Origin of the sequence: Bizionia myxarmorum (genome assembly GCF_008086205.1) — a bacterium.
Taxonomy (GTDB): domain Bacteria; phylum Bacteroidota; class Bacteroidia; order Flavobacteriales; family Flavobacteriaceae; genus Algorimicrobium; species Algorimicrobium myxarmorum.
In genome coordinates this window covers 807,400-865,070 of the sequence record NZ_VSKK01000001.1, presented here as the reverse complement: position 1 = coordinate 865,070, position 57,671 = coordinate 807,400, and the positions used below count along the sequence as shown (strand labels likewise).

Here is a 57,671-nt window from a genome sequence, read left to right as displayed (position 1 = left end):
TGGTTCATTAGCAACCACCCGAAAAATGTGTGACACAGAAGCTAATACTTTAGAACAAAATGTTTTAAAAGCATTGCAGAACACGAAAAGCTATTCCATTAGCACTAATGAAATTTCGTTTTATGATGAGGCGCACTTTACTATTTTAAAATTAGAAAATTCAGATACCATGAGCGCTAAAATCACTACAAGTCAAAGCGATTATCAAGTAGAATATTCAGCAGTTTCTCGTGGTACGTTTTTGATGATTACCTATGAAAACGGAAGTATATTATTTCAAAAAGATAGAGATTCTAAAAAGCAAACAAAAACATTATTAAAAGACGAGGTCGTTTCAATAGAGAAAAAAATAGCGGCTATAAATATCGCATCTCTTGACACTTTAGAGCCGCCATCCAAAGCACATCAATATGATGGTGCCGCTGGTGCAACACTAAAAGTAACTGAAAACGAGACTAGTTATCAAACTGCGACTTTTGACCATGGAAATCCACCAAAAGCTTTAGAAGCCTTGGTTTCTGAATTAATTTCGCTGACTGAAAAACTTTAAAAAATTGAATAGGTACTTTACTTATTGTATTTTTGTGTAAAATTAGAATCATGCAAATTGAAGACATACAAAACGATATTATAGACGAATTTTCCATGTTTGACGACTGGGAAGAACGCTATCAATATATGATTGATTTAGGCAAAACATTACCTCTAATTGATGCGCAATATAAAACAGATGACAACCTCATCAAAGGCTGCCAAAGTAAAGTTTGGGTTCATGCTGATTTAGTGGATAAGCATATTGTTTTTACCGCAGATAGTGATGCCATTATTACCAAAGGAATTATTGCCATTCTTATTCGCGCGTTTTCAAATCAGAAACCGCAAGCAATTCTTGATGCCAACACCGATTTCATTGATGAAATTGGCTTAAAAGATCATTTATCGCCAACACGTGCTAACGGTTTAGTTAGCATGATTAAGCAATTAAAAATGTACGCTATTGCGTACCAAACCCAACTTAATTAGTTTAGTTGATTTGCGGTTATTTGTCCATGTGACGAACGACCAAACAACTTTACAAAACACCACAAATAAAATGAGTGAAACAATAGATACTACAGCTTTAGGTGAACAAATTGTTCGTGTAATTAAAACTATCTATGATCCAGAAATTCCAGTAGATATTTACGAATTAGGATTAATTTACGACGTTTTCGTTAATGAAGATCACGATGTAAAAATACTAATGACATTAACTACTCCAAACTGTCCAGTAGCCGAAACGCTGCCTTTGGAAGTTGAAGAAAAAGTAAAATCAATAGACCAAGTTAAATCGGCTATTGTTGAAATTACTTTTGATCCGCCTTGGAGTCAAGATTTAATGAGCGAGGAAGCCAAGTTAGAATTAGGAATGCTTTAATTCTATTGGCATTTTATAATCTTCACAAGAAGAATTTTATATTTACAAGGCATTCTAAAGTTTGTACTTGAAGTTAAAACATGGCAAAATCCAGACTTAAATCCCTAAAAGACACCGAGAAAACAAGTTTCAGAAAGTCATTTAGTGCTTTAATTTATATTCCACGGTTCTTTAAAGAAATTTGGAAAACGAATAAGAAGCGCTTTATTTTATCAGCTTTTTGTAGGCTTGTAGGCGCTATTTTACCTGTAGCCATTCTTTGGGTTGGTAAGATAATTATTGATGAAATTATACTTCAAGCTAACGCAGATATAACGGATTTCAATAGACTTTGGACTTATGTTGCTATAGAGTTCGGTTTGGTGGTTTTATCAGATTTGGTGAGTCGTGCCATATCCTTAACGGATAGTTTGCTAGGTGACGCCTACTCTATTGATTCATCTGTGGGCATTATAAAAAAGACCAATCAAATAGACATCAGTTTATTAGAAGATTCTGAATTTTATGATAAGTTGGAACGTGCCAGAACGCAAACCGCGGGTCGCGTTGGTTTAATTTCCAACGCCTTGGGCGAAGTTCAAAGTTTAATTTCCATTGCAACGCTTGTAGCCGGATTAATTTATTTTGAGCCTTATTTAATTATACTTTTGGTGCTCAGCATCATTCCCTCTTTTATAAATGAAATTTGGTTTAGCCAACAACAATATTCTTTAGCTAGAGGTTGGACAGCTGAAAGACGCGAACTCGATTACCTGCGTTTTATTGGCGCCAACAACCAAACCGCCAAAGAAATCAAACTTTTTGGACTGACGGATTTTATTGTAGATCGGTTTAAAAACCTGTCTGATGAATATTATCAACTCAATAAAAAGCTAGCTGTAAAACGTTCTGCATTGGGCTTTTTGTTCAATGTTTTGGGTACTTTAAGTTATTATGGCGCTTATATTTTTATTATTTATCGGGTTGTTTCTGGCGTTATTACATTAGGTGAATTAACATTTCTATCTGGATCCTTCAACCGATTAACACGAAACCTACAGGACTTCTTTTCCAAGTTTACTAGAATTACAGAAAGCTCCCTTTATCTAAAAGATTACTTTGAGTTTCTTGATATTTCTATAGAACCAAAACATAATGAAGACCAACCTTTACCTGAAAAAATAATAACTGGTTTCGAATTTAGAGACGTGCATTTTTCCTATCCCGATTCTGATAAAGAGATATTAAAGGGTGTTAGTTTTAAAATTTCGGCAGGAGAAAAAATGGCTTTTGTGGGTCAAAATGGCGCTGGAAAAACCACCTTAACCAAACTATTATTGCGCTTTTACGAACCTACTTCAGGCGAAATTTTATTAGATGGTATTAATATTAATCGCTTTAAAAGAGACGACTATCAAGAATTCTTTGGTGTGATTTTTCAAGATTTTTTCCGCTATGAATTTACAGTCCGTGAAAATATTGCTATTGGCGATATTGACGAATTATATAATCAAGAAAAAATTGAGAATGCTGCCGAATTAAGCTTGGCAAAAGATGTTATTTCAGAATTAAAAAAAGGTTATGATCAGCAACTTGGCAAGCGGTTTTCCAAAGGACAAGAACTTTCAGGCGGCCAATGGCAAAAAGTAGCTTTGGCTAGAGCGTATATGAAAGATGCCGAAGTCATGATTTTAGATGAACCCACTTCGGCTTTAGATGCCCGAGCAGAAAGTGATGTTTTTAAGCGATTCATTGGTTTAACAAAAGGAAAAACAAGTATTATCATTTCACACAGATTTAGCACGGTTAGGCAGGCAGATCGGATTTTAGTTTTAGAAGACGGGAAAGTGTTAGAAATTGGAACCCATGAAATTTTAATGAGTAACCAAGCTTTATACGCCCAACTCTTTCAATTGCAAGCAGAAGGCTATCAATAAATATCGTAATTTTGTACTATGGAAAATGAAATAATCAATCGCGTTGCTAATAGTAAATTGGCAGTTTTAGATTTGGAAGATTACTATCCAAAAGGACCGCGCATGCTTTTAGATATCAAAGATTGGCTGATGGAAGGCATCGTGTTGCGTGAAAAAGATTTTAGAGAATATGTTAAGAATCACGATTGGCAACAATATCAAGATGCTTATGTGACGATTCACTGTTCTACCGACGCTATTGTACCAGCTTGGGCTTATATGCTCATTACTATTTCATTAGAATCTATTGCCAAAAAAAGTATTTTGGGCGATTTAGATATGCTTGAAACCGCTTTATATCAGGACATAATATCTAATCTAGATATTTCAGAATATCAAGATAAACCTGTTATTGTAAAAGGTTGTGCAAAAAAACCAGTTCCAGTCAATGCCTATCTAATGATTACAGAAAAATTAAAACCAATAGCTAAATCAATAATGTTTGGTGAAGCTTGCTCAAGTGTTCCTTTATTTAAGAGAAAATAGTATTTTTGTATATTAATTAATCCAAAATAGATATGAAAAAAATCTTAATCATGAGTCTGATGTTGGTTGCAACAGCTTCATTTTCTCAAACAAAAGAAGAGCTCAAAGAACAAAAAGCTAAAAAACAAGCAGCTGCTGATGTATTGCAAAAAGAAGCGGATGCATTACAAAAACAAATCGACAATTTTCCAGGTTGGAAATTTGGTGCATTTGGTACAATAGGTGCCAGTTTTTCCCAATTTGATAATTGGTACGGACAAGGAACGCCTAACAATGCCTCGGGAAATATCAATATTACGGTTAATCCTTATGCGAAATTGGATACTGAAAAATACTTCTGGTACAACACTGGAAATATTAATTTAAGTTGGGTAAAATTTGACGATAAAGACGATTCCACTGACGACGATAGTTTTAGAGAAGCCAATGATGTTTTTAACGTAACATCTCTTTTTGGTTATAAAATAGCTAAAAATTTAGCTGCTTCTACCCTTGCAGAATATCGTACTACTTTAATCAATAACTTTAACGATCCTGGATATTTAGATGTTGGTGTTGGGGTTACTTGGACGCCAATTCCTGATTTAGTAGTGGTGGTTCATCCGTTAAACTACAACTTTGTATTTGCAGAAAATGATGCTATTTTCCAGTCGTCTTTAGGTGCTAAAGTTGTAGCTAATTACAGTCGTTCTTTTGGCAAATTGGGTTTAAACTCTAATTTATCTGCTTTTATGAGTTATGAAGATTCTAATTTATCAAACTGGACTTGGATCAATGCCGTTAGCTATAAACTATGGAAAGGTATTGGTTTAGGCTTTGAGTTAGGTTTAAGAGATAATAAACAAGAAGCGGTTAATTACGCATTCAAGCAATGGGAAAAAGTTGTTCCAAGCGTAGATGCACAACCAGACTTCAATACTGTAGATAATAAAATTCAAGTTTATACCACTTTTGGTTTAAGCTATGCGTTCTAAATAGGTATTTACTAATAAATAAAAAAAGCACCGCATTTGGTTTATTCCAAAAGCGGTGCTTTTTTATTGGGTAAATTTGAAATTAATTACCCTTAAATTTTTTCTTCTTTTTCTTACTGGTGAATATCTTTTTAAAGAACCCATCTTCCTTTTGAAGCTTGCAGTCCATATCACTTAATACATCTGCGCTTGGCGATTCAAATTGACTTTTGGTAATATCATTAAATTTTTCATCTTTATTTAAACGCTGATAAAATTCAGCAAACATGGGTAAAGCCGAATTAGCACCTTGACCTAAAGCTGTTGTTTTAAATCCAATACTATAATTATCATTTCCTACCCAAGTAACGGTAACTAAATTGGGCGTAATAGCCACAAACCAACCGTCTTTATTATCTTGCGTAGTTCCTGTTTTTCCAGCAATGGCGTTATTCAAATTATAAGTACTGCGTAAACGAGAAGCCGTTCCATTATCCACTGTAGCTTTCATCATTTGCATTAAAACTTGTCTGGTATAATCGCTATAAGCTGGTTTTTCCATCACTTCCGGTTCAAAAGAAACAATTAATTTCCCGTTTCTATCTTCAACTCGCGTAATCATATAGGGTTTTACAGCATAGCTGTTGTTCACAAAACTAGCATAAGCGCCTATTAATTCTTTCAAACTTATTTCTGCAACACCTAAAGCTAAAGATGGTTGAGCTGGTAATTTTTTAGAAATACCCATTTTCTGTGCTTGTTTCAGAACATTAGGAATTCCAACATCATTTAAAACCTTCACTGCAATGGTATTTACCGAATTGCTTAAAGCCATTTCTAGATTATAATTAATATCGGTTTTAGCATTCGGATTTTGACCAGCATTAGTTGGTGTCCAGTTTTTATAGTTCGTATAGGTAACCGCATCTATAGAATAATATGAACAAGGTTTCATGCCATTTTCAATAGCAGCGGTGTAAACAAAAGGTTTAAATGTGGAACCCACTTGGCGTTCACTTTGCGACACATGATCATATTTAAAATAGCGGAAATCAATACCGCCTACATAGGTTTGAATGGCTCCCGTTTTAGGATTTATGGACAACATACCCGTATTTAAAAGCTTTAGGTAATGTTGAAGACTATCTTTTACCGAAAGCATTTGAGTGGTATCACCTTTCCAAGTAAAAACTTCCATTTCACGTTTTACGGAAAGTGAATCCTCTATAGCTTCTTCCGAAACACCTGCTTTTTTCAAACGTTGATATTCTGGCAAAGCCATCATGGCTTTTTTAATTAGGTTTTTATTAGCAATCCATGGCGCATTATTTCCATGAGAAACTTCATAAGCCGCTTGCAATTTCATGAGGTGCACGCGCATCGCTTCTTCCGCCATACTTTGCATAGTAGCATCCAAGGTTGTGTGAACTATTAAACCATCTTTATACAAATCATAAGCATCGCCATTAGGCTTTTTATGATCTTTTAAAATGTCTTTTAATTGCTCTTTTACCTGCGCTCTGAAATAAGGCGCTAAACCGACATCATGGTTAAAGGAGTAATATTTTAAGACTAATGAATCTGCTTTTAATCTTTCTGAACGTGCTTCATCCAAATACTCATATTTCACCATTTGGTTTAAAACAACATTGCGTCGTTTTTTACTGTTTTCAGAAAATATCCGTGGATTATAATAAGTATTCGCTTTTAAAGTTCCCACTAAAGTAGCAGCTTCAGCCACTGTTAATTTACTAGCCGTTTTATTGAAAAATTTTTGGGATGCACTTTCAATGCCATAGGTATTATCAGGAAATGGAACGGTATTAAAATATAGGGTTAAAATTTCTTGTTTTGAGTACACGTCTTCAATACGTTGCGCAACAATAGATTCTTTAAATTTATTGATAAGCATGCTAAAAAGCGCATAGTTTTTTCGGCCATATAAGTTTTTAGCCAATTGTAAGGTAATGGTGCTTCCACCTCCAGCAGATTTATCACGCAATAAGATGTTCTTAAAAAACACCCGCATTAAACTCACGTTATCAATACCATCGTGTTCATAAAACCTAGCATCTTCCGTTGCTACCAAAGCATCTATAAGATATTTCGGTAAATCTTCATATTCCAAAGGTTGTCTATCATAGATATAATATTTACCTATTAATTTTTCATTTTTATCTAAAACCTGTGTTGCTTCTGCCTGTTTTAAAGAACCTATTTCATCATGAGTTGGTAACTTACCAAACATGCCGAAATAGATACATGCATAGAGAATTATGAAGAATAAAATGATGGCGGCTATTCCCACAAGAGACCATTTTACCCATGTTTTTTTTAAAAATACGCGTACTTTTTCCATTGATATTTTAAAACGTTAGAACTCGTTTTTTTTATGAAGTTAGGTTAATTTGAGACTTAATTTTATTCCTCCTCGTCGAAATCTGGGTATAAAAAGTTATTATAAGGGAAACGTTTTACATGAATTTCGCGTACTTCATCATACACCCGTTTTTTAAACTCGTTCATGTTTTGCTTGTTTAAAGCTGAAATAAATAAGGCGTTATCACCTACCCTATTCATCCATGTTTTTTTCCATTCTTGCAAACTGTAATGGGCTTCGGTGCGTTCTACTTCTAAATCCGTTTCGTCATAAGGCTCTGGGATATAAGCATCAATTTTATTGAAAACCATAATCGTGTCCTTGCCGGCACTACCAATTTCACCTAATGTTTTATTTACGGCATTAATGTGATCTTCAAAATTTGGGTGTGAAATATCTACCACATGAAGTAGCAAATCGGCTTCACGAACCTCATCCAAAGTACTTTTAAAACTATCTACCAACTGCGTTGGCAGTTTTCTAATAAAGCCTACAGTGTCTGTTAATAAGAAGGGTAAATTTTGAATCACCACTTTTCGAACCGTTGTATCTAATGTGGCAAATAATTTATTTTCGGCAAACACGTCGCTTTTACTAATGGTATTCATGAGGGTGGATTTCCCCACGTTTGTATATCCAACCAAAGCCACACGAACCATTTGTCCGCGGTTACCACGTTGCACAGACATTTGCTTGTCAATAATTTTAATCTTGTCTTTTAGTAAAGCAATTTTATCACGAACAATACGTCTATCGGTTTCTATTTCCGTTTCACCAGGTCCACGCATTCCAATACCACCCTTTTGGCGTTCCAAGTGTGTCCACATTCCTTTTAATCGTGGTAATAGATATTCGCATTGCGCTAATTCCACTTGTGTTCTAGCATAACTAGTTTGTGCACGTTGGGCAAAAATGTCTAGGATTAAATTGGTTCTATCTAGAACTTTACACTGTAATATTTTACTAATATTTCGTTCTTGAGCAGACGATAATTCATCATCAAAAATGGCGGTTCCTATATCATTATCTTCAATAAACTGCCGAACTTCTTCCATTTTCCCTTTTCCAATAAAGGTTTTAGGGTTTGGCATATCCATTTTCTGCGTGAAACGTTTTAGAACTTCACCGCCGGCGGTATATGTTAAAAATTCGAGTTCATCTAAATATTCTTTAGACTTAACTTCATCCTGACTTTTAGTAATAACACCAATTAAAACGGCACGTTCGTGCGAAATATCTACTTTTTCTATCATAAGCTTTAAAAGTACAAAGTTACACAATTGAAAGCAGTTTAATTTTTATAATTTTAATGCGATTGCTGAAATTTTGTGCGGAATGCAAAAATGACTTGACAATCATTGGTTACTTTATAAATGAAATTTTATGGATATAAAAAACAGCAAAAAAGAATAAACCGTTTAGAGTTCATTTTTGATCGCTGTTTTTAATTATATTATCCTAATTATTGCTTAATAACTATTAATTCTGTTGGTAATGTAAAATTGTAATTATATGCTGGTTCTCCATCAAATCTTCCAGGAATTTCTTTTGGATTTTCTATTTTCACATTTAATTGATTTAGGTTTCCGGATAGAAACTCGAACGTTGCATAACAATACCCTTTATTAAGTATTATGTCATTAAAAATAAATATTAATTTGCCATCTTCTACACAACTTGTATACATTGGGTTTTCACTTGGGTTCTCGTTAACTGGACTAATAATTGAATTAACAATAAATGAATTTCCCGAGTCAGTAGAATAGCTGTAGTTACCAATCATATAGTCTTCGAATATTTTGTATTCAGGAAAATATTTTTGAGTTACTTTGGTTAATTCGAAGACCACTATTTGGTTCCCATTTTCCCATTTCCAAGTACCAATATAGTCATTAAAAGTTCCGTTTAGATCAGAGAAATACGTATAGTTAGGCACATCTTCTTCCGTCAAACCACTACAAATATTTTCTATTACACTAGGAATAGGTGCTGGGTTTTGACTATAAATGTTGATTCCTAATAGTAAAGTTAAGGTTATAAGTATAGTTTTCATAGTTTGAAGATGTAGACTTGGGTTTCAGTATAAGATAGCAGTAATTATTGAAATTAAGTAAACCTCTCCAAATACGGAGAGGTTTTGTGGGTTTTCGCATTTGATATGATAGTTGCTATTGTTTAACTAATACATAATAACCGTCAGGAATATCTAATTTTACCGTATTATCGCCCATTATGGTATAATCATAGATACAAGCTTCTAATTTTTCGGTGCCATTATCATTTACATAGCGAAGTATAACGCGACCTTCGGCAAATTCATTTGCTGGGTTATTAATAAGTAGTTCAATTTTTATTTCTGAAATAGCACTATTATCTGTACAAAAGTTAGGTAATTTATGCATAAAAACACCACCACTAATAGCGTGTTCATAGCCAGTAATAAATGCATTTTCAATATCTAAGAGCGTATTTATTTTTTCCACGCCATTTTCTATATATTGATACTCACCGACTAATAAGTCTTCAAAGTCAGATGAACTAGATATTTGATAATACTCTTCTTTTTTTAATATCAAAGTAAGCTCAGTTGTTCCATTTTGATAAATCCAAGTCCCTTCAAATTTTCCAAATTCATTATTAACATCTTTTAGATAATAATTTTGGTTGTTTTTCATTGCGTCTCCGCTACCAATAGGAACTATAATGGTTTGGCCTTTGGAAGAGATGGTTATAAAAATAAATACTATTACTATATATATTGGTGTTTTCATGGTTTTTAGATGTTGACTTGGGCTTCAGGGTAAGATAACCGTAATTTTTGAAAATAAAAAAACCTCTCAAGATTTTGAAATGCTTTAGAGCTATTTATTGTTTTATCATCACATAAGTACCATAAGGTATTCTTGTTTCTGTTGTTGCACCAGAAGGAAATCTAGAGTAGCCCAAACCTAAAACCATTTCTATATCATTTATTGTTGGATCTGTAATGTTAGGTAAGGTTCTCAAAACAATTTCATAACTTAAATACGTTCTTTCTGGATCTTCTAATCGTAAACGTACACGTCTTTCACCAACTACGCAATCTTCACAGTTTGGTAGAAATTGATAAGGTATAATTCTATTTCCAAAAATTTGATGTTCATCTTTACTTAAAGAGGTATTACTTATTTCAGGTAGGGTGTTTATCAACTCATTGCCGTTATTATCAATGTACTGGAACTCACCATAAAGATAATCCGTAAAATAAGATATTCCTGATACCCGAGTCAATTCTGACATTTGCATTTTATTTAAAACTATTTTAAATATTTCATTGCCATTTGTATATCGCCATGTTCCAATAAATCTATTAAAATCATTATCAACATCTTTATAATAAGCATTTTCTAAGCGAGGCACAAGATTTCCTTCGTAAAGTGATACAACAGGAGTTTGTGCTTTGCATTCAATTAATACACTAAAAAATGATAGTATTGCTATATAAATGGGTGTTTTCATAGTTTTTAATTACAGTTAGGAGGTGTACTGACGCCAATTTTGGTAATAAATAATATTAAATATAACCGATTTAAAATTCTGAAGCTTTGACAAATTACTTTTTGTAAAAGATACTTCTTTAAAAAAAGAACTCATCCAAGCTTTTTGGTAAATTTTGTGCCATATATCGGAATTCCAAACACTAATGCCGTTTTCCCTTAAAATGCTCCAGGTTCAATACTTTTAGTTTTTTACAGTCAATAAGAGTTGAAATAAAACTTGTATTACAATTCCCATTTGATACTTTTATCACAAATACTCAAATGTATGAACAACATGCCAAATTCGCAGCCTTCAAATAACACCTACACCATAGCTTTTTATAACACCGAAAACTTATTTGATATTTATAACGACCGAGAAAAACACGATCGAGATTATTTACCAAACTCCACCAGAAAGTGGACCAAAAAACGCTATCAAAATAAAATACAGAAATTAGGAGTCGCTATTTCTAAAATAGGTAAAAGTGAAACCCATAAAGCACCTAGCTTAATTGGTTTAGCCGAGGTAGAAAACGGCAAAGTGCTCCGTGATTTGCTAAACTCCTCTAGTTTAAAGGACATTCCTTATGATTTTGTACATTTTAACTCCAAGGATGAACGCGGGATGGATGTAGCTTTACTATATAATAAAGCAGATTTTACCGTAACACATTCCGAAATTTTTTCATTGATATTTGATAGACCCGAAGGTGGCGATGATTTTACGCGAGATGTTCTTTTAGTTACAGGAATGCTTAGAGGTGAAACTATTTCCATACTTGTAAACCATTGGGCTTCCCGACGTGAAGGCACACAGCTTTCAGAGGCTAAAAGACTGCAAACTTCCGAGAAGTTAAGCTCTATTATACAAAACTTAAAACAAGCTCAGCCAGGGGCTAAAATTATCGTAATGGGCGATTTTAACGACGACCCCAATTGCAAAAGTATCACACAACTTACTGAAAGTAATGAGCTATTCAACCCTATGAATACCCTGCGTTCATTTAACCGTGGTAGTTTAGTACACCATTTAAAATGGCATTTATTTGATCAGATTATGGTAAGTACTAATTTCTTTAAGCCAGATGCTGACCATTTAGAATTTGATGAGGCGAATATTTTTGATGCAGATTTTTTAAAAGAATATAAAGGAAAATATAAAGGCACGCCATTTAGAACCTATGCTGGCGAGAAACACAAAGGCGGTTACAGTGATCATTTTCCCGTTTATATAACCTTGAAGAAGTAATATAATAAATTTACACCGCTTGCCAGATTATAGCTGCAAGAATACAACAAACAACAGGAAACAACCAAAGCATAAAAATGGATTGATTTTGCGATTTCTTATTAATCATTTTTGCATGTAGTATTTTACTTTTTCTGCCCGCATATTGTATCCAATTTTTAAAAAATATAAATACCGAAGCCATAATAAATAGTATCCACGCTTTGTCTTGAGACAGCGTATTGACATCCATTTGACTGAAAAATCCTGCAAAAAACATACCCAATAGCAACAAAATTGAACATTGAAAAATAGAAATATAGATGGTGGCAATTTGATTTGCTTTTTTGTTTTTAACGTTTTTATAATGTTTAAACACGTTAAAAAAGAGCGAGTCGAAAATAGACATATTTGACCTTGTTATAAAATTAAAAACCTGCTAATTTATTACAATTAGCAGGTTCTTTTTATAATTATTTTAATACTAAATATTTATAATAATTAGTTTATTGAGCAGCTAATATTTTAACATTACCTAAATCTCTAGTTGAAGATACTGTTGCATTGGCACTATCATAAACAAGCGCAATGAAACCATTACCAGTTGCATCAGAAAGATCAATAAAGCCAGTTTCATCGTATACATTATCGAAAAAACCACCATTAATAGGAAGCCCTTCAATTTGACTTGCGCCTACTTCCGTCCAATTAGCAGTTGAAGGATCAGCTCCTAAAACATAGTCGTTAGAGTAATAAGCTTTTAAAGGCTCTTCGCCTGCATCACTGAAAGCATCAGCGATTTGTAATATCATTTGTTCACCATCTTGGGCGTCAAAATCAAAAACTGGAGAAATTAACCAACTAACCATTACTACGGCGTTAGAACCATCATACCCTGAAGCTCTAACATAAGAAACACCACCAAAAGATGCTGGATACCAAGCTCTTGTTCCAGCTGTATTAATAACCGTCCAGCCATTTAAACCGCCTACAAAATCTTCTTCATAAACGACAGTAAAGTCATTAATATCTAAAAGTGAACATCTAGTACCGTCTAAATTAACATCTTCTAAACCGTTTATAGCTAATACTACTGAAGCGCCATCAAAAGTTTTATTTACTACTGCTTTTAAAGAGCCATTTCCAGTTGGTAATAATTCATTTTTAAAAGAAGCAAACGAGCTTGTTTCTAAATTGATAGTTGTATAACCGAAACCTTCACAAGCTTGAAGTCTTCTTTTGGTATCATAATCTTCCATAGAATCAAAATAACGCTTTCCTAATAAATTATCGGCAAACTCTACATTATTAGCTTGAACATAAATTCCTAAGAGACTAGCGTTAATTTCAGATAAATTTACATTTACAGGAACTATGTCTTCTGTAACTGGAGATCTAAAAACGTGCGTACTTACACGATTTTCGCCCATACTCGTTACTGTTGTTCCAAATTGGTTTGTTTTAGTACCACCACCAATTGCAGTTATACCATTACCAACACGTTCTTCACCAAGAAAAACACCTTTTAAACTTACATATACCTCACGACCAAAGTTAAATTGGTTGTATAAATCTACTTGATTTATAATAACTTTAATAGCTACTGTTGGGTTTGTAGGGCTATCTTGTAAAAAGAATTCTTTAAAGAAGTTTCCTGTTTTATCTGAAGATGATACATAACCTTTGATATAGATGTTTTCATCTGCAACAAAAGGCATAGCATCTGTAGTATTTCCGTCGCCATTAGGATCTGACGTATACATAGCTTTTGCTTCTGCAATAGTAATATAGGTTCCGTTAGCTATTAAGTTATTTAATCTAGCGTTTTCTTCGTCTCCTAAACTTGTAGGAATTGTATAATCGTCATCTTGTACACAAGATACAATAGCTAAACTGGCAACTACTGCTAATATTAGGGTTAAAAATTTATTTGTTTTCATAATTAATACTTTTTATAATTAATTTTTCTTTTTCTTTTTTAGAATCTAAAGTTAACATTTACAAAATAAGTAGCACCACGTCCGTACCAATATTTTGGACCGAACTTGCGTTTAGGGATTTGGTTATCAGCCAATAATGATGCGTAATTAGCGCTTCTTCCTTGTTCAAAACCTCCCGTTTTATATACTTCGTCTAGTAAATTATTTACACTAGCAAATACACCAATATAGTAATCACCAATTTTCCAAGACTTTCCACCTGTTAAGTTAACCGTGAAATAAGCATCAAATTCTTCTTGTTTTAATAAGTCGTTAGCTACGTCTTGATCGTAATTGTTGATTGGTAAACCATCATTAGCCAAGTAAAAGTTTTCAGTTCTTAAAAGTGGACTAACATCTATATAAGTATTAGATAAATAGTTAACCGTTGCACCAAACCACCAGTAGTCTGGATCGCGATATTCGAATCCAAGTGAGTACGCTTGTTGTGGTCCACCTGCAATTTTATAATCCTTTAGGTTGGACTTATACGTTGGCGTTCTATCAAAACTTGTAGACGTTAAATATAAATCTGGGTTATTGTCATAGGTGTATTGGCCTATTCCTGCAACCGCTTTTAATTTAATAGTTGGTGTTACTTGCGCATCAATACCTAATTCAGCACCAATGTGTTTTTTATCTACACCTTGTAAAATTTCTTGAACAAAAGCAGATGTATCATTGAATATGGTTTCTGAATCAAGATCTGCTCCAACGCTTGTTATACCATCGGCATAGTAGAAAGAAATCTCGTTAGCATCTTCAATCTTGGTATAATAACCCGTTAATTTTGCTTTCACTATTGGTGAACGGAAAATATAACTAGCATCAAAAGTTGTAATTGTTTCTTCTGATAAATTATCAACAACCGTATTATTATCTCTAGAGTTAGCGAAAGAGTTTCTAATAGATGGCGCTTTCGTAATATACCCAGCATTAACATCTAATAAATGCTTACCTGTAATTTTATAAGTAAACCCTCCTTTTGCTCCAAGACCTGTGAACTTTAATTCTTCACCTTTACCATAAGATAAATTTCCAGCAAAATTATCATGTTCCCATAAACCGTCACGTTGGTATGATGTGCTTGTTACACTTCCTGAAACGTAAAAATCAATTTTGTTATATTTAAATTGCGCTTGAGCGTATCCTGAAATAACCTCTGCAAAAATATTATAGTTATAACGGAATTTATCCCCTTCACCAACCACACGGTCTGGATTTTGAGCATCATATTGGAAACCGTCAAAAGAATCGACGTTTAAGTAACCTGAACCACCTAATAAATCGATGATATTTCCAAAATTTTCGGATTTCAAATTCTTATAGTTAATGGCAGCGTTAAACATAATATTCTCATTAATTTCCGTGTTGAAAATAGAGTTCACATTTATTTGCGTGTCATCCGTACGATCTTCATATAAAACATAAGCACCTGTATCGCCTACTGATGCGTTGGTAATGTTTGCATCTAGAATACGATCCCAGTTTATTTGACCATCGTTCATGAAATTCTGTTCAGCTACATAGGCACCGGCGTAATCTGGACCATCAGAATCACCTAAAAAATAACTAGGTAAGTTTTGGTAATAAGCAGGACTTGGGTTTGCACCACCGCTATAATCTAAACGGCTATTTCCTACTTTACCAAATTGGTAACCAATGTTGGTATTTAAAGTTGATTTACTTCCAATATCCCAATAATGGTTTAACATTAAAATAGGCTCTTCAATTTCTTTGATACGTGAATTTTTCTTGTCACCATCTAAATAACCCCAATATTCATTATACTTAATATCTTTTAAGTCATAAACCTCTTGTGTATTCGGAGAAGATTTTCCACGACGGTTTGGTGTATACATAGATGTAAAGTTCAAACTGTGGTTCGCGTTAAGTTTCTTTTCAACTGCTATAAAAAAGGAGTTTGCATCATATAAAGTTCCATCTTGGAAACCTTCATTACCCCAACGTCTTCCTACCATAGTAGCTAAAGACCAACCACCATCTAATAAACCAGTTGCATAACTAGCCATTACACGATTGGTATAACTTCTGTTAGAAGTAGAATAGGTAACACGACCACCTTCACGGTATTGTGATGCACGCACATTCATATTAGTAGTTCCTAAAATTCCACCAAAGCCATAAGCTGAAGGCGCTAAACCCGTAGTTAATTCTTGGTTACGAAGCATATCATTTAAGCCTCCCCAATCACTCCATTGTGGTCTACCATCATAAATTTTATTCATTTCAATTCCGTTCATCAAAACCGTACCGTTTTCAGAATCTAAACCTCTAACTCTATAGAAAGAAGAACTAAATTCAAAAGCTGCTGTACGTTGAAAAACATCTTGAGACGATTGTAATAAACCCGAAATATTATCTAATCCACCAGATTCATCATCCAATTCATCATCGGTAAGATTAATGGTGAACAAATCGGCTGCATTGTCTTTTTGTAAAGTCATATCTGCAATATCTACAGTTTGACCTTCATTAATTACGATAGGATATCTTTTAAAGAGGTAATCATCTTTAGATATTCTCAAAATCTGATCTCCTAAAGGTAAGCCTGAAGTAAATTCAAACATTCCATTATCATCAGTTAGTGTTGTAAAATCTGTACCTTCAATAGAAACAGTTACATTGGGAATTGGATCGAAAGAAATGGCTTCAGTTACACTTCCTTTCACCACTGTTTGCTGCGCAAATGCGGTAAGACTCGAAAAAATCCCGAATAGAAAAACAATTAAAATTTTTTTCATACTTGAATTTATAATTAAAAAAATTGATACTTTGCGTTAAATGTTAATTAAATAAGCGTGCAAATTTACATTATTTATAATAAATATCTACTTTTGGCGTAAGATTTGTAACAAGATAACCTAAATATAACATACTACATTAATGAAAAATTTTAAAATTTGGTTTACAGTAGTCCTAGCATGCTTTGCTATGACTGCCAATGCACAGGAAGGTAAGAAATTTAAAATACATACCGTAGCCTTTTATAATCTAGAAAATTTATTTGATACTATCAACGATCCAAACAAAAATGATGAGGCTAGCCCAATCATGGAGATGAGAACCAACGTTGGTGCTATTTACAAAAAGAAAGTACAAAATATGGCTCGCGTACTTGCGGATATTGGTACAGATACAGCTCAAAACTCACCAGTAATTATAGGCGTTTCTGAAGTTGAGAATCGTGATGTTATGCAGGATTTAGTAAATGATCCACAATTAATATCTAAAGATTATGGGATAGTACATTACGAATCGCCAGACCGTCGGGGTATTGATGTGGGTTTATTATACCAAAAACAATATTTTACACCATTACATACTAGTAGTCATGAATTGATAATTTATGATGACAGCTCGCAAAAACGTGTATATACAAGAGATCAACTTTTAGTTTCTGGTAAATTAGAAGGTGAAATGATTCATATTATTGTTAATCATTGGCCTTCTAGAACCGGCGGCGAAGCAAGAAGTAGACCGAAACGTGTTGCAGCTGCCAAGTTGAGTAAGAAATTAATTGATTCTTTACAAACAATTGATCCGTATGCTAAAATTATTTTGATGGGCGATTTAAATGACGATCCTAATAACGCTAGTTTAAAAGAAGTTTTAGAAGCTAAAAAAGATAAAGAAGATGTTCAGTTCAAAGGAATTTATAACCCTATGGAAAGCTTCTTTAAATTAGGATTGGGCTCTAATGCCTACCGTGACAGCTGGAGTTTATTTGATCAGATTTTAGTTACACAACCATTTTTAGAAAAAGATTATTCGTCTTTACGTTTTTATAGAGCGGGTATTTTTAATAAAAACTATTTAGTAAACAAAAAAGGTAAATACAAAGGCTATCCATTACGTAGTTTTGCTGATGGTGGCTTTACAGATGGCTTTAGTGACCACTTCCCAACTTATATATACTTGATTAAGGAAGTAGAATAATACGTCATACAATCGCACAAAAAAGCGCCTTCAATTTATCTTGAAGGCGCTTTTATATTTAAGGATGCTATGGTTTAGTTTGGCCAAGCATTCCATGGAATTCGTGATAAAACGAGAATCAATGCTAGCGTATAAAAAACAGCAATCATTCTTAATTTAGCTTTAGACGTCAACTTCTTTTTATGCTTTGAATACCCAATCGTTATAAGCGCAATAGCTATAATAGTAATTAAAGGGTGTTCAATTAAATACAATCTATCTACGGAGTTTTTCATAATTTCTCCCATTCCTGAAGTGCTGAATAAGCTAAATCTTGGAGAAACAAAATACAGCACCAATCCGATTAGCAATTGAATATGTGCTACGATTAGTGTGAATAATGAAATTCTAAAATCTTTAGCCGAATACTCTTTTCCCGCCATAGCTTTAATAACAGCATTAAGCGTAGCAAGAACCAATATTAAAAGCACTAAATAGGCCCAATAGGAGTGTAAAATCTTTACGGTATTATACATTTTTTTTAAAGTTTAATAGTTAGTTTAACAAATGTAATAAATAAAGCCCATAAAAAAACCGCTTCGTTAAATGAAGCGGTTTTAGAATTATAGACTAATATGAATTATTAGAAGTTATATTTAACAGATGCGTTAAATGTCATACCATTAGTATTGATATAACCAAAGTTATCTGTTTGTTGAATTCTTACTTCATCAAATAAGTTGTAAACGTTTCCAACAAAGGTTAAACGTTGACCACCAAATTCAAAATTATAAGATATACCTAAATCTGTTAAAGAATATGGACGAATAGTACCTACATTTTCTAATTGTACTGAATTTCCATCATTTCGGAACAAACGTTCGTAGTAGTTAATGTTACCATAAACAGTTAAACCACTAATAACACGTGCTCTTGCTCCAAAACCAGCTGTAAATTGCGGTGCGTTAGTAATTTTCACACCGTCTCTGTTAGTTCCTGGAGTTTCAGAAATTAAATCACCTGTACGGTCATTATAAACTGATACATCTGAAGTACCATCATATTCCCAGCTACCACCAGAAATATAACCTGTTAAACTTACAGCATTTGTTACACGGTATTCCATATCTAATTCTACACCTTTATGGATTTGACGAACACCTCTATCAAAAATATTTAACTCAATATCATCAGAATCATCACTAGGAGTACCATTATCATCTCTATCAGTAGCAAGAATCACACGATTATCCCAATCTGTATAGTAGAAGTTAAAATCTGCTCTAAATTTATTTACTTTAAATTTATATCCTAATTCAAAACTTGTAATTTCCTCATTTTCCACTTCCGGGTTTTTGAAAATTTCATTTGAGTTTCTAATATCTTTAAATATATTATCTAAAAATGGTTGTCTAGAATAGTATCCTGCGTTTAAGTAAAGACGACTACTATTAGGATCAATGGCGTAAGAAACACCTCCTTTTAAGTTATAACCCATTTTACTTAATTTTTCAGACTTTCCTAAACCTTCATCTTCAAAACGTCCGTCTCTTTGGTAAGACTGGTTTGAAATGGCTCCTTGAAAAAATGCAGAAAAATTATCATTTGCATATTCAATTTGTCCAAATCCACCTTGATAGTTAATGTTTTCTGAATAATCATAATCAATTCTCTGACCTTCATCAGCAAAATTAAACAATGAAGACCATGGTGTTGCATTGTAAGATTCAGTTACGATACCACCATCATTTCTGTCATTAGCCCAACCAGATAAACCATAAAAATCAGAAATTTGACGGAAGTGATCACCTCTATATAAACGAAGATCAGCACCAATATTGAAACTTAAGTTTTCATTAATTTCATGATTAAAACTTGTAACTAAACCATACCAAGCATGATTATTTACAGATGAACGTTGAACATAACTTGATCTACTTTCACCACTTTCATTACCAATACCATTATTATCAGCTAAAGCTTGTTGCTCTATTGCAAAATAATCAATTTGACCATCTGCATTTCTTATTCTACCACGACCACGATCACCTGTTCCGCCACCGCGTCCCCATGATGCATAAGCAACAGTTGCCAATTCAGATTTTTCAGAAATATTCCAATCCCAGTTTAAATTAAATACTGGTTTATGATAATAATTTGTTCTTTCAGATTTAATACCTTCTGAATATTGACTTCCATTTAAACCTTCAGTATAACCCCAATGTTCATTGAATTTAGGTGTGTTTTCTAAAGTTTCTAAACTTTGAGAAAATCTTTGACCGTGTTGTTGTGGTGCACCTGTTAATAATACATTGAATGTATGATTTTCATTCGGTTTATAACCAGCTGAAAAGAAATAAGTTTGACCTGAACCAAATGTACCTTGAGCCCATTTTCTATGTGCTTGCCAATGATCTAATAACACAGAAAAAGACCAACCTTTTTCGTTTAAACCAGTATCATAAGAAACCGTTGTTTTCATATAACTGTCATTACCACCCATAACACGAGCAAAACCTCCTTTTGTTCTGTCAGTAGATTTCATGATTAAGTTCATAGTACCACCAACAGAAGAAATTGCCAATTTAGATGATCCAAGACCACGTTGTACTTGAACCCCGTTTGCAACATCTGCAATACCAGCCCAGTTTGACCAATATACGCGTCCGTCTTCCATACCATTTACTGGCTGACCGTTTAATAAAACAGCAATGTTTGTTTGATCAAAACCACGTAAAAACATTTGAGAATCACCAAATCCTGTTTGTCCAGAAATGTAAACTGATGGGGTGTTTTTGATAATTTCAGAAACTTCTACGTTACCAACGGCACGTTCTTGAATTTCTGATCTTTTAATTGTAGAAACCGCAATTGGAGTTGCTCTGTCTTCCGCTAAATCAATAACTCCAGATCCAACAATAACAACTTCTTCTAATGTATTGTCGCTAGCTAAAACAATATTACCTAAACTCTTGCTACCTGTAATAGCCATAGTTTTAGTTCCGTAACCTACATAGGATATTACTAATGTAGCATTAGTACTTCCTGTTGTAATGGTAAAATTCCCATCAAAATCTGAAGATACACCATTAGTTGTACCTTTTTCAATGATGTTTGCACCTGGTAGCGGCGCGTTCATTTCGGCATCCATTATAGTACCTGTTACTGTACTTTGAGCCATTGTAATACCAGTAAACAAAAATGCTACTGCTAAAAATAATAATCTTGTAATTTTTTTCATTGTATTAAAAAGATTGGTTTTAAATTTTGCGCAAAATTAATCCTTTAATGCATATTAACATGAAGTTAACGTTAAGATTTTTTGCCTAACCTAAGATATTATAAATTTTAGACTAAATATATAGTAGATAATAAAGCTATTAACAGCGTTTTCAACAATTTAAAATCACTTTTTCAAATAATACTTCAAAATATTAGCAGTAGAAGCATCATGATTGGCAAAAGTGTTATTTTTTATATCGGTTAAAATATTTGTCGCTAGTTGCTTTCCAAGCTCTACACCAAATTGGTCATAACTGAAAATATTCCAAATTATACCTTGAACAAAAATCTTATGTTCATAGAGTGCAATTAATTTTCCAAGACTTTCTGGTGTTAGTTTTTTTATGAAGATGGTATTTGTAGGTTTATTGCCTTCAAATACTTTAAAAGGAACTAAATGTTTAATTTTTTCTGAAGAAATGTTATTAGGTTCAAATTCTGAAATAACGGCAACTTCTGTCTTTCCATTCATTAATGCTTCCGTTTGGGCAATAAAATTAGAAACAAGAATATCCTGATGTTCTTTATTACCATGAAGCGATTCTGCAAATCCAATAAAATCAGCTGGAACCAATTTGGTGCCTTGATGTATTAATTGAAAAAAAGCATGTTGAGCATTGCATCCTGGTTCGCCCCAAACTAATGTTCCAGTTTGGTAGTTTACGGGTTTTCCATTTCTGTCCACCGATTTCCCATTGCTTTCCATAATTCCTTGCTGCAAATAGGTAGTAAACTGATTTAAATATTGCGTATAAGGAATAACAACTTCACTTTCTGTTTCAAAAAAATTATTATACCAAATGCTAATCAGTGCTAAAACAACGGGGATATTTTCCTTTAAAGATGCTGTTTTAAAATGCGTATCCATTTTATAAGCACCAGATAATAATTTATCAAAATTATCATAGCCTATTGACAAACTTATGGACAATCCTACGGCGCTCCATAAGGAAAACCGGCCGCCAACCCAATCCCACATCGGGAAAATATGATCTGGGTGAATGCCAAATTCTTGAACACTCGCAATATTAGTAGAAACGGCAACAAAATGTTTTGCTATTGCAGCTTCTGAAGCTTTCTCTAAAAACCAAGATCTAATGGTATTGGCATTGGTCAAGGTTTCATGAGTAGTAAATGTTTTTGAAACAATGACAAATAAGGTCGTTTCTGGATTCAGTTTTTTAATGACTTCATGAATATGGTCGCCATCTATATTACTTACAAAATGGGTGTTTAAGTGATTTTTATAAAACTGCAAGGCATCTACAACCATAGCCGGACCCAAATCTGAACCCCCAATACCAATATTAACAACATCGGTAAATGCTTTTCCGGTATATCCTTTTAATTCACCCCTAACAATTTCGTTGGTGAAATTTTCAATGGATTTTTTAACCTGATGGATTTCTGGAATAATGTCCACGCCATCAACCACAATCGAAGCTGATTCTGGTGCTCTTAAAGCTGTATGTAAAACAGCACGGCCTTCAGTTTCATTAATAATATCACCTGAAAACTGGCTGGCAATAGCCTCTTTTAATTTCGTTTCTTCGGCTAACTTTAGGAGTAAATCTAATGTTTCTTTAGTAATTCTATTTTTTGAAAAATCTACAAAAAAATCATTCCATTCAATAGAAAAATTATCTGCGCGATCCGCATCAGCAGCAAATAAGTTTTTCATTTCTAGATCTTTGATTGCTAAAAAATGCTCACGAAGTTCTTGCCACGCTTTTGCGGTAGTCGGATTAATTTTTGGTAGTGACATACGTGGTTAATCTAAATGCGTAATCAAATCTTCTGGTGAACTATCTAAAATAGTTGAATTTCTGATCTTAATAGCATCTATTTGCAATTTTAAAGGTTTGATGAAATCCAAATACTTCACTTTTAAGCTATCAGAAATAGGTTCCGATTGCGGTAATTTTTGAAGAAACGGATCCACTTGCTTACCATTTTTCCAAAAACGGTAGCATACATGCGGCCCAGAGGTATTCCCCGTCATACCAACCCATCCAATAATATCACCTTGCTTTACATATTGGCCAGCTTTTACGTTCTGACTTTTCATGTGCAAGTATTGCGTTTCGTAAGCAGAGTTATGCCTTATTTTTACATAATTTCCATTACCACGCGTGTAAGCGGATTTGGTAACAGTTCCGTTGGCTGTTGATCGAATTGGAGTTCCAATAGCGGCTGCAAAATCAGTTCCTTTATGAGGTCTCACTTTATTACCATATAAAGCAATTCGTCTATTTAAGTTGAAACGAGATGAAATACGCTTATATTCAACCGGCGCTTTTAAGAATGCACGACGCAAATTATGTGCTTTCTCATTAAAATAATCGTGGATTCCTTTATCTGAATCTATTTCAAATTCGAAAGCATAAAAAGGTTCACTTTTATGCTCAAAATAAGCCGCTTTAATTTTATCTACCCCAGCGTAAATAGTATCGTCTATATATTTATCGGTATAAATAACTTTGAAATGATCATTAGGTTGAAGTCTGGTAAAATCAATACTCCAAGCATAAATATCAGACATTTTGTAAGCCAAAATAAGACTTACTCCTTGATCTGATAATGTTTGGGAAATATTACTGGTAATAACACCTGTAAATTCCTTTTCTACATATTTGATAGGTTTTCTACTGGTAAATGCGTGAATGGAATCCTTAAAATTAAGAACTACATATTCTTCCCTATTGGGCTGATAAATAAATGAAAGCGCTTGTTGAATAGAATCTTTAGAACATAACACCGTATAAGGTTTCCCTACTTGAAGTTTTCTAATATCAAAATCTTTTCTAGTCTCTTCGGCAATTTGAAAAACTTTAGAATAACCCACGTTATAACGTTCCATAATAAGCCCGAAACTATCACCATTACGTATAGTGTCTCGTTTTACTATGTAATCATTTAAGTTAAAACCAAACTCCTTAAGGTCTTCTGGTGGTATAACAGCCGCAAATTCGTCTTCAAGAATAGGTTCCGGTTTGTCGGTTTTACAACTTACAATAATTAGTAATAATGCAAATAGAATTAAACATTCTCTCCCCATTCGTCTAGTTCTTGTTTGCTCCATAATTCTGGAAAAAATATTCGTCGTTGATATTTTGGATGCATGTATTTTACCCATTCGCTTCCTCCTGTTGCTTCTGTGGTTTTACCATCAATATTTAAATAATGATTGGCGGTATTGTAATGTGCCATAACCCATTTAATATTAACGGTGTAGTCATAATGACGCATGGCATTTACTAAATCTTGATTCGTTCTAACAGCTTCTGGTAGTTCTTTAAACTTGGTCCAGAGATTATTTGTGTTATAGAATTTCGCAAATCTAATAAATTCCTCTTTGTATCTTTCTTCAAAAACTGTTAATAAATAACTTTTTTTGCCTGTTTTGTAGTCCTTTCCTGCAGCTTGCCAATATAAATGCTCAAAAGCATGTTCAAAAGGTGTATCTCTATCAATAGTTGCACGGAAGCGATTGTCTATCAAATTAATTAATTCAGTTGATGAAATTTCAATTTTACGATATTGAGCACTTTGAAAACCACTCGCTGGCGTTAAGGTGTTACGGAATTTATTATACTGTTCCACGTCCATTCCAAGACGCATAATTTCAAAAGAAGAGGTTAGCATATCAAAATAACGGCTAACACGCATTAATTTTGTGGAAAAGAAATCGGCAGTCAGACTTTCGGCAGTTGCCACCTGATCAATTTCCCAAAGTATCATTTTAAACAACAATTCGTTTATTTGATGATACATAATAAACACCATTTCATCTGGTAAAACGGTGCGTTGTGTTTGCAAATCTAAAAGGGCATCCGTTTGGATATAATCCCAGTAATTAATGGGTTTGCTATATAATAAACCTTGTAAGTGAACGTCTAAATCTTGACCAATATTATCAAACTTCTCTTTAAGCTGTTTTGTTATCTCTTCATTCATGCTATTAATTTTGAACTAATATATTAAATGGATGCTTCAAGCCTTTAAAGGCATTCAAATCGGCACGCAATGAACCTACTGCAAGATCCGCTTTGATACGTAAAGGTATTCTATTTTTATCATTTGAAACCCACAAGGTAAGGCTTTCTTCTTCTTTAAACACCCTTCCAGCCATTACATATGGTCTAAATTTTAAGGTATTTACTTTACCAAAACTCGTGGTAATAACTTCAGTACCCAAATAGCGCAACTTAAAGCCATAATTTTCTTCATCAAAAAACATGTTAACCTCTACCTCATCATTAACCTTAAGATTGTCAATATCTAAGTTATTACGCAAATAATAAAAAGTAGATACCATATCTTGAATTTTTGGTTTCGTATCAAAAGAAGTCTTGGTGTTATGCTTCAGGTTATGTACAAGTGCTTTGTTGTTTTTTTGATCGAATTCTATTTCAATATTTTTAGTATGTCCACCTTCATTAATATCACGAATGAATTTATAAGGAATGTTTAATTGTTTATCAAAGTAGCTTTCATAACGATCTTGAACTTTAAAAAACCAACTAACCGCTCCTGTAGTCCACCCTTTGCCAACTACATGATAAACAGGTTTACCTTTATAATTGGATTCGTTTACGGCAAGCGTTGCTTCACCGGCTTTCATCCAACCACTATAACTCATTTCAAAACGAAACCATTCGCCCGTACCATACGCACTTTCAATTTGAGAAAATGATTGGTTCATAGAAACTAATGCAATGATGGCTATTATTATTTTTTTCATAATCTTATTTCTAATTGTAAAATACAACTTAAACGTTATTGTGATTAATAGATTACAATTACTATTCCAAAAATATAAAACAAAAAAACTCTATCGGTGAATAAGATAGAGTTTTTATGCTTTTGTTTATTAAACAGATATTATAATGTTCCTCTTAAAGCCTGCTCACGCTCTATAGATTGAAAAAGTGCTTTAAAGTTTCCAGCTCCAAAACCTTTAGCTCCCATGCGTTGAATGATTTCAAAAAACAAGGTTGGTCTATCTTCTACGGGCTTAGTGAAAATTTGTAATAAATAACCTTCCTCATCCGCATCAATCATGATGCCTAATGATTTTAGTTTTTCAATATCTTCACGTAATTCATGACTGAATTCTTCTAAACGTCCTGGTACTGAAGCGTAATATTCTTCAGGAGGCGTTGATAAAAACTCAACTCCACGAGAGCGTAAATCAGAAACAGTTTTAATAATATCATCTGTTGCTACCGCTATGTGCTGGACGCCAGGACCTTCGTAAAAATCTAAATATTCTTCAATTTGCGATTTCTTTTTACCTTCAGCTGGCTCATTAATTGGGAATTTGATACGGCCATTTCCGTTACTCATTACTTTACTCATTAAAGCCGAATATTCCGTGTGGATTTGCTTATCATCAAAAGATAAGAAGTTAACAAACCCCATTACATCTTCATACCATTTTACCCAAGTATTCATTTCATTCCAACCTACATTACCTACCATATGGTCGATAAATTTTAAACCAGTTGGTTCTGGATTATAGTCTGATTTCCACTCTACAAAACCAGGCATAAATTTACCTTTATAGTTTTTGCGTTCTACAAACATGTGTACCGTTTCACCATAGGTGTAAATTCCAGCACGAACTACTTCACCATGCTCATCTTTTTCTACAGTTGGTTCCATATAAGATTTGGCTCCACGTTTAGTCGTTTCCTCATACGCGCTTCTAGCATCTTCTACCCATAAAGCAACCACTTTTACACCATCACCATGTTTTACAATATGATCGTTGATTGGCGATTTACTATTTAAAGGTGTTGTTAAAACTAAACGAATTTTATCCTGTTTTAAAACATAGCTTACTTGGTCCCTAGAACCTGTTTCTAGTCCACGGTAGGCATAAGATTGAAATCCAAATGCTGTTTTATAAAAATGCGCGGCTTGTTTGGCATTCCCTACGTAAAACTCCACGTAATCGGTACCTAAAAGTGGCAAGAAGTCTTGAGCGCCTTCAAATATTTTTTCTAATCCGTATTCTACTGATTTAATCTCTTTTTTACTCATAATAAATTTAATTGTTGATTCATTGCGTTGTTAATTTGATAACGAACGTATATTATTTTTTTTTAGCCCTGACTGAAGCAGCATCCTTTTTCGAGGTACGAGAAAAAGAAATAGCAAAAAGCAGGATTAGCTTCTAATAATTAGTGTTCCAACCAGGATTTATAATAATCCTCATCGGCAATTTTCATGGCTTCTTCAGTTATTTGCAACGGCTTAAAAGTATCTACCATGACGGCTAATTCTTCCGTTTTTGTTTTTCCGATACTACGCTCGGCTGCTCCTGGGTGCGGACCGTGTGGAATACCAGCTGGATGCAAGGAAATATGACCTTGTTCTATATCATTTCGACTCATAAAATCGCCATCTACATAATACAGAACCTCATCACTGTCTATATTACTATGGTTGTAAGGCGCCGGAATAGAATCTGGGTGATAATCATAAAGTCGTGGCACAAAGCTACAAACCACAAATGCTGCGGTTTCAAAAGTTTGATGCACTGGTGGCGGTTGATGAATTCGGCCGGTTATAGGTTCAAAATCGTGAATTGAAAAAGCGTATGGATAATTATATCCGTCGTAACCCACTACATCAAAAGGATGTGAAGCGTAAACCATTTCGAAAATATCATCTTGCTTTTTAACTTTTACTAAAAAGTCCCCATTTTCATTATGGGTTTCTAATTCTTGTGGTTGTCTAATATCACGTTCGCAAAAGGGTGAATGTTCTAACAATTGTCCGAAATAGTTTCTATAACGTTTTGGTGTGTATATGGGATGTTTAGATTCTACAATAAAGAGTCGGTTATCTTCCGTATCGAAATCCATTTTATAAATAATGCCTCGAGGTACAACCAGATAATCACCATACTTAAAATCGAGATTACCCAACATAGTCCGCAATTTCCCGGTTCCTTTATGAATAAAGATTAACTCGTCTGAATCAGAATTTTTATAGAAATAATCACGTGTGGATTCTTTTGGAGCGGCTAGAATAATACGACAATCACTATTTATTAAAACTGTTTTCCGACTGTCTAAATAATCATTTTCTGGTTTTACTTGAAAACCTCTAAACCGATAGGATTGGATACTGTTTTCTTTAGCCACTTTAGGCGCCACATTATATTGCCTTCTAATTTCTTTTACTTGCGTTGGACGTTGCTCGTGGTAGGAGTTTGTGGACATACCATCAAAACCGACGGTTCCAAAAAGTTGTTCAGAGTATAAGCTACCATCTGATTTTCTAAACTGTGTGTGACGTTTGGGCGGAATTTTTCCTAATTTATGATAAAATGGCATATTTGTATTTTTTTAAATTGGGCGCTATAGCTAAGCGGAATTGTAAAACAATTGCTTAAGCAACACCATATTATAAACTACATAAAGGTACTAAATTAAATGTGATTTCACCGATAAACCTCGGATTTGAGCATATCACTAAAGGGCATATTACTCTGGATTTCTTTTGATAAGAAATTGAAGATGGGCTAATAAATTTTTCCAAAAATGTGTCATAGCTCCACAAATATCGAAAAAAAATATGACTTTAGTACTGAAATTTTGAAGCGGTTTAAAACCAGAATCCTAAATTAAAAAACCAGATGCTTTTTTTAACCTCGGGTGACCAAGTGTATTTAGCCTCAATAGGTCCAATAAATGTTTCTATAGAATAACCTAGCGCATAACCCGTATAATCCGGTGAGGTAAACCATTCGCCAGAATCGAAAATATCATCATCTACATTGGCTAAATTGGCAGAGGCAACAATATGATGCTTTTTAAAAATTTCATAATCTGCAGTTATCATTCCTTTTACAAAGCTATTTCCTCGAATTGATAAATAGTCATATCCATAAAAGGATGTGAAATTATTAATTAAATTATTACCATAACCACCAAGCACAAAATCCAAATACGGTGATGAATCTTCCCCTATTTTAAAACCACCTTGTGTTGTAATATTTGCTGAAAACTTACCAAAACTCTTGGTGTAACCCATAGTGGCTTTTCCGATGGAAAATTCCGAAAAATTATTATTATAATTAGATGAGTATAAATACAAGTGAAAATCGCCATTAAAGTAAAAACCTTCATTAGGGAAATATTTATTGTCGTAAGTATCTAACTTCAGCCTTCCGTAAACGCTTAAATAGTCGCTATTATCAAAAGTTGTTTCTTTAGTGTTGGCATTGGTTAAAATAGTTTCAGAAGTCACTTTAAAACGTTTATGTTCTGCACCCAGAGTTAGGGCATAATCATTTCCTAATAAGGTTTGGGCGTAAAGCTGGTTTGTAAAGTCTGATACTTCCACATCCAGTTTATTCACGTTCAAATTCATAGAACTTTCGTCCGATAATAAAGCAGCTGCCGGTACATTTTTTTTAAATTGATTGTAGCGCGAGGTAAGACCGACACTCCAATAAAATCCTTTATCAATATAATAGTCAAAATTGTAGCGAATATTATCCCCTAAAACAAAGTCTAAAGATCCCACATCATCATTAAAAAGCAAGCGTTTACGCGTTAAATTTAACAAAACGCCGGTTTTATATAAATCGTCATAATGCAAGCCTACTTTAAAAAAGGTTCGGGTTGGGGTTTCTAAAACCTTAACATCCAAGTCATATTCACGTTCATTTTTGGTAGGACGTAATTGATAAACTACCGAGTTAAAGTTGTTGGTTGCCGCTAAATTATTAACGCCTTCAACAAATGTGGTGTAATCAATATTTTCTTCTGGTTTTAATTTTAATTTACCAAGAACGTAAGAGCGGGTATATTTTTCATTCCCTGAAATATTAATATTATTAATTCGAATGGTATCAATGGATTTAATAGACTCAAGCGGTTTAGGTTTCTTTATTTGTTGATCTACTATTTTTTGTAATTGGTCTGTTTCCTTATTAGCCGCTAAAATCCCATTTTCAATAATTTTTTTCCCATCGCTGAAAGACACCACCGTATAATCTGTAATATCGGGTTTGATATAAATGTCTGTTTTTTCAGCCTTCTGTTTCATATCGTTAATAGTCCGATAATTATTAATTTGAAGAATAATAGCTGTCGCTGAACGCAGCTCATCCCGGCTAGCTAATCCATCCTGAACATCCACACCTATAATAATATCCATGCCTTTGGCCTTAAGCTCATCAATAGGATAATTATTAACAACGCCTCCATCAATTAAAATTTGATTGTCTATAATTACGGGTTGAAATAATGAAGGAAATGCACCACTTGCCACAACCGATTGCGCTAAGCTACCCTTGTCTAAAACCACAGCTTTGCCTGTTTCTACATTGGTAGCAATACAGAAAAATGGAATGGGTAATTTACTAAAATCTTCCACATCACTTACGTGAAGCGTGAGTTTAGATAGGAGACTCAACGTATTTTGACCTCTAGACAAAGCCGAAGGTAATTTCAGTTTAAATTTATCAAATGGCAAAGTTATGGCATAGCGTTCGGCATTATCGCGCTCGTAAAATGTTTTGGCTGCCCGCGGTAAATTATCGCTTATAATTTTATCAAAATCCACACCTCTAAAAATAGTGTCAATTTGATTTCCAGAGTAGCCGGCCGCGTATAGTGATCCAACTATGGCGCCCATACTAGTTCCAGCAATATAATCTATGCGTATGCCCAAACTATCTATAACTTTTAAAACGCCAATATGAGCCAAACCTTTAGCACCACCGCCGCTTAAAACAAGACCAACTTTAACATCCTCTTTGGAATTCTGAACTTGAGAAAAACCAGATATGAAGACAAAAAAACAAAAGATTACTATTAGGTACTTCATATTTTATGATAATAATTATATACTTTACGCGCTCTTGAAACCCCTACAACTTCTTCCAATTCTTTTTTTGTTGCTTCTGAAACGCGCTTAACAGATTTAAAATGTTTTAATAGTTCAACAATAGTTTTTTCACCTATGCCTGGAATGGTTTCCAATTCCGTATTCAACGCTGTTTTACTACGTTTGTTGCGGTGATGCTCAATGCCAAAACGGTGTGCTTCATTTCGCAATTGCTGAATAACTTTTAACGTTTCACTCTTTTTATCTAAATATAAGGGAATTGGATCATCCGGATAGAATAATTCTTCTAAACGTTTCGCAATTCCTATAATAGCAATTTTTCCTCGTAAATTTAAAGCGTCTAAACTTTTGAGTGCGGATGACAATTGTCCCTTGCCGCCATCAATGATTATAAGTTGCGGTAAAGATTGTTCTTCATCTACTAAACGCTTATAGCGTCTATAAACAACTTCTTCCATGGAAGCAAAATCATCTGGACCTTCTACGGTCTTAATATTAAAATGTCTATAATCTTTTTTACTGGGTTTTCCATCTTTAAACACTACACATGCCGCTACAGGGTGCGTTCCTTGAATATTAGAGTTATCAAAACATTCTATATGGCGTGGTTCGTCTTTTAAGCGTAAATCTGTTTTCATTTGCGCCATAATCCGATTAACATGTCGGTCTGGGTCCGTTATTTTAGCTTGCTTAAAGCGTTCCATGCGGTAATATTTCGCATTGCGCAAAGATAGATCTAATATATGCTTTTTATCGCCGAGTTTGGGGATTGTTATTAATAAATCTTCACCTAAATCCACATGAAATGGCGCATAAATTTCTTTGGAATTGGAATGAAAACGTTGACGAATTTCGGTAATAGCCAACTCCAACAATTCCTTGTCAGGCTCATCCAATTTTTTCTTAATTTCCAAAGTATGTGAACGGATTATGGAACCATAAGAAATTTGTAAGAAATTAATATAACCATATTCCTCATCACTCATTATAGAAAACACATCTACATTGCTAATCTTGGGATTTATAATGGTGGATTTGGATTGATAATTCTCCAAAACGCCAATTTTTTCTTTGATTTTTTGAGCCTGTTCAAACTGCATATCTTCTGCTAGTTCTTTCATCTGACTCTTAAATTGAATTAAAGAGCTTTTGAAATTTCCCTTTAGAATTTCCTTTATAGCCACAATTTTTTCCAGATAGGCCGCTTCAGTTTCCAATCCTTCACATGGACCTTGGCAATTTCCTAAATGATATTCTAAACAGACTTTATATTTGCCTGCGCTAATTTTCTCCGGTGATAAATCGAAATTACAAGTTCGTAATGGAAATAAACCTCGAATTAAATCCAGCAAAGTCCAAACTGTTTTCATGCTGGTATAAGGACCAAAATATTCAGAACCATCCTTTATAACGCGTCTTGTAGTAAAAACACGTGGGAATCTTTCGTTTTTAATGCAAATCCAAGGATAGGTTTTATCATCCTTTAACAACACATTATAACGCGGTCTGTATTTTTTAATTAAGTTATTCTCTAATAATAAAGCATCCGTTTCCGTATTTACAACAATGTGTTTTATACTGGCAATTTTTTTTACTAATACCCGCGTTTTACCGCTATCATGGGTTTTCGTAAAATAGGAACTGACGCGTTTTTTTAAATTTTTTGCTTTACCTACATATAAAATCTTACCTTCGCTATCATAATATTGATAAACACCAGGCTCATTTGGTAAGGTTTTTAATTGTATTTCTAAAGCAGTTTTAGGCATATCTTCAAAGGTACCTATTTCTATATTTTTTAAGATACATTCCCTAAATAAAAAGCTGTTAATTTTTATACTTAAATTGTATTAAAAAAAACTACCTTTTCATTACATTGCGTCTCTTTTTTAAAATGTAAATCATGATAAAACAACTTATAGGAAGGGTTGATAAAATAGATTTCCCTAAACTCAATTTATTTGAAATTGACGCTAAAATAGACAGTGGCGCGTACACATCGTCTATTCATTGCTCTAAAATTGTGGAAGAAAACAATACCTTGCGCTGTAAATTTTATAGCAAAGGCCATCCCAATTTTAATGGAAAAGAGGTGATTTTTACGGAATATACGCGAACAAACGTTAAAAGTAGTAACGGTAGTAAAGAAAATAGATTCAAAATAAAATCCGAAGTTATATTCTTTGGTAAAACATATAAGATTAACCTAACTTTAAGCACGCGAGATGATATGCGATTTCCCGTTTTAATTGGCAGACAATTTTTAGCGAAAAAATTTCTAGTTGATGTGGACTTGCAAAATCTATCATTTAATAAAAAATAAAACATGAACATAGTTATCCTATCTAGGAACCCTCATTTATATTCAACTAAACGTTTGGTTGAAGAAGCTAAAGAACGCGGTCATAGCGTTGAAGTTATTGATCCGTTAAAATGCGACATCATTATAGAAAAAGAAAAACCCACCATTTATTATAGAGATCGCTATCTGGATTATGTAGATGCCATTATACCAAGAATTGGTGCGTCTATTACCTTTTACGGTTGTGCGGTTGTAAGACAATTTGAAATGATGGGTGCATTTTCCATCGTTTCTTCGGGTTCTATTTTACGCTCTCGCGACAAACTTAAAAGTCTTCAACTTTTAAGTAAAGCTGGAGTTGGAATGCCTAAAACCGTTTTCACCAACTATTCTCGGGACGCTAAAGAAGTGCTTGCTCACGTAGGTGGTGCTCCAGTAATTATTAAATTATTGGAAGGAACTCAAGGTTTAGGTGTGGTTTTAGCAGAAACTAAAAATGCAGCCGAATCTGTTTTAGAAGCCTTTAATGGTTTGGAAGCTCGAGTTATTGTTCAAGAGTTTATTAGCGAAGCAAAAGGTGCGGATTTACGCGCTTTGGTTGTGGATGGCCAAGTAGTTGGCGCTATGAAACGTCAGGGTAAAGAAGGCGAATTCCGTTCTAATTTACATCGTGGCGGCTCTGCGGATATTATTAAATTAAGTGATGATGAAATTCGCTTGGCTATGGAATCTGCTCGTGCTTTAAAATTACCAGTTTGTGGTGTGGATATGTTACAATCTTCTCGAGGTCCTTTACTATTGGAAGTGAATTCAACGCCAGGATTAGAAGGTATTGAAGGTGCCACTGGAAAAAATATTGCGAAATCTATTATTTCGTTTATTGAGCGAAACAAGAAATAAATATGTCGCAAAAAATCATCACTATTTTAGGACAAACTATTGAGCCCGGCAAAAGTTACGAGGTAGATTTTGATGTAGCTAAATTACACACAGCCTCGTCTATAAATGTTCCTATTATTATTGAACGCTCTAAAAAACCAGGACCTACGGTTCTGTTTACAGCGGGAATTCATGGTGATGAAGTTAACGGCGTTGAAATTGTGCGACAACTTATTGCAAAAGGTATCAACAAACCCAAATGCGGAACGACCATTTGTATTCCTGTTATTAATATTTTCGGTTTTATAAATTTAAGTCGGGAATTTCCTGACGGGCGCGATCTAAATCGAGTTTTTCCAGGTTTAAAAAACGGATCTTTAGCCAGTCGTGTTGCCTATAAATTGGTGAATGATGTAATGAAGGAAGCGGACTATGTGCTAGATTTTCACACCGGTGGTGCTGGACGTTTTAATGCGCCACAAGTTCGCATCGCCCAAGGCAGTACCAGACTTAACGAATTAGCCAGAATATTTGGCGCTCCTTTTGTTTTATACTCTAAAAATTTAAAGAAATCATTTAGAATTACAGCCTATAAAGCGGGTATTACCATGTTGTTATTTGAGGGTGGAAAATCCCATCATATTGATGTGAACATTACTAATACCGGTGTAAATGGCGCCAAACGTGTTATGCATAGTTTGGGTATGTTAGGTTCCAAATTTAAGGTGAGTAAACCTAAAAAAGAATCCGTATTTATTACAGCTAGTAAATGGCAACGCGCTAACTTCTCTGGTATGTTTAAGGCTTCCGTAGAAGTTGGTACCAAAGTTAAAAAAGATGATATTCTTGGTAATATTACAGATCCTTATGGCAAGTTTAACCACTTTGTTCGTGCCACTAGTACAGGTTATATTATTAATGCGAATGAATCTCCAATTGTATATCAAGGTGATGCTTTATTCCATATAACATCTCGCGTAAAACCACATTCGTAATTATCTCTTTTTGCTATGAAGAAACAGGAATTACGAAAAATCTACAAGCAAAAACGCCAGACGCTTTCAGAAGACATAATAGACGATTTAAGTCTACAAATTGCCAATACTCTTTTAGATTTACCGATTTGGGACTTTTCATACTACCATATATTTCTCTCGATAACCGAGCATAAAGAAATTAATACAGATTATATTTTAAGTATTCTATCCGGAAAGGATAAACACATTATTGTTTCAAAAAGTGATTTTGAAACCCGAAATATGATCCATTTTTTATTAACCGATGCAACTGTTATTAAGAAAAACACATACAACATTCCAGAACCGGTTGATGGGATTCCAATAGATAATAGCTTAATAGAAGTGGTGTTTATTCCGCTTTTAGCTTTTGACGAAAAAGGACATCGCGTTGGCTATGGCAAAGGCTTTTATGATACTTTTTTAAGTAAATGTAAACCCGAAACTATTAAAATAGGACTTTCCTTTTTTGAGGCTGAAAAAGAAATAAAAGATATTTTTGAAAATGATGTTGCTTTAGATTATTGCGTGACGCCTAATAAAATCTACGCATTTTGATTAATTATCTGCGAAGGCTTTTTTATTAAAAAAAATCAATAAACCGAATCCAATACTAATTGCCATATCAGCAATATTAAAAACAGGTTCAAAAAAAGTAAAATAGGTACCACCATAAAACGGCAACCAATTTGGCAAGTAGCCTTTCCATAACGGAAAATAGAGCATGTCTACCACTTTTCCATGTAAAAAACCATCATATCCACCCGCAGCTGGCATAAAACTCGCTACTTGACCATAACTATCATCAAATAAAACGCCGTAAAATACAGAGTCAATAATATTTCCTAAAGCACCAGCAAATATAAGTGCTACAGCCCAAATTAGTATTTGCGAATTTTGCTTTTTGGTAGCATCATACAACCAATATCCAATTCCAAAAATAGCAAAAATTCTAAAAAGGGTTAAGGCTATTTTCGCCGTTCTATCCGAAATAAAGCTAACAAAATCGCTGATTTTGGTTCCCCAAGCCATACCATCGTTTTCAATAAAATAAATTTTAAACCAACTAAAAACAGTAACATCATCACCTAAAACAAAGTGGGTTTTTATGTAAATTTTACTTACCTGATCTATCAGTAAAATGAAAATTATAAAAAGAATGGATTTTTTTAAAGTCATAAGATTTTCTACAAAAGCAAAAATAATTTTAATTAATACTTAAAGCATTCATCAATTGAGGATGTTATGCTTTTCAATTTTAAAATAAAGCACAAAAATAACACTATTATCGGGTTTTTTTTACGCTAATATCACCGTTAATAGAATGTAATGAAAGTTGATTTTCGCCAAGCGGTACATTTCCCTTATTTATGACTCCTTTTTTAGTTTGAAGATCTAATCTTCCCGCTTTAGTTTCCAAATTAATATTTCCATTTAAGGTATCAACTTGTAAATTTCCATTAAAATTGGTTCCGGAAAAATAACCATTTAAAAGTTCCGCAGTTAAAAAATTGAAATTCCCAGAAACGAATACGGATGCAATATCACTATTTATAGAAACATTTAAGTTTTCAGGAATTTCTAACGTTAGTTCAATAGATATTTTTTTGTGAGCGGCTAATTTATCATCTGGCTTTATAAATAAAGGTTGATAGGCGCTTCCTAGAAAAAGCGTATCATTTTCTTGTCGTGCTTGCAGTACAATTTGCTCATTGTTTTCGCCTTCAACTTGTAAATCTATCAATATAATTTGACTGGGTGTAGCAGAAACTTTAATCTTAAAAATGGTGTTTCCAGCAATATCAATAGTTTTTATTTTCGACGCATCTATGGTGCGTTGCATCCCTTTCTGTCCAAAAAAAGAAAGAGAAAGCAGTAAAAACAGTATGATTAATGATGGTGTTTTCATATAAAAACAAAAACGCTCCAATACATATTGAAGCGTTTTTTATACGTTAAAATTTTAAATTTTACTGTTGCATGTTTTTAGCTTCAATACTCAAAGTAGCATGAGGCACTAGCATTAAACGCTCTTTTGCAATTAATTTACTGGTAACGCGACAAACACCGTATGTTTTGTTTTCAATACGAATTAACGCGTTCTTCAAATCGCGGATAAATTTCTCTTGACGAATAGCTAATTGCGAATTCGCTTCTTTACTCATTGTTTCGCTACCTTCTTCAAACGCTTTAAATGTTGGCGATGTATCATCAGTTCCATTATTTAAATCGTTCATATAAGCACTTTTAATAAGTTCTAAATCATGCTTTGCTTTATCAATTTTTTCTTGAATAAGCGTTTTGAATTCAGCTAAATCTTTATCTGAATATCTAACATTTACGTCGTCTCCCATATTCTTAATGTTTTTTTATAGATAATTTGGTAGTAATTGCATCAAATGCAATTTCAATACCATCTTTAATTTCTTCTTTAATTTCTAATACTTCTGTAAGCGTTTCTACTTTAATATAAGCTAAATAATTTTCAATTGCATCCACTATATCAGCGTGTTTTTGAATGCTAACAATAATTCTATCTGTTATTTCAAATCCCGAATCTTTACGCAGGTTTTGAATGCGGTTTACGAGCTCACGCGCTATCCCTTCATTACGTAAATCTTCTGAAATGGTAACATCTAAAGCTACCGTTAAGGAACCTTCATTTGCTACTAACCAGCCTTCAATATCTTGCGAAGTAATCTCTACATCAGCGCGTTCTAAAGTAATACTTTTCCCGTTAATGTCGACATCAATCTCACCATTTTGCTCTATTTTTTTTATATGTGCGGCATCAAAGTCTTGAATAGCATTTGCTATCAACTTCATATCCTTTCCAAAGCGTGGCCCAAGCGTTTTAAAGTTTGGTTTTATATGCTTAACTAAAATTTCAGAAGCGTCTTCCAAAATCTCAATTTCCTTAATGTTTACTTCATGTTTAATTAAATCTGCAACAGCTAAAATTTCTTCCTTTTGCGCTTCACTATCCACCGGAATCATGATTTTCTGCAAGGGTTGACGCACTTTAATTTTTTCTTTAGCTCGTAAAGATAAAACCAAGGATGAAATAGTTTGTGCCGCTTCCATTTTTCGTTCTAAAGTTTTGTCCACAAAACGCGCATCAAATATTGGAAATTCAGCTAAATGAACACTTTCAAAAGCTTCCTTTTTAGTCACCGCATTTAAATCCAGATACAATCGGTCCATAAAAAATGGCGCAATTGGTGCTGCCAGTTTTGAAATGGTAATCATACAGGTATAAAGCGTTTGGTAAGCCGAAATTTTATCGGTTTGATAATCGCCTTTCCAAAAACGTCTTCTACTTAAACGCACGTACCAGTTACTCACAAAATCTTGTGTGAAATCGGAAATAGCACGCGCCGCTCTTGTCGGTTCATACTCTTCGTAGAACGCATCCACTTTTTTAATCAGCGTATGTAATTCTGAAAGAATCCAACGGTCTAATTCTGGGCGATTTTCAAAAGGAATTTCAGCTTCCGCATAAGTAAACTTATCTAAATTGGTGTATAAACTGAAGAATGAATAGGTGTTATAAAGCGTTCCGAAGAATTTACGTTTCACCTCTTCTATACCTTCCAAATCGAATTTTAAGTTATCCCAAGGATTCGCATTGGCAATCATATACCAACGAGTGGCATCGGCTCCATAAGTTGATAATGTTTCAAACGGATCTGCAGCATTACCTAAACGCTTGGACATTTTCTGACCGTTTTTGTCTAGAACAAGTCCGTTGGAAACGACGTTTTTATAAGCCACCGAATCAAAAACCATGGTTGCAATAGCGTGAAGTGTGTAAAACCAACCTCTAGTTTGATCGACACCTTCGGCTATAAAATCGGCTGGAAACGATTCGTTATTATCAATTTTCTCTTTATTTTCAAAAGGATAGTGCCATTGCGCATAAGGCATAGAACCAGAATCGAACCAAACATCAATTAAATCCGCTTCACGATTCATAGGTTTTCCTGAAGGTGAAACTAGGATGATTTCATCCACAATATTTTTATGTAAATCAATTTTCGCATAGTTTTCATCGGAGTTATTTCCGATTTCAAAACTTTGGAAGATATCAGACTTCATAAATCCTGCTTCAACGGCGCGTTGCATTTCGCCTTTCAATTCTTCAACAGAACCAATTAAAATTTCTTCTTTTCCATCCTCTGTACGCCAGATTGGCAAAGGAATCCCCCAATAACGAGAGCGTGATAAGTTCCAATCGTTTGCATTGGCTAACCAGTTTCCAAAACGACCTGTTCCTGTCGATTTTGGTTTCCAATTTATGGTTTCATTCAATTCATACATGCGATCCTTAACATCGGTAACTTTAATAAACCAAGAATCTAAAGGATAATATAGAATGGGTTTATCCGTACGCCAGCAGTTTGGATAGCTGTGTTTATATTTTTCAACCTTAAAGGCTTTATTTTCTTCTTTTAATTTAATAGCTAATTCCACATCAATTGAACGTTCTGGCGCTTCACCATCTGCGTAATATTCATTTTTTACGTATTTTCCAGCAAATTCTGCCATCTCTGGTCGAAATTTCCCTTGTAAATTCACCAAAGGCACTAAATTTCCGTTTTCGTCTTTTACCAATAATGGTGGAATTTCTGGTGTGGCTTGTTTAGCCACCAAAGCATCATCTGCACCAAAAGTTGGCGCTGTGTGAACAATTCCCGTACCATCTTCTGTGGTTACGAAATCGCCTGTAATAATTCGGAAAGCATTTTCAGGATTATCATTTGGCAAGGCATATGGCAATAATTGCTCATAAGTAATCCCTACTAAATCGATTCCTTTAAACTCTTTTACTACGAAATAAGGGATTTTTTTATCGCCAGATTTATAATCTAATAATTCAGGTTTTGTTTCAACACGTTTGAATTTACCATCAAATTGATTGTTTACTAATGGTTTTGCCAAAACCACATTAATAGGATCAAATGTGTATTGGTTATAAGTTTCGACTAATACATAATCAATTTTTGGACCGACGGTTAAAGCTGTATTACTTGGTAAGGTCCAAGGTGTGGTTGTCCAAGCTAGAAAGTAAATATCACCTTCATTCTGCAAGAAATCTGGTAATGATTTTTCATTGGCTTTAAACTGTGCAACAACCGTTGTATCAGTTACATCTTGATAGGTTCCTGGTTGGTTTAACTCATGAGAGCTCAAGCCCGTTCCCGCTTTTGGCGAATATGGCTGAATGGTATAACCCTTATAAATTAAGTTTTTATTGTAAATTTCTTTTAATAACCACCAAACGGATTCCATGTATTTCGGATCGTAGGTAACATACGGATTATCCATATCTACCCAGTAGCCCATTTTTTCAGTCAGGTCGTTCCAAACGTCTGTGTACCTCATAACGGCTTTACGACAAGCGGCATTATAATCTTCCACTGAAATGGTTTTACCAATATCTTCTTTGGTAATACCCAATTCTTTTTCAACACCTAATTCAATTGGTAAACCGTGCGTATCCCATCCAGCTTTACGCTTTACTTGATAACCTTTCATCGTTTTATAACGCGGAAAAATATCTTTAATAGCACGCGCTAAAACGTGGTGAACACCAGGCAAACCATTTGCAGAAGGAGGCCCTTCAAAAAATACAAATGGTTCGGCGCCTTCTCGTGACGTCACACTTTTTTCAAATACGTTATGTTCTTTCCAATAATCAAGAATATCAGATGCCACTTTTGGCAAGTCAAGTCCTTTATATTCAGTGAATTTATTACTCATAATTTCATTCATTCGTTTCGACCCGCGAAATTAATGATTTTTAGATAAATACCTGTTGAATTTAAAGTGAAATAGAGAAGAAATTGCCTGAACGCTTATTATTGGTAAGATGCATGGATATTTTATACAATAAACCCAACCAAATCCTCAATTTTTGAAATCAGCTGAATTTTAATCTCTGTGTCTTTTAGTGAAATTTTATTGTATTTGGAAACGAAAATAGTGGAGAATCCAAGTTTTTCTGCTTCTAAAATGCGCTGTTCCACACGTTGAACTGGGCGAATTTCACCAGACAACCCAACTTCGGCAGCAAAACAATAATCTTTTGGTAAAGCTTCATCCTCGTTGGATGATAGAATGGCCGCTACAACAGCTAAATCAATAGCAGGATCATCTACCGTTATTCCACCTGTGATATTTAAAAATACATCTTTAGCGCCTAATCTAAATCCAGCTCGTTTTTCTAAAACAGCCAATAGCATATTTAATCGCTTGGCATTAAAACCCGTGGCGCTACGTTGCGGCGTGCCGTAAACTGCAGTACTTACTAAAGCCTGAACTTCAATCATCAACGGACGCATGCCTTCCAAGGTTGCCGAAATAGCGTTTCCAGATAATTCTTCGTCTTTTTTGGTGATTAATATTTCGGAAGGATTAGAAACTTCACGCAACCCTGACCCTTGCATTTCGTAAATCCCTATTTCATTGGTGGAGCCAAAACGATTTTTATTCGCCCGCAAAATTCGGAAAACATGATTTCGGTCGCCTTCGAATTGCAAAACCGTATCTACCATATGTTCTAGAATTTTAGGTCCCGCAATGTTACCATCTTTGGTAATATGGCCAATTAAAACAACCGGCGTATTGGTTTCTTTTGCAAATTTAATCAGTTCCGTAGTACATTCTTTTATTTGAGAAATACTTCCAGAAGAGGATTCTATATAATCGCTATGCAAGGTTTGAATAGAATCTACCACCACAATATCCGGTTCTAAATCTTCAATTTGCTTAAAAATATTTTGGGTTTTAGTTTCCGTTAAAATGTAACAATTATTACTGCTAGGGTTTATACGTTCCGCACGCATTTTTATTTGCTTCTGACTTTCTTCACCTGAAACATAAAGCGTTTTATATTGTAATTTTAAAGCTATTTGAAGTAATAAGGTGCTTTTTCCAATACCAGGCTCACCGCCTAAAAGAATTAAGGATCCAGGCACAATGCCGCCACCTAAAACCCGATTAAACTCTTGATCATTGGTTTGCATGCGCGCTTCTTGTGAGGCATCAATTTCATTAATTAATAACGGTCTTGAAGCTCTTTTACTGTTGGAAGTTGAAGGCGTTTTCCAATCACTTTTTTCAGGTTTTTGAAGGACTTCTTCTGCAATGGTATTCCACTCTTTACAAGACGTGCATTGCCCTTGCCACTTGCTGTATTGGGCGCCACAATTCTGACAAAAAAATGTTGTTTTTACTTTAGCCATAATACACTTCTAACCTCTAAATATGAGAGGAATTAATTAATTTTTAAACACTTCTACCCTCGTTCTTAATATCCGAAATCTGCCTTAATAGCATCAGCGCGTCGTAACATTTCATCTTTAGTTAAACTGCCAATTTCTTGCAAAACAAAAGCAGTTTGATAGGCTTTCATAGCCTTTTTAGGTTCACCCGTTTCTTCATAAAAACGCGCTAAAAAATAATTCCCTAAAAGTGTGTCTGGATAGAGTTTTCGCGCCACTTTACCCAAGTCTTCAAAATATTGATATTTTTCAGATTTATTAATAGCGGCTTCAATAGCATTGAAATCATTGATAAGAATAGGTTTATCAATATCAAATAAGGTTTTTATCGTCGCATATTTATCCGTTAAATACGTTACTGGCGACCCATCTAATTTTAAAATGGTGTCTGTATATTCTGATTTGCTAATAGGCTGGAATACAAAGAAAATATCTTCCAATGCATTAGGAATAGCGTGTGCAGGAAGTGCATAATGTGTTGCCTTATCAAAAACATCAAATTTGAATAATAAGTTTTTATTATCCACTGCTGAAATACTATTATTTAAAGCTTCTGTTCCTGCTTTTAATTGGGAAATATCGTTTTGTGAAGTAGCTAAATAATAAAATATTTTTTGTTCAACTTTCGGTAACTTTTCAGTTAAATAAGCAGTCATGTCTGGCGCTAAATCTGGGCTAATTACTATATAAGCGTGAAATAAAGGTTGTGATTTTAATAGAAAATAATTTATGAAATTCGCCGTCCGATCGTGACCAACTATGGCTCTGAAATTAACCGTTCGATATGTTTTATTGATATGTGGAATTAATTCCATTCCTAAAAACTCGTAGAATGCTGCGCCCGTTTCAATTGGCAATGAATTTTGTTCCGAGTACATAACATCAGCTGAACGACTATTTACTTGATTCACGCCAACCACTATGCTTTCTGGCATATCTTCCCAATAGGAATAATAATCCACATTTCCTGCAACGACCTCAAACATATAGTCTCCATCTAAAACAACAATTACAGGATAGGATTTATCCGGATTAGTATCATAACCACGTGGTAATTGCACTTTAATTTCTCGTGTTGTTCCTAATTTGGATGACTGTATGGTTTCATAAATAACTTGAGCTTGTAAAATGGAAACACTAAAAAGCAGGATAATTAGAAGGGCTAATTTTTTCATAATAGTAGGGTCGTTTATTTAAGGCAAGTTATGAAAATAAGCCTAAGTTATTTAATCTATTAGAAATAAAATACGAGCAGGTCTTACTCGGAATCGACTGATTTTACCGTTTTATTTCTATTAAAAACAGGTAAATAAAGTAAAGATAAACCACCGAATAAAATAATAAGTGTGGTTTGGGACGTCCAGATTATCCAACCAAAGGCCAAACTTGGCGCTTCAGCAATGCCAAATATAGAAAAGGCTGCATAAATAGCTATAGGGTATGAACCTATACCACCGTTGGTGGCGGCGATACTAAATGTGGCAGATATGAAGCCAATTAAAACAGCACCTAAAGCAATACCACCTAAAGCTTCAACTGAAAAAGTGGTAATGTAAAACATGGCAACATACATGACCCAAATAAACACCGTGTGGAATAAAAAAGCCCACTTTTTCTTCATTTTAAAAATACTGAAAGCACCCTCGGCTAAACCTTTTACAAAGTTTTTAATTTTTAAGCCGAATCCGCTTTTACTTTTTCGAATGTATAGCACAAAAATGGTGAGAAGTAAACAAGCCACTAGAAAATAAATAATGAGATTTCTTGGGTTGAAACGCTCTATAAAAAAGGACGAAATAAAATCGAATTGTAAAATGAGTGTAATGCCTATAATACTTAACAGCATGATTAAATCTGCAAAACGTTCCGCTACAATAGAGCCAAAACCCTTTTCAAAAGGCACGCCTTCATAGGTTGTTAAAATAGAAGCTCGAGCCACTTCACCAGCGCGCGGAATGGTATAATTAATAAGATATGCCGAAAAAACAGCCATAAAACTATTTGCAAATTTCGCTTTATACCCCATAGCTTCCAACTGAAATAACCATCGGTAAGAACGTGATAAGTGACTTAAAAAGCCGCAAAACATACCTAGAGCAATATAGAAATAATTGGCGCTTTTAAAATAGCCCCACAATTCTGAAATGGGCACTTTGGACATAGAATAGCCTATTAAAAAAACTCCCAACAGAATTGGGAGTATAATTTTAAGATATTTTTTTAACGTGCTATTCACTGTTTATTGCAGTAAATTGGTTTCTTCATTAGGAAAAACTAATGCAGGTTTAAAGCTTTTAGCTTCTTCAAAATCCATGGTCGCGTAGGTCATTAAAATTAAAATATCGCCTGGCGATACCTTTCTTGCAGCGGCACCATTTAGCGTAATTTCGCCACTATTTCGCGGTCCTGGAATACAATAGGTTTCTAAACGTTCACCGTTATTGTTATTCACGATTTGTACTTTTTCACCTTGAATAATATTGGCGGCCTCCATTAAGTCTTCATCAATAGTAATACTACCAATGTAGTGAAGTTCGGCACCTGTACATTTTACGCGGTGAATTTTGGATTTTACAACTTGTATTTGCATGTGCAAAGATAATTAATTTAATGCTATATTATCAATCAGTCTTATATCATCTGCATAGACCACAATAAACGCTCTATACGTTTTGGTTTTTGATTTTCGGGATACTGGTTTTAAGGTGTTTTCATCAGCAATTATAAAATATTCTAATTCTAATAAATCCTGATTTCTAAACGCGTTCTCCACCCATTCCGTAACATATTTAGCACTTTTAGTGCCAAACTGCTTTTTAGCAGATTTCAGTGTTTTAAAAATAAAAGGTGCTGCATTTTTATACTCTGGTTTTAGGCGTTCGTTTCGCGAACTTAACGCCAAACCATTAGCTTCTCTAAGAATTGGACAACCATGGATAATTACAGGAATTCCATATTTTTCAACCAACTTTTTTACAATTGCCAATTGTTGAAAATCCTTTTGTCCAAAATACGCATGATCTGGTTTTACTATCTCAAATAAACGTTTGACAATGGTACCAACACCATCAAAATGGCCTTCACGAAAACGGCCTTCCATTTCAAATTCTAAACCGTCAAAACAAAAATGTTCGGCTTTGGTTTGATCACCATACATATCCGAAACTTCGGGAGCATAAATAATCACATTTTTAGAAACGGTTTCTAAAAGTTGGGTATCTCGCTCCAAGGTTCGTGGATAATTTTTTAAATCTGCAGCATTGTCAAACTGGGTTGGATTAACAAAAATGCTAACCACAACATAGTCATTTTGCCGCAGTGCTTCTGCCACTAATGACAGATGTCCTTGGTGTAATGCACCCATGGTTGGCACGAAACCAATTCTAAATTGCTTATCTTTGAGTTCTCGCAAATAGTTTTGAATTTGCTTTTTTTCTGTAAAAATGGTCACCTATTATAATTTTAACGCGTGCAAACTTAATATTTTACAGGCAATCTGCATAAATTTTTGTACTTTTGCGTGTTTTTTATTTTGAATCTTCAAAAGCTATTTAACATTATGAAAGATAAGAGGATATTATATGTATCATCTGAAGTAGTTCCTTATTTACCAGAAACCGAAATTTCGTCTATGTCATTTGAAACACCTAGAATGGTGAATCAATTGGGTGGTCAAATTCGAATCTTCATGCCAAGATACGGTAACATTAACGAACGCAGACACCAATTACACGAAGTTATTAGGCTCTCCGGAATCAATTTAGTTATCAATGATTTGGATATGCCTTTAATTATAAAGGTTGCTTCTATACCAAAAGAGCGTATTCAAGTTTATTTTATTGATAATGATGAATACTTTAAGCGTAAAGCTACGCTAACGGATGAGGATGGAAATTTATTTCCAGATAATGATGAACGCGCCATTTTCTTTGCAAAAGGTGTAATTGAAACGGTTAAAAAATTAAATTGGGCACCAGATATTATACATGTTCATGGCTGGTTAGCTTCTTTATTACCACTTTATTTAAAGGAATATTATAAAGATGAACCTTTATTTAACGAAAGTAAAATAGTGACTTCTGTATACAATCAAAGTTTTGATGGTACGTTAAATGAAGATATGTTTAACAAAATCAAATTTGATAACATAAACGAAGACGCTATTAAAATACTGGAAAAACCAACTTATAATAATATCATGAAAGTTGCCATCAACTATTCTGATGCTTTAATTATAGGTTCTGAAGACCTTCCAGAAGATTTAACAAAACATTTAAAAGATTCTAATAAACCTGTTTTAGATTACAAGCACAAAGATGAGTTTAGTGAGGCCTACGCCGAATTTTACAATACTAAAGTATTAAGCTAAACCAATTGGTGCTAAAATATTACTATGAAAAAAACAATGACGCTTTATAAATCCATAGCCGTAATTGGCTGTTTATTATTCACGGTGGTAGCTTGTGAAAAGGATTTTTCTACTATTGAAAGTGAAATAGAAGGTATTAAAAACTTCACCACAGACGGTAAAGTTTTTCCTGCTGTTATGTATGATAAGAAGTTGCAACCCGTTCAAACCAATAATTTATCATCTAATTTATTAGGTGTTTATTTTGATAATGTTTACGGTAGAACAACTGCTAATATGGTGGTTCAGGCTGTTCCATCTACTTTCGAGTTTAATTTTGGTGAAGACCCACGTGTGGAATCTGTGTACCTAACTATTCCTTATTATTCCCGTGTTGACGGAACAGATACTAATGGAAATACAACCTATGTTTTAGATTCTGTATTTGGTTCTAACCAAGCTATTAAGCTTTCCATTTTTCAAAACACGTATTTTTTACGTGATTTTGACCCGGGAACTGAATTAGTTGAACCACAGAAATTTTATTCCAACGCCAATCAAAGCATAAATTTTGATAATTATTTAGGGGAATCATTAGCTATTAAATCTTCATATTTACCAAGTTCAAATGGTATTCCAATTTTCGAAATTAATGAAGAGACGCAAGATTTAGAAGAGGTGCGTAGAATTCCACCAAGTTTATATGAGCAACTTTTAAATACGAATGAATTTTGGGATAATCTGTTTTTCTTTAATTCTGCTGATCCTGAATCACAACCAGAATTGAGTAATGCCAATAACTTTAAAAACTATTTTAGAGGTTTATATTTTAGAGTTGAAGATTTAGGTGGCCAGGGAAATATGGCGATGATGGACTTTTCTAAAGGAACTATTGTCATTAATTTCAGTTCTAAAACTGGTACTGAAGATGATGCTAGTGGAAACCCTATAGACATTCGTGACAAACGAAAAATGACACTTAATCTTTCTGGAACACGTGTTAATACTATTGAAAATTCTAGTAACGTTACATCTATTATTGATAATGCTACCAATAGCACCGATTTAGTTAATGGTGATAATAATGTATTTCTTAAAGGTGGCGAAGGAAGCTTTGCTGTCATAGATTTATTTTCTGGAACTGTTGAAGATGAATCAGGAAATAATGTGCCAGCTTTAGATTATTTTAAAAGTAAAAAAGGAAAATGGCTAATTAACGAAGCTAATTTAACGGTATATGTCAATCAAAACGAAGTTAATAACTCCGGTCAAGAACCAGAGCGTGTTGTGCTTTATGATTTAAAAAACAACACACCTATCGTAGATTTCTTTTTAGATCCATCAGTTAGCACAACAAACCCTTTAAATTCTAGAGTTAACTATTCTAAAAGGTTGAAGCGTGATAGTAACAATAAAGGATCAAGTTACAAGTTTCGTTTAACCGAACACATTAATAATGTGTTGTTACGAGATTCTACCAATTTACAATTAGGTATTTACGTAACAACTAATATCAATTTAACTGAAAATTCAGGTGTGCTGAATGTTCCAGGCGGCAAATTACCAGTAGGCGCCGTTTTATCACCAAGAGGAACTGTTTTATATGGTAGTAACCCAAGTGTGCCGGAAACAAAAAAAATGAAATTCGAAATTTTTTACACCGAACCTAATAATTAAAAAGTATGTGTGGTATTGTAGGATATATAGGTCATCGTCAGGCTTATCCAATCGTAATTCAAGGTCTTAAACGTTTAGAATATAGAGGCTATGATAGTGCTGGTGTTGCCATTTTTGATGGAACCAACTTAAACGTATGTAAAACAAAAGGTAAAGTGGCCGATTTAGAAAAACGCGTCGCTCAAGATATTAATACAAACGGAACTATTGCCATTGGTCATACACGTTGGGCCACTCATGGTGTTCCAAATGATGTTAATGCGCATCCACATTATTCCAATTCTGGAGATTTGGTTATAATTCACAATGGTATTATTGAGAATTATGATTCACTTCGAAAAGAATTAACAACTAGAGGCTATACTTTTAAGTCAGAAACGGATACCGAAGTTTTAATAAATCTGATTGAAGACGTTAAAATTAAAGAAAACGTAAAGCTAGGAAAAGCGGTTCAAATTGCTTTAAACCAAGTTATTGGTGCTTATGCTATTGCTGTTTTTGACAAAAATAAACCAGACGAAATTGTAATTGCTCGTCTAGGAAGTCCTTTAGCTGTTGGCATTGGCGAGGATGAGTTTTTTATTGCTAGTGATGCTTCACCATTTATTGAATACACCAAAAATGCGGTGTATTTAGAAGATGAAGAAATGGCGATTATCCGTTTAGGAAAATCCATGAAGGTTAGAAAAATCAAAGATGATTCATTAGTGGTTCCTTATATTCAGGAATTACAAATGAATTTAGAGCAGATAGAAAAAGGTGGTTATCCACATTTCATGCTCAAAGAAATATTTGAACAACCAAATGCTATCAGAGATACGTACAGAGGTCGTTTATTAGCCAAAGAAGGCATTATCCGAATGGCCGGAATTAATGATAATATTGAACGTTTCATGAACGCCAATAGAATTATAATTGTTGCCTGTGGAACTTCTTGGCATGCTGGTTTAGTAGCCGAATATATTTTTGAAGATTTAGCACGTATTCCTGTTGAAGTAGAATATGCTTCGGAATTTAGATACAGAAATCCCGTGATTTCAGATAAAGATGTGGTTATTGCTATTTCACAATCTGGTGAAACGGCAGATACTTTAGCCGCTATAAAGTTAGCAAAATCTCATGGTGCTTTTGTTTTTGGCGTTTGTAATGTAGTAGGCTCATCTATTGCTCGCGAAACACATGCCGGCGCTTATACGCATGCAGGACCAGAAATTGGTGTGGCTTCAACCAAAGCATTTACAACACAAATTACTGTGTTAACTTTAATTGCTCTGAAATTAGCGAAACATAAAGGAACTATTTCTAATTCCGATTTCCATTATCACTTGCAAGAATTAGAATTAATCCCAGAGAAAGTAGAAAAAGCCTTACAGTCTGATGCACATATTAAAGAGGTAGCTGCAATTTATAAAAATGCCAAAAACTGTTTGTATTTAGGAAGAGGTTATAATTTCCCTGTTGCTTTGGAGGGTGCATTAAAACTAAAAGAAATTTCCTATATCCACGCAGAAGGTTATCCAGCTGCCGAAATGAAACACGGACCAATTGCTTTAATTGATGAACAAATGCCCATTGTTGTTATTGCAACTAAAAAGGGTCATTATGAAAAAGTAGTTAGTAACATTGAAGAAATTAGAGCTAGGAAAGGTAAAATTATCGGAATTGTAACTGAGGGTGATACGAATGTGAAACAATTAGCGGATCATGTTATTGAAGTTCCAGAAACTTTGGAATCTCTTTCTCCACTTTTAACCACTATTCCACTTCAATTGTTATCATACCATATTGCAGTAATGCTAGGCAGAGATGTAGATCAGCCACGTAACTTGGCCAAGTCTGTAACGGTAGAATAATCAATTTTTCAATGCATTTTTATATTAAGAATTCCATAACGATCTGATCATTATGGAATTCTTTGTTATGCGTGCATAATTTATTATAATTTTTTGTTAAGTTTTGTTATATTTATCTATATTGCTGATATAATAACTAACTCTAACAAAAAAATGAGATCAATTCTTTCAATTTTATTGTTGTTTTCCTGCGCAATAACCTTTGCCCAAACAACAATTTCAGGAACAGTTGTAGATGGAAATGAACAACCTATTCCTGGCGCAAATGTCATTGTAATGGGTACATCAACGGGGACTATAACCGATTTTGATGGCGCATTTTCACTTACAGTTACACAAAGTCCGCCTTTTACTATTCAAGCAAGTAGTGTAGGATTTCAATCTTCTTCCCAAGAAGTAGCTTCAAGTAGCGATTCAATTAAATTAGTTCTAACTGAAGGAACCTCTTTAGATGAAGTTGTTATATCTGCTTCTAGAACTCCAGAACGTATATTTGAATCACCTGTAACGGTGGAGCGTTTCGGATTAAAAGAGATTAAAAATACCGCTTCTGCTGACTTTTATGATGGTTTAGAAAACCTAAAAGGTGTAGATGTTAACACCAACAGTTTAACATTTAAATCTATTAACACTAGAGGTTTTGCTTCTTTTTCTAACACACGTTTTATGCAATTAGTAGATGGAATGGATAACTCCACGCCTGCACTAAACTTCCCAATTGGAAATTTAGTAGGCATGACTGAAACGGATGTTTTAAGCGTTGAATTATTACCTGGAGCAGCATCTGCCTTATATGGTGCGAATGCTTTTAACGGTATTTTATTTATGCGTAGTAAAAACCCATTTGATCATGCAGGCATCAGTGGTTTTGTAAAAAGAGGTATTACATCTCAAGATGCAGCCGGAGATAACAGTTATACAGATGTTGGAATCCGTATGGCTCATAAATTTTCAGATAAGTTTGCAGCCAAAGTAAATTTTGGTTGGTTAAAAGGAACGGATTGGGTTGCTGACAACTATGCTGGGAAACCAGGATCAGGTGCTACTAGATCTTCTGTAGGTTATGATGGTTATAACATATATGGTGATGAAGTTTCTACGAACATTAGAGCTGCTTCAGGTGGTTTAGGCATTATTCCAAATGTTGTAGTTAGTAGAACAGGTTACGAAGAACGTGAATTAACGGATTATAACGCGGAAAGTGTAAAAGCTGACTGGGGTTTATATTATAGACCTTTCGCAACCGATTTCGAAATTGCCTATGTTGGTAAAATTGGTACTGGTACAACTATTTACCAAGGTACAAACCGTTACAACATTGATAACTTCACCCAACAACAACACAAAATAGAACTGAAAAATGATAACTTCTTTATTAGAGGTTATGTAGTATCTGATAAAGCAGGTGATTCTTATGATATGGTATTTACGGGTATCAACATCAATAGAGCTTGGAAGAGCGATCAAGATTGGTTTGGTGACTATATAGGTACTTTCGCTGGCGCAACTTTAGGTGGTGCTTCAGAAACGCAAGCACATCAAATAGCAAGAACAGCTGCAGATACAGGTCGTTTAGTTCCTGGAACTCCAGCTTTCCAAAATGCATTTAACACTGTAATTGCAGATTCAGATTTAACTCAAGGATCTCAATTCCGTGATGCTTCTACATATTACCATTCTGATGCTAACTACAATTTTAGTCATGTAATTGATTTTGCTGAAATTCAAATAGGTGGATCTTTCAGACAATATGATTTGAACTCATTTGGTACTATTTATACAGATTATGATGGTTCTATACAGTATTCTGAATTTGGAATCTACACTCAAATCCAAAAGCAATTAGACATTAACGAAAGTGTTCAATTAAAATTAACAGGATCTTTACGTTATGATAAATCTGAATTATTCGAAGGATTTTTATCACCAAGAATTTCTGCTGGTTTTACAGTTAACCAAAACCACAACATTAGAGCATCTTTTCAAACTGGGTTTAGAAATCCAACAACTCAAGATTTATTTATTGGTTTAGATTCTGGTCGTGCTGTATTAGTAGGTTCAGCTGAATCAAATCTAGATCGTGATATTAGAACATATCCAGTAAGTGCAAGTGGTCAATTATTAGGTCAAAGCTCTTCATCTATAATTACTGGACGTGATGCTTATGAAAACTCCTTTACATTAAACTCTGTTCAAAATGGTGCACCAGTTGCTTCTGATGTTGCTATTGTGAAGCCAGAACAAGTAACGTCAATTGAAGTTGGATATCGTGGGAAATTGAATGGATTAATTGTTGATGCCAGTGTGTATTTCAACTCCTATTCTGATTTTATTTCAAACGAAACTGTAGTAGTTCCTTTATATGGTCAAGTTGGAGATAACACCTTATCATTATTAGCATTGCAAAATGGTGATTATGAAGCTTACCAAACGTATACGAATTCAGAAGCAAGTATTGAGTCTTATGGTGCTGCTATAGGTTTATCTACTAAAGTTTTTGGAAACTATGATTTAAGCGCCAACTACACATTTACAAAACAAGCGTTTGACCAAGCTAAATATCCAGATTTCAGAACAAGTTTTAACACACCAGAGCACAAAGTGAAAATGGCATTTGGTAACACGAATGTTGTTAAGAATTTAGGATTCAATTTAGCATGGAGATGGAGTGATTCTTACTTCTGGCAAGCAACTTTTGGCGATGGAGACATTCCAGCTTACCATACGATAGATGCTCAAATTAGTTATACAATACCTAAAATTAAATCTATAATAAAAGTAGGTGCTACCAACGTACTTGGCGATGAGTATTTCACAGCTATCGGTACAGGTTACATAGGTTCTATGTATTATGCTTCAATAGTAATTAACAACTTATAAACTCATGAAAAAGATAACAAGAAATATAAAATATATGTGTCTTCTTGCCGCGACGATTACCTTATCGTCTTGTAGCAGTGATGATGATGGAACATCTAATCAAGAACAGCCAAAATCAGCATTAGTTGCTGGTGAGGCTAACTTCTCCAAGTATGTAGCCGTTGGTGCTTCATTCTCCGCAGGTTTTACTGATAATGCTTTATTTATAGCTGCCCAACAAAATTCATTTCCAAACATGCTATCGCAAAAATTCGCTTTAGTTGGTGGTGGTGCTTTTACACTTCCTTTAATGAATGATAATATTGGTGGCTTATTATTTAATGGTGCGTTAGATCCAAACGGAGGTTTTAAACCAAGATTGTTTTTTAACGGAGCAGGTCCAGAAGTTCTTCCCGACACACCGACAACGGAGGCAACAACTAATTTAAATGGGTCTTTTAACAACTTTGGTATTCCAGGTCTTAAAAGTTTTCATTTAGGTGTTGCAGGTTACGGAATGGCAAATCCATATTTTGGAAGAATGGCGTCAAGCCCAGGTGCAACAGTACTTGGTGATGCTATGGCACAAGGCCCAACATTTTTCACCTTATCAGAAATTGGTGGAAATGATGTATTGAGTTACGCTATTTCCGGTGGATCGGGTGTGGATCAAACAGGTAATTATAATCCAGCAACTTATGGTGGAAATGATATTACAGATCCTGTTGTATTTGCGTCTGCTTTTAATGCAGCCGTAGATGCTTTAACATCAAATGGTGCTAAAGGTGTTGTTGCAAATGTACCTTATATTGCAACATTAGCACACTTTACAACGGTTCCTTATAATCCACTAGATCCTACTGATCCAAATTTCGGACCTCAAATTCCAACATTAAATAACGTATTTGGTGCTTTAAATCCAATTTTTAACGCTGTAGATCCTACACGCGCTATTGTATTTTCTACTACGGAAGCGAGTCCTGTTGTCATTAAAGATGAATCGTTGGCTGATATTTCAGCTATCATAACGGCACAATTAAATGCAAGTCCAACATTTCCTGCATTTGTTGCGCAATTTGGTTTACCTCCGGCCGCTGCACCAGTTGTAGCCGCTTTGTTAGGTCAAACTTATGGACAGTCTAGACAAGCAACAGAAGCAGATTTATTTGTTTTACCAAGTAGTAATATTATTGGTAAGGTAAATCAAGCTTATGCTGGCTTTTTAGTATCACAAGGTTTACCTGCTGCAGTAGCAGGCCAATTTTCTGTAGAAGGTGTTACTTTACCTTTAGAAGATAAATGGGTATTAATTCCAAGTGAGCAATTAGCTATTAAAACAGCAACTGATGCCTACAACTCAACTATTACATCTACAGCAGGCACTAAAGGTTTAGCTTTGGTAGACTTTAAAGGTATTTTAGAACAAGCTTCTACAACAGGTTATTCGTCTGGAAACTATATATACACAACAGCTTTAGTAAGAGGTGGTTTGGTTAGTTTAGACGGCATACACTTAACCGCTAGAGGTTATGCAATTATGGCTAATGAAATGATGAAAGCCATTGATGCCACTTATGGAAGTAATTTTGAAGCATCTGGTAATCTTTTAGATTCTGGAACTTTCCCAACAAATTACCCAAAAGCATTCCGCTAAAACAGCTTAAAATATAATTTTAAAAACGCTCTCAAATTGAGGGCGTTTTTTAGTTCAAAAAAAGCCCTTATTTTTCATACGCTTTTTAAATTAAAACTCATATCTTTGCAGCGCGAAAACAGTAGGTGTTTTCATTGAATTAAATTGCATAATATTAAACACATAAGTAATGTCAAAAGTTACAGGTAAAGTTGCACAAATTGTAGGTCCAGTTATCGATGTTGCATTCCAAGCGGGTGCTGAACTTCCAAAAATTTACGATTCTTTAGAAATTAAAAAAGCTGATGGATCTTTATTAGTATTAGAAGTACAATCTCACATTGGTGAAGATATGGTTCGTACTATCGCGATGGACTCATCAGATGGTTTAAGTAGAGGAACCGAAGTTGTTGCAACTGGTGCGCCTATACAAATGCCTGTTGGCGAAGATGTTTACGGACGTCTTTTTAACGTTATTGGTGATGCTATTGATGGAATTGGTAATTTACCGAAAGCTGGTGATGCTGGCTTACCAATTCACAGACAAGCGCCTAAATTCGAAGATTTATCAACTTCTACTGAAGTTTTATTTACAGGTATTAAAGTTATCGATTTAATTGAGCCTTATGCAAAAGGCGGTAAAATTGGTTTATTTGGTGGTGCTGGTGTAGGTAAAACAGTATTAATTCAGGAGTTGATTAATAATATAGCAAAAGGTCACGGTGGTCTTTCCGTATTTGCAGGTGTTGGTGAAAGAACACGTGAAGGAAACGATTTACTTCGTGAAATGTTAGAATCAGGAATTATCCGTTATGGTGATGAATTCATGCATTCTATGGAAAATGGTGGATGGGATTTAACGAAAGTTGACAAATCTGCTTTAAAAGAATCCAAAGCGACTTTCGTTTTCGGACAAATGAATGAGCCTCCTGGAGCACGTGCCCGCGTTGCTTTATCAGGTTTGACTATTGCTGAATATTTCCGTGATGGTGCTGGTGAAGGGCAAGGTAAAGATGTACTTTTCTTTGTAGATAACATTTTCCGTTTTACACAAGCGGGCTCTGAAGTATCTGCATTATTAGGTCGTATGCCTTCTGCTGTAGGTTACCAACCAACATTAGCAACTGAAATGGGTGCGATGCAAGAGCGTATTACTTCAACAAAAAGAGGTTCTATTACTTCTGTTCAAGCCGTATATGTACCTGCAGATGATTTAACGGATCCAGCTCCAGCAACAACGTTTGCGCATTTGGATGCTACAACCGTATTGTCTCGTAAAATTGCTGAGTTAGGTATTTATCCTGCTGTAGATCCATTGGATTCTACATCAAGAATTTTAGCCGCAGATATTTTAGGTCATGAGCATTATGATTGTGCCACTCGCGTAAAAGAGTTATTACAACGCTATAAAGAATTACAAGATATTATTGCCATTTTAGGTATGGAAGAATTATCTGAAGAAGACAAATTAGCTGTGAATAGAGCAAGACGTGTTCAACGTTTCTTATCACAACCTTTCCACGTAGCGGAACAGTTTACAGGCCTTAAAGGTGTTTTAGTTGATATTAAAGATACGATAAAAGGATTTAATATGATTATGGATGGTGATTTAGATCATCTTCCAGAAGCGGCTTTCAACCTTAAAGGAACTATCGAAGAAGCTATTGAATCTGGTGAGAAAATGCTTGCCGAAGTTTAAACTAGTACGCAGTTTGCAGTAACAGTTTGCAGTAGCAACTGAATACTTAACACTGAATACTGAATACTTTAAAAAATATGTATTTAGAAATTGTATCGCCAGAGGCCACCTTATTTAGTTCAGAAGTAGATTCTGTAATTGTGCCGGGTATTAATGGTGAATTCGAAATGCTAAAGAACCACGCTCCTATCGTGTCTCTTTTAAAAGAAGGAACTATTAAAATTAACACACATTCTCAAAGCCACTTGGTTTTTGATGAGTTACACGCATCTGTTATTCCACACAATGATGACAAAAAAGTGCTGACTATTAAAATCAATTCTGGGACACTTGAAATGAAAGATAATCGCGTTATTATTTTAGCCGATTAAACATTCATTTTCATACATCATAAAAAAAGACCTTACTCATTAGTAAGGTCTTTTTGCTTTTATATGTTTTAGCTTTTAGTGAATAGAGAAAAAATCTACATACCTAAAATTCACCGGCCTCTACTTAATATCCCTATGACATATTAGTAGTTAAAAATTATTTATAATACATTCACACGAATCTTCTTCCAAAGTTTTACTAGAATAAAACCAAATATTATAGCGGCTCCAGTGAGTATTAACGCATGGAAATAATCGCCATAAATATAATAACCTGTTGCAAACATAAGGCTGTAAATTAAAGCACAACCCACCAACATGGCTAATATTCCAGATGGAACGCTCCAACCTTCTTTGCTATCTACCAATTCTAAATTCTCGGCGCGTGCTTCGTTAACAACTTTATCCCAACCTGGACCTCCAGGCTGAATTTTCTTATAGAATTTTTGCAGGACTTCTTTACTTTCGGCTTGGGTTAAAAATGTCACCGCTACCCAAACAATAGTGGTTACAAGCACAATCATGGGAAATTTCGCCCAACCCGGCATCAAACCAGCATCTCCAAATAAATACGGACCTAATTCGGTAAAATTCAAAATAATGGATACAACTCCAGAAACAAACATCGCGGATATTTCACTCCACGCATTGATACGCCACCAAAACCAACGTAAAATAAATATCAATCCAGTTCCAGCTCCAAACATTAAAATAATATCGAATAACTGCAACGCA

Annotated in this window: 47 protein-coding genes (2 of these 47 only partly in view); 19 read left to right on the top strand and 28 right to left on the bottom strand. The window is 34.3% G+C overall.

Features of this window, described 5'->3' with window-relative positions; translation table 11 throughout:
* The 6 genes from ES674_RS03885 to ES674_RS03860 all read left to right on the top strand — a co-directional run.
* Positions 1-550 carry the 3' portion of an META domain-containing protein gene (locus ES674_RS03885; protein WP_148402661.1) on the top strand. It extends 248 nt beyond the left edge of the window, so 550 of the gene's 798 nt are visible here — the last part of the coding sequence; its start codon lies off the left edge, out of view; its stop codon occupies positions 548-550.
* A gap of 50 nt (positions 551-600) precedes the next feature.
* Entirely contained in the window at positions 601-1,023 is a 423-nt protein-coding gene (locus ES674_RS03880; RefSeq protein ID WP_148402660.1) for a SufE family protein, read from the top strand.
* Between the two features lie 70 nt (positions 1,024-1,093).
* Entirely contained in the window at positions 1,094-1,417 is a 324-nt protein-coding gene (locus ES674_RS03875; protein WP_148402659.1) for a DUF59 domain-containing protein, read from the top strand.
* An 80-nt stretch (positions 1,418-1,497) separates the two neighbouring features.
* A complete protein-coding gene (locus tag ES674_RS03870; protein ID WP_148402658.1) occupies positions 1,498-3,333 on the top strand; it encodes an ABC transporter ATP-binding protein in 1,836 nt (611 codons plus the stop codon).
* Between the two features lie 18 nt (positions 3,334-3,351).
* Positions 3,352-3,858 carry a DUF2480 family protein gene (locus tag ES674_RS03865; protein WP_148402657.1) on the top strand — a complete coding sequence of 169 codons (507 nt, stop codon included), beginning with the start codon at positions 3,352-3,354 and terminating at the stop codon, positions 3,856-3,858.
* Between the two features lie 32 nt (positions 3,859-3,890).
* Positions 3,891-4,832: a DUF3078 domain-containing protein gene (locus ES674_RS03860; RefSeq protein WP_170233958.1), complete on the top strand. Its 942-nt coding sequence runs from the start codon at positions 3,891-3,893 to the stop codon at positions 4,830-4,832.
* An 82-nt stretch (positions 4,833-4,914) separates the two neighbouring features.
* On the opposite strand, the gene ES674_RS03855 is transcribed toward ES674_RS03860, so the two are convergent.
* The 5 genes from ES674_RS03855 to ES674_RS03835 all read right to left on the bottom strand — a co-directional run bounded on the left by ES674_RS03855 (position 4,915) and on the right by ES674_RS03835 (position 10,689).
* On the bottom strand, positions 4,915-7,170 hold the full coding sequence (locus ES674_RS03855) for a transglycosylase domain-containing protein (protein WP_148402656.1): 2,256 nt from the start codon (positions 7,168-7,170) through the stop codon (positions 4,915-4,917).
* Between the two features lie 62 nt (positions 7,171-7,232).
* The gene (gene hflX, locus ES674_RS03850; RefSeq protein WP_148402655.1) at positions 7,233-8,444 is read right to left on the bottom strand and encodes a GTPase HflX; all 1,212 of its coding nucleotides are present in this window, start codon (positions 8,442-8,444) and stop codon (positions 7,233-7,235) included.
* 209 nt (positions 8,445-8,653) lie between these two features.
* Positions 8,654-9,244, bottom strand: coding sequence for a DUF6705 family protein (locus ES674_RS03845; RefSeq protein ID WP_148402654.1), 591 nt, complete (start codon positions 9,242-9,244; stop codon positions 8,654-8,656).
* Between the two features lie 115 nt (positions 9,245-9,359).
* Positions 9,360-9,962: a DUF6705 family protein gene (locus tag ES674_RS03840; RefSeq protein ID WP_148402653.1), complete on the bottom strand. Its 603-nt coding sequence runs from the start codon at positions 9,960-9,962 to the stop codon at positions 9,360-9,362.
* A gap of 94 nt (positions 9,963-10,056) precedes the next feature.
* Positions 10,057-10,689, bottom strand: coding sequence for a DUF6705 family protein (locus ES674_RS03835; RefSeq protein ID WP_148402652.1), 633 nt, complete (start codon positions 10,687-10,689; stop codon positions 10,057-10,059).
* Between the two features lie 306 nt (positions 10,690-10,995).
* On the opposite strand from ES674_RS03835, the gene ES674_RS03830 reads away from it, so the two are divergent.
* Positions 10,996-11,961, top strand: coding sequence for an endonuclease/exonuclease/phosphatase family protein (locus tag ES674_RS03830; protein WP_148402651.1), 966 nt, complete (start codon positions 10,996-10,998; stop codon positions 11,959-11,961).
* 10 nt (positions 11,962-11,971) lie between these two features.
* Here ES674_RS03830 and ES674_RS03825 read toward each other — a convergent pair whose 3' ends face one another.
* The 3 genes from ES674_RS03825 to ES674_RS03815 form a co-directional block, all read right to left on the bottom strand.
* The gene (locus ES674_RS03825) at positions 11,972-12,349 is read right to left on the bottom strand and encodes a hypothetical protein (RefSeq protein ID WP_246125969.1); all 378 of its coding nucleotides are present in this window, start codon (positions 12,347-12,349) and stop codon (positions 11,972-11,974) included.
* 97 nt (positions 12,350-12,446) lie between these two features.
* A complete protein-coding gene (locus ES674_RS03820; protein ID WP_148402650.1) occupies positions 12,447-13,880 on the bottom strand; it encodes a DUF5689 domain-containing protein in 1,434 nt (477 codons plus the stop codon).
* Between the two features lie 38 nt (positions 13,881-13,918).
* A complete protein-coding gene (locus ES674_RS03815; RefSeq protein WP_148402649.1) occupies positions 13,919-16,684 on the bottom strand; it encodes a carboxypeptidase regulatory-like domain-containing protein in 2,766 nt (921 codons plus the stop codon).
* A gap of 142 nt (positions 16,685-16,826) precedes the next feature.
* On the opposite strand from ES674_RS03815, the gene ES674_RS03810 reads away from it, so the two are divergent.
* Positions 16,827-17,879, top strand: coding sequence for an endonuclease/exonuclease/phosphatase family protein (locus ES674_RS03810; RefSeq protein WP_148402648.1), 1,053 nt, complete (start codon positions 16,827-16,829; stop codon positions 17,877-17,879).
* A 74-nt stretch (positions 17,880-17,953) separates the two neighbouring features.
* On the opposite strand, the gene ES674_RS03805 is transcribed toward ES674_RS03810, so the two are convergent.
* The 10 genes from ES674_RS03805 to uvrC all read right to left on the bottom strand — a co-directional run bounded on the left by ES674_RS03805 (position 17,954) and on the right by uvrC (position 32,782).
* Positions 17,954-18,394: a hypothetical protein gene (locus ES674_RS03805; protein ID WP_148402647.1), complete on the bottom strand. Its 441-nt coding sequence runs from the start codon at positions 18,392-18,394 to the stop codon at positions 17,954-17,956.
* A 107-nt stretch (positions 18,395-18,501) separates the two neighbouring features.
* Positions 18,502-21,099 (bottom strand): TonB-dependent receptor, encoded by a 2,598-nt coding sequence (locus ES674_RS03800; protein WP_148402646.1) that lies wholly within the window; start codon positions 21,097-21,099, stop codon positions 18,502-18,504.
* A 165-nt stretch (positions 21,100-21,264) separates the two neighbouring features.
* Complete coding sequence (gene pgi, locus ES674_RS03795) at positions 21,265-22,905, bottom strand: glucose-6-phosphate isomerase (RefSeq protein WP_148402645.1); 1,641 nt, start codon at positions 22,903-22,905, stop codon at positions 21,265-21,267.
* Positions 22,906-22,911: 6 nt separating this feature from the next.
* On the bottom strand, positions 22,912-24,222 hold the full coding sequence (locus ES674_RS03790; protein WP_246125968.1) for a M23 family metallopeptidase: 1,311 nt from the start codon (positions 24,220-24,222) through the stop codon (positions 22,912-22,914).
* Positions 24,180-25,097 carry a tryptophan 2,3-dioxygenase family protein gene (locus ES674_RS03785; protein ID WP_148402644.1) on the bottom strand — a complete coding sequence of 306 codons (918 nt, stop codon included), beginning with the start codon at positions 25,095-25,097 and terminating at the stop codon, positions 24,180-24,182. The genes ES674_RS03790 and ES674_RS03785 overlap by 43 nt, the downstream gene beginning before the upstream one ends.
* 4 nt (positions 25,098-25,101) lie before the next feature.
* Complete coding sequence (locus ES674_RS03780; RefSeq protein WP_148402643.1) at positions 25,102-25,884, bottom strand: DUF3108 domain-containing protein; 783 nt, start codon at positions 25,882-25,884, stop codon at positions 25,102-25,104.
* A 140-nt stretch (positions 25,885-26,024) separates the two neighbouring features.
* Positions 26,025-27,188 (bottom strand): 4-hydroxyphenylpyruvate dioxygenase, encoded by a 1,164-nt coding sequence (hppD, locus tag ES674_RS03775; protein WP_148402642.1) that lies wholly within the window; start codon positions 27,186-27,188, stop codon positions 26,025-26,027.
* A gap of 140 nt (positions 27,189-27,328) precedes the next feature.
* Entirely contained in the window at positions 27,329-28,489 is a 1,161-nt protein-coding gene (locus ES674_RS03770; protein WP_148402641.1) for a homogentisate 1,2-dioxygenase, read from the bottom strand.
* Between the two features lie 271 nt (positions 28,490-28,760).
* Positions 28,761-30,992 (bottom strand): patatin-like phospholipase family protein, encoded by a 2,232-nt coding sequence (locus ES674_RS03765; RefSeq protein WP_170233957.1) that lies wholly within the window; start codon positions 30,990-30,992, stop codon positions 28,761-28,763.
* Positions 30,989-32,782 (bottom strand): excinuclease ABC subunit UvrC, encoded by a 1,794-nt coding sequence (uvrC, locus tag ES674_RS03760; protein ID WP_148402640.1) that lies wholly within the window; start codon positions 32,780-32,782, stop codon positions 30,989-30,991. The genes ES674_RS03765 and uvrC overlap by 4 nt, the downstream gene beginning before the upstream one ends.
* Before the next feature lie 134 nt (positions 32,783-32,916).
* Here uvrC and ES674_RS03755 point away from each other — a divergent pair, with 134 nt between their 5' ends.
* Genes ES674_RS03755 through ES674_RS03740 form a run of 4 tightly spaced genes read left to right on the top strand, consistent with a single transcriptional unit; the run spans position 32,917 to position 35,768 of the window.
* Positions 32,917-33,336, top strand: a complete 420-nt coding sequence (locus tag ES674_RS03755) for an ATP-dependent zinc protease family protein (RefSeq protein ID WP_148402639.1) — start codon at positions 32,917-32,919, stop codon at positions 33,334-33,336.
* 3 nt (positions 33,337-33,339) lie between these two features.
* Positions 33,340-34,215, top strand: a complete 876-nt coding sequence (rimK, locus tag ES674_RS03750; RefSeq protein WP_148402638.1) for a 30S ribosomal protein S6--L-glutamate ligase — start codon at positions 33,340-33,342, stop codon at positions 34,213-34,215.
* Positions 34,216-34,217: 2 nt separating this feature from the next.
* Entirely contained in the window at positions 34,218-35,189 is a 972-nt protein-coding gene (locus tag ES674_RS03745) for a succinylglutamate desuccinylase/aspartoacylase family protein (protein ID WP_148402637.1), read from the top strand.
* Positions 35,190-35,204: 15 nt separating this feature from the next.
* The gene (locus ES674_RS03740) at positions 35,205-35,768 is read left to right on the top strand and encodes a 5-formyltetrahydrofolate cyclo-ligase (RefSeq protein ID WP_148402636.1); all 564 of its coding nucleotides are present in this window, start codon (positions 35,205-35,207) and stop codon (positions 35,766-35,768) included.
* Here ES674_RS03740 and ES674_RS03735 read toward each other — a convergent pair whose 3' ends face one another.
* The 9 genes from ES674_RS03735 to panC all read right to left on the bottom strand — a co-directional run bounded on the left by ES674_RS03735 (position 35,769) and on the right by panC (position 45,947).
* Entirely contained in the window at positions 35,769-36,389 is a 621-nt protein-coding gene (locus ES674_RS03735; protein ID WP_148402635.1) for a lipoprotein signal peptidase, read from the bottom strand.
* Positions 36,390-36,495: 106 nt separating this feature from the next.
* A complete protein-coding gene (locus tag ES674_RS03730) occupies positions 36,496-37,119 on the bottom strand; it encodes a DUF4097 family beta strand repeat-containing protein (RefSeq protein ID WP_148402634.1) in 624 nt (207 codons plus the stop codon).
* Positions 37,120-37,180: 61 nt separating this feature from the next.
* A complete protein-coding gene (locus tag ES674_RS03725) occupies positions 37,181-37,564 on the bottom strand; it encodes a TraR/DksA family transcriptional regulator (protein ID WP_148402633.1) in 384 nt (127 codons plus the stop codon).
* A 4-nt stretch (positions 37,565-37,568) separates the two neighbouring features.
* A complete protein-coding gene (gene ileS / locus ES674_RS03720) occupies positions 37,569-40,973 on the bottom strand; it encodes an isoleucine--tRNA ligase (protein ID WP_148402632.1) in 3,405 nt (1,134 codons plus the stop codon).
* A 122-nt stretch (positions 40,974-41,095) separates the two neighbouring features.
* Positions 41,096-42,457: a DNA repair protein RadA gene (radA, locus tag ES674_RS03715; RefSeq protein WP_148402631.1), complete on the bottom strand. Its 1,362-nt coding sequence runs from the start codon at positions 42,455-42,457 to the stop codon at positions 41,096-41,098.
* A gap of 65 nt (positions 42,458-42,522) precedes the next feature.
* Positions 42,523-43,671 (bottom strand): alpha/beta hydrolase, encoded by a 1,149-nt coding sequence (locus tag ES674_RS03710; RefSeq protein ID WP_148402630.1) that lies wholly within the window; start codon positions 43,669-43,671, stop codon positions 42,523-42,525.
* Between the two features lie 83 nt (positions 43,672-43,754).
* The gene (locus ES674_RS03705; protein ID WP_394348487.1) at positions 43,755-44,657 is read right to left on the bottom strand and encodes a lysylphosphatidylglycerol synthase transmembrane domain-containing protein; all 903 of its coding nucleotides are present in this window, start codon (positions 44,655-44,657) and stop codon (positions 43,755-43,757) included.
* Between the two features lie 78 nt (positions 44,658-44,735).
* Positions 44,736-45,086: an aspartate 1-decarboxylase gene (panD, locus tag ES674_RS03700; protein ID WP_148402628.1), complete on the bottom strand. Its 351-nt coding sequence runs from the start codon at positions 45,084-45,086 to the stop codon at positions 44,736-44,738.
* Between the two features lie 12 nt (positions 45,087-45,098).
* On the bottom strand, positions 45,099-45,947 hold the full coding sequence (gene panC / locus ES674_RS03695; RefSeq protein WP_148402627.1) for a pantoate--beta-alanine ligase: 849 nt from the start codon (positions 45,945-45,947) through the stop codon (positions 45,099-45,101).
* Positions 45,948-46,055: 108 nt separating this feature from the next.
* Between panC and ES674_RS03690 the strand changes: the two genes are divergently transcribed.
* The 7 genes from ES674_RS03690 to ES674_RS03660 all read left to right on the top strand — a co-directional run bounded on the left by ES674_RS03690 (position 46,056) and on the right by ES674_RS03660 (position 56,936).
* Positions 46,056-46,865, top strand: coding sequence for a glycogen/starch synthase (locus ES674_RS03690; protein WP_148402626.1), 810 nt, complete (start codon positions 46,056-46,058; stop codon positions 46,863-46,865).
* Positions 46,866-46,889: 24 nt separating this feature from the next.
* Positions 46,890-48,521 carry a DUF4270 domain-containing protein gene (locus tag ES674_RS03685; RefSeq protein ID WP_148402625.1) on the top strand — a complete coding sequence of 544 codons (1,632 nt, stop codon included), beginning with the start codon at positions 46,890-46,892 and terminating at the stop codon, positions 48,519-48,521.
* Between the two features lie 5 nt (positions 48,522-48,526).
* The gene (gene glmS / locus ES674_RS03680) at positions 48,527-50,374 is read left to right on the top strand and encodes a glutamine--fructose-6-phosphate transaminase (isomerizing) (RefSeq protein WP_148402624.1); all 1,848 of its coding nucleotides are present in this window, start codon (positions 48,527-48,529) and stop codon (positions 50,372-50,374) included.
* Positions 50,375-50,527: 153 nt separating this feature from the next.
* A complete protein-coding gene (locus ES674_RS03675; protein WP_148402623.1) occupies positions 50,528-53,254 on the top strand; it encodes a TonB-dependent receptor in 2,727 nt (908 codons plus the stop codon).
* A gap of 4 nt (positions 53,255-53,258) precedes the next feature.
* On the top strand, positions 53,259-54,887 hold the full coding sequence (locus tag ES674_RS03670; protein WP_148402622.1) for an SGNH/GDSL hydrolase family protein: 1,629 nt from the start codon (positions 53,259-53,261) through the stop codon (positions 54,885-54,887).
* A gap of 169 nt (positions 54,888-55,056) precedes the next feature.
* Positions 55,057-56,565 (top strand): F0F1 ATP synthase subunit beta, encoded by a 1,509-nt coding sequence (atpD, locus tag ES674_RS03665; protein ID WP_148402621.1) that lies wholly within the window; start codon positions 55,057-55,059, stop codon positions 56,563-56,565.
* A gap of 77 nt (positions 56,566-56,642) precedes the next feature.
* On the top strand, positions 56,643-56,936 hold the full coding sequence (locus ES674_RS03660; protein WP_148402620.1) for a F0F1 ATP synthase subunit epsilon: 294 nt from the start codon (positions 56,643-56,645) through the stop codon (positions 56,934-56,936).
* 161 nt (positions 56,937-57,097) lie between these two features.
* Here ES674_RS03660 and ES674_RS03655 read toward each other — a convergent pair whose 3' ends face one another.
* A protein-coding gene (locus ES674_RS03655; RefSeq protein ID WP_148402619.1) for a sodium:solute symporter family protein crosses the window boundary here: on the bottom strand, positions 57,098-57,671 show its end. 1,238 nt of this gene lie beyond the right edge of the window; 574 of the gene's 1,812 nt are visible here — the last part of the coding sequence; its start codon lies beyond the right edge, outside the window; the stop codon is at positions 57,098-57,100.

Excerpts from the sequence above, each read along its gene's own strand:
- ES674_RS03880 (WP_148402660.1), top strand. The coding sequence starts at position 601 with ATGCAAATTGAAGACATACAAAACGATATTATAGACGAATTTTCCATG.
- ES674_RS03875 (WP_148402659.1), top strand. The coding sequence starts at position 1,094 with ATGAGTGAAACAATAGATACTACAGCTTTAGGTGAACAAATTGTTCGT.
- ES674_RS03870 (WP_148402658.1), top strand. The coding sequence starts at position 1,498 with ATGGCAAAATCCAGACTTAAATCCCTAAAAGACACCGAGAAAACAAGT.
- ES674_RS03865 (WP_148402657.1), top strand. The coding sequence starts at position 3,352 with ATGGAAAATGAAATAATCAATCGCGTTGCTAATAGTAAATTGGCAGTT.
- ES674_RS03860 (WP_170233958.1), top strand. The coding sequence starts at position 3,891 with ATGAAAAAAATCTTAATCATGAGTCTGATGTTGGTTGCAACAGCTTCA.
- ES674_RS03855 (WP_148402656.1), bottom strand. The coding sequence starts at position 7,170 with ATGGAAAAAGTACGCGTATTTTTAAAAAAAACATGGGTAAAATGGTCT.
- hflX (WP_148402655.1), bottom strand. The coding sequence starts at position 8,444 with ATGATAGAAAAAGTAGATATTTCGCACGAACGTGCCGTTTTAATTGGT.
- ES674_RS03845 (WP_148402654.1), bottom strand. The coding sequence starts at position 9,244 with ATGAAAACTATACTTATAACCTTAACTTTACTATTAGGAATCAACATT.
- ES674_RS03840 (WP_148402653.1), bottom strand. The coding sequence starts at position 9,962 with ATGAAAACACCAATATATATAGTAATAGTATTTATTTTTATAACCATC.
- ES674_RS03835 (WP_148402652.1), bottom strand. The coding sequence starts at position 10,689 with ATGAAAACACCCATTTATATAGCAATACTATCATTTTTTAGTGTATTA.
- ES674_RS03830 (WP_148402651.1), top strand. The coding sequence starts at position 10,996 with ATGAACAACATGCCAAATTCGCAGCCTTCAAATAACACCTACACCATA.
- ES674_RS03825 (WP_246125969.1), bottom strand. The coding sequence starts at position 12,349 with ATGTCTATTTTCGACTCGCTCTTTTTTAACGTGTTTAAACATTATAAA.
- ES674_RS03820 (WP_148402650.1), bottom strand. The coding sequence starts at position 13,880 with ATGAAAACAAATAAATTTTTAACCCTAATATTAGCAGTAGTTGCCAGT.
- ES674_RS03815 (WP_148402649.1), bottom strand. The coding sequence starts at position 16,684 with ATGAAAAAAATTTTAATTGTTTTTCTATTCGGGATTTTTTCGAGTCTT.
- ES674_RS03810 (WP_148402648.1), top strand. The coding sequence starts at position 16,827 with ATGAAAAATTTTAAAATTTGGTTTACAGTAGTCCTAGCATGCTTTGCT.
- ES674_RS03805 (WP_148402647.1), bottom strand. The coding sequence starts at position 18,394 with ATGTATAATACCGTAAAGATTTTACACTCCTATTGGGCCTATTTAGTG.
- ES674_RS03800 (WP_148402646.1), bottom strand. The coding sequence starts at position 21,099 with ATGAAAAAAATTACAAGATTATTATTTTTAGCAGTAGCATTTTTGTTT.
- pgi (WP_148402645.1), bottom strand. The coding sequence starts at position 22,905 with ATGTCACTACCAAAAATTAATCCGACTACCGCAAAAGCGTGGCAAGAA.
- ES674_RS03790 (WP_246125968.1), bottom strand. The coding sequence starts at position 24,222 with ATGGAGCAAACAAGAACTAGACGAATGGGGAGAGAATGTTTAATTCTA.
- ES674_RS03785 (WP_148402644.1), bottom strand. The coding sequence starts at position 25,097 with ATGAATGAAGAGATAACAAAACAGCTTAAAGAGAAGTTTGATAATATT.
- ES674_RS03780 (WP_148402643.1), bottom strand. The coding sequence starts at position 25,884 with ATGAAAAAAATAATAATAGCCATCATTGCATTAGTTTCTATGAACCAA.
- hppD (WP_148402642.1), bottom strand. The coding sequence starts at position 27,188 with ATGAGTAAAAAAGAGATTAAATCAGTAGAATACGGATTAGAAAAAATA.
- ES674_RS03770 (WP_148402641.1), bottom strand. The coding sequence starts at position 28,489 with ATGCCATTTTATCATAAATTAGGAAAAATTCCGCCCAAACGTCACACA.
- ES674_RS03765 (WP_170233957.1), bottom strand. The coding sequence starts at position 30,992 with ATGAAGTACCTAATAGTAATCTTTTGTTTTTTTGTCTTCATATCTGGT.
- uvrC (WP_148402640.1), bottom strand. The coding sequence starts at position 32,782 with ATGCCTAAAACTGCTTTAGAAATACAATTAAAAACCTTACCAAATGAG.
- ES674_RS03755 (WP_148402639.1), top strand. The coding sequence starts at position 32,917 with ATGATAAAACAACTTATAGGAAGGGTTGATAAAATAGATTTCCCTAAA.
- rimK (WP_148402638.1), top strand. The coding sequence starts at position 33,340 with ATGAACATAGTTATCCTATCTAGGAACCCTCATTTATATTCAACTAAA.
- ES674_RS03745 (WP_148402637.1), top strand. The coding sequence starts at position 34,218 with ATGTCGCAAAAAATCATCACTATTTTAGGACAAACTATTGAGCCCGGC.
- ES674_RS03740 (WP_148402636.1), top strand. The coding sequence starts at position 35,205 with ATGAAGAAACAGGAATTACGAAAAATCTACAAGCAAAAACGCCAGACG.
- ES674_RS03735 (WP_148402635.1), bottom strand. The coding sequence starts at position 36,389 with ATGACTTTAAAAAAATCCATTCTTTTTATAATTTTCATTTTACTGATA.
- ES674_RS03730 (WP_148402634.1), bottom strand. The coding sequence starts at position 37,119 with ATGAAAACACCATCATTAATCATACTGTTTTTACTGCTTTCTCTTTCT.
- ES674_RS03725 (WP_148402633.1), bottom strand. The coding sequence starts at position 37,564 with ATGGGAGACGACGTAAATGTTAGATATTCAGATAAAGATTTAGCTGAA.
- ileS (WP_148402632.1), bottom strand. The coding sequence starts at position 40,973 with ATGAGTAATAAATTCACTGAATATAAAGGACTTGACTTGCCAAAAGTG.
- radA (WP_148402631.1), bottom strand. The coding sequence starts at position 42,457 with ATGGCTAAAGTAAAAACAACATTTTTTTGTCAGAATTGTGGCGCCCAA.
- ES674_RS03710 (WP_148402630.1), bottom strand. The coding sequence starts at position 43,671 with ATGAAAAAATTAGCCCTTCTAATTATCCTGCTTTTTAGTGTTTCCATT.
- ES674_RS03705 (WP_394348487.1), bottom strand. The coding sequence starts at position 44,657 with ATGTCCAAAGTGCCCATTTCAGAATTGTGGGGCTATTTTAAAAGCGCC.
- panD (WP_148402628.1), bottom strand. The coding sequence starts at position 45,086 with ATGCAAATACAAGTTGTAAAATCCAAAATTCACCGCGTAAAATGTACA.
- ES674_RS03690 (WP_148402626.1), top strand. The coding sequence starts at position 46,056 with ATGAAAGATAAGAGGATATTATATGTATCATCTGAAGTAGTTCCTTAT.
- ES674_RS03685 (WP_148402625.1), top strand. The coding sequence starts at position 46,890 with ATGAAAAAAACAATGACGCTTTATAAATCCATAGCCGTAATTGGCTGT.
- glmS (WP_148402624.1), top strand. The coding sequence starts at position 48,527 with ATGTGTGGTATTGTAGGATATATAGGTCATCGTCAGGCTTATCCAATC.
- ES674_RS03675 (WP_148402623.1), top strand. The coding sequence starts at position 50,528 with ATGAGATCAATTCTTTCAATTTTATTGTTGTTTTCCTGCGCAATAACC.
- ES674_RS03670 (WP_148402622.1), top strand. The coding sequence starts at position 53,259 with ATGAAAAAGATAACAAGAAATATAAAATATATGTGTCTTCTTGCCGCG.
- atpD (WP_148402621.1), top strand. The coding sequence starts at position 55,057 with ATGTCAAAAGTTACAGGTAAAGTTGCACAAATTGTAGGTCCAGTTATC.
- ES674_RS03660 (WP_148402620.1), top strand. The coding sequence starts at position 56,643 with ATGTATTTAGAAATTGTATCGCCAGAGGCCACCTTATTTAGTTCAGAA.